Annotated in this window: 50 protein-coding genes and 1 tRNA gene (2 of these 51 running past the window's edge); 16 read left to right on the forward strand and 35 right to left on the reverse strand. The window is 31.6% G+C overall.

Going from position 1 to position 57,671, the window contains the following annotated elements:
• The 12 genes from ABNT22_RS04205 to ABNT22_RS04260 form a co-directional block, all read right to left on the reverse strand.
• Positions 1–899: the 5' portion of a polysaccharide biosynthesis tyrosine autokinase gene (locus ABNT22_RS04205; RefSeq protein ID WP_348714389.1), read on the reverse strand. Its footprint begins 1,471 nt before the window's first position; 899 of the gene's 2,370 nt are visible here — the first part of the coding sequence; the start codon lies at positions 897–899; its stop codon lies off the left edge, out of view.
• Positions 900–904: 5 nt separating this feature from the next.
• A complete protein-coding gene (locus tag ABNT22_RS04210) occupies positions 905–1,648 on the reverse strand; it encodes a polysaccharide biosynthesis/export family protein (RefSeq protein ID WP_348714391.1) in 744 nt (247 codons plus the stop codon).
• Between the two features lie 22 nt (positions 1,649–1,670).
• The gene (locus ABNT22_RS04215) at positions 1,671–3,581 is read right to left on the reverse strand and encodes a nucleoside-diphosphate sugar epimerase/dehydratase (RefSeq protein ID WP_348714392.1); all 1,911 of its coding nucleotides are present in this window, start codon (positions 3,579–3,581) and stop codon (positions 1,671–1,673) included.
• 72 nt (positions 3,582–3,653) lie between these two features.
• Entirely contained in the window at positions 3,654–4,169 is a 516-nt protein-coding gene (locus ABNT22_RS04220) for a DUF2892 domain-containing protein (RefSeq protein ID WP_348714393.1), read from the reverse strand.
• 53 nt (positions 4,170–4,222) lie between these two features.
• Complete coding sequence (ccsA, locus tag ABNT22_RS04225) at positions 4,223–7,369, reverse strand: cytochrome c biogenesis protein CcsA (RefSeq protein WP_348714395.1); 3,147 nt, start codon at positions 7,367–7,369, stop codon at positions 4,223–4,225.
• Between the two features lie 267 nt (positions 7,370–7,636).
• Complete coding sequence (locus ABNT22_RS04230; protein ID WP_348714396.1) at positions 7,637–8,515, reverse strand: phosphatidylserine decarboxylase; 879 nt, start codon at positions 8,513–8,515, stop codon at positions 7,637–7,639.
• A gap of 7 nt (positions 8,516–8,522) precedes the next feature.
• Positions 8,523–10,586 (reverse strand): methylmalonyl-CoA mutase, encoded by a 2,064-nt coding sequence (scpA, locus tag ABNT22_RS04235; RefSeq protein WP_348714398.1) that lies wholly within the window; start codon positions 10,584–10,586, stop codon positions 8,523–8,525.
• Positions 10,579–11,925, reverse strand: coding sequence for a methylmalonyl-CoA mutase subunit beta (locus ABNT22_RS04240; protein ID WP_348714399.1), 1,347 nt, complete (start codon positions 11,923–11,925; stop codon positions 10,579–10,581). Before ABNT22_RS04240 ends, scpA begins: the two co-directional genes overlap by 8 nt.
• Positions 11,925–12,242, reverse strand: a complete 318-nt coding sequence (locus ABNT22_RS04245) for a septum formation initiator family protein (protein ID WP_348714400.1) — start codon at positions 12,240–12,242, stop codon at positions 11,925–11,927. Before ABNT22_RS04245 ends, ABNT22_RS04240 begins: the two co-directional genes overlap by 1 nt.
• Before the next feature lies 1 nt (position 12,243).
• A complete protein-coding gene (gene udk / locus ABNT22_RS04250) occupies positions 12,244–12,849 on the reverse strand; it encodes a uridine kinase (RefSeq protein ID WP_348715391.1) in 606 nt (201 codons plus the stop codon).
• Between the two features lie 92 nt (positions 12,850–12,941).
• Positions 12,942–13,015 (reverse strand) — tRNA-Thr (locus ABNT22_RS04255).
• A gap of 312 nt (positions 13,016–13,327) precedes the next feature.
• Positions 13,328–13,558 (reverse strand): hypothetical protein, encoded by a 231-nt coding sequence (locus ABNT22_RS04260; RefSeq protein ID WP_299109085.1) that lies wholly within the window; start codon positions 13,556–13,558, stop codon positions 13,328–13,330.
• Positions 13,559–13,940: 382 nt separating this feature from the next.
• On the opposite strand from ABNT22_RS04260, the gene ABNT22_RS04265 reads away from it, so the two are divergent.
• Positions 13,941–14,543, forward strand: coding sequence for a DUF1684 domain-containing protein (locus ABNT22_RS04265; protein ID WP_348714402.1), 603 nt, complete (start codon positions 13,941–13,943; stop codon positions 14,541–14,543).
• Positions 14,544–14,568: 25 nt separating this feature from the next.
• Here the strand turns inward: ABNT22_RS04265 and ABNT22_RS04270 are convergent, their stop codons facing one another.
• From ABNT22_RS04270 to ABNT22_RS04280, 3 genes are read right to left on the reverse strand one after another with little or no spacing between them, the layout of a single operon-like run.
• Positions 14,569–15,273: a crotonase/enoyl-CoA hydratase family protein gene (locus tag ABNT22_RS04270; protein ID WP_348714404.1), complete on the reverse strand. Its 705-nt coding sequence runs from the start codon at positions 15,271–15,273 to the stop codon at positions 14,569–14,571.
• A 1-nt stretch (position 15,274) separates the two neighbouring features.
• The gene (gene crcB / locus ABNT22_RS04275; protein WP_348714406.1) at positions 15,275–15,646 is read right to left on the reverse strand and encodes a fluoride efflux transporter CrcB; all 372 of its coding nucleotides are present in this window, start codon (positions 15,644–15,646) and stop codon (positions 15,275–15,277) included.
• A 21-nt stretch (positions 15,647–15,667) separates the two neighbouring features.
• Positions 15,668–16,678 (reverse strand): hypothetical protein, encoded by a 1,011-nt coding sequence (locus tag ABNT22_RS04280; RefSeq protein ID WP_348714409.1) that lies wholly within the window; start codon positions 16,676–16,678, stop codon positions 15,668–15,670.
• Positions 16,679–16,775: 97 nt separating this feature from the next.
• Between ABNT22_RS04280 and ABNT22_RS04285 the strand changes: the two genes are divergently transcribed.
• The 4 genes from ABNT22_RS04285 (at position 16,776) to clpX (ending at position 20,670) form a co-directional block, all read left to right on the forward strand.
• A complete protein-coding gene (locus ABNT22_RS04285) occupies positions 16,776–17,123 on the forward strand; it encodes a phage holin family protein (protein ID WP_348714411.1) in 348 nt (115 codons plus the stop codon).
• A 142-nt stretch (positions 17,124–17,265) separates the two neighbouring features.
• Entirely contained in the window at positions 17,266–18,594 is a 1,329-nt protein-coding gene (gene tig / locus ABNT22_RS04290; RefSeq protein WP_348714412.1) for a trigger factor, read from the forward strand.
• Positions 18,595–18,717: 123 nt separating this feature from the next.
• Complete coding sequence (gene clpP / locus ABNT22_RS04295) at positions 18,718–19,377, forward strand: ATP-dependent Clp endopeptidase proteolytic subunit ClpP (protein WP_299109077.1); 660 nt, start codon at positions 18,718–18,720, stop codon at positions 19,375–19,377.
• Between the two features lie 54 nt (positions 19,378–19,431).
• On the forward strand, positions 19,432–20,670 hold the full coding sequence (gene clpX, locus ABNT22_RS04300) for an ATP-dependent Clp protease ATP-binding subunit ClpX (protein ID WP_348714414.1): 1,239 nt from the start codon (positions 19,432–19,434) through the stop codon (positions 20,668–20,670).
• A gap of 82 nt (positions 20,671–20,752) precedes the next feature.
• Here clpX and ABNT22_RS04305 read toward each other — a convergent pair whose 3' ends face one another.
• On the reverse strand, positions 20,753–22,093 hold the full coding sequence (locus tag ABNT22_RS04305) for a hypothetical protein (RefSeq protein WP_348714417.1): 1,341 nt from the start codon (positions 22,091–22,093) through the stop codon (positions 20,753–20,755).
• 131 nt (positions 22,094–22,224) lie between these two features.
• Here ABNT22_RS04305 and dnaG point away from each other — a divergent pair, with 131 nt between their 5' ends.
• Complete coding sequence (dnaG, locus tag ABNT22_RS04310) at positions 22,225–24,240, forward strand: DNA primase (protein WP_348714420.1); 2,016 nt, start codon at positions 22,225–22,227, stop codon at positions 24,238–24,240.
• 343 nt (positions 24,241–24,583) lie between these two features.
• Here the strand turns inward: dnaG and nadE are convergent, their stop codons facing one another.
• A complete protein-coding gene (gene nadE / locus ABNT22_RS04315; protein ID WP_348714422.1) occupies positions 24,584–25,372 on the reverse strand; it encodes an NAD(+) synthase in 789 nt (262 codons plus the stop codon).
• Positions 25,373–25,431: 59 nt separating this feature from the next.
• Here nadE and gldB point away from each other — a divergent pair, with 59 nt between their 5' ends.
• Both gldB and gldC read left to right on the forward strand, forming a co-directional pair.
• On the forward strand, positions 25,432–26,388 hold the full coding sequence (gldB, locus tag ABNT22_RS04320) for a gliding motility lipoprotein GldB (RefSeq protein ID WP_348714424.1): 957 nt from the start codon (positions 25,432–25,434) through the stop codon (positions 26,386–26,388).
• Positions 26,388–26,726 carry a gliding motility protein GldC gene (gldC, locus tag ABNT22_RS04325; protein WP_348714426.1) on the forward strand — a complete coding sequence of 113 codons (339 nt, stop codon included), beginning with the start codon at positions 26,388–26,390 and terminating at the stop codon, positions 26,724–26,726. Before gldB ends, gldC begins: the two co-directional genes overlap by 1 nt.
• 46 nt (positions 26,727–26,772) lie before the next feature.
• Here the strand turns inward: gldC and folK are convergent, their stop codons facing one another.
• Positions 26,773–27,909 carry a 2-amino-4-hydroxy-6-hydroxymethyldihydropteridine diphosphokinase gene (gene folK, locus ABNT22_RS04330; protein ID WP_348714429.1) on the reverse strand — a complete coding sequence of 379 codons (1,137 nt, stop codon included), beginning with the start codon at positions 27,907–27,909 and terminating at the stop codon, positions 26,773–26,775.
• A 135-nt stretch (positions 27,910–28,044) separates the two neighbouring features.
• Here folK and ABNT22_RS04335 point away from each other — a divergent pair, with 135 nt between their 5' ends.
• On the forward strand, positions 28,045–28,185 hold the full coding sequence (locus tag ABNT22_RS04335; protein ID WP_348714430.1) for a hypothetical protein: 141 nt from the start codon (positions 28,045–28,047) through the stop codon (positions 28,183–28,185).
• 177 nt (positions 28,186–28,362) lie between these two features.
• Here the strand turns inward: ABNT22_RS04335 and ABNT22_RS04340 are convergent, their stop codons facing one another.
• From ABNT22_RS04340 to ABNT22_RS04360, 5 genes are all read right to left on the reverse strand, one after another.
• Positions 28,363–30,528, reverse strand: coding sequence for a polyribonucleotide nucleotidyltransferase (locus tag ABNT22_RS04340; protein WP_348714431.1), 2,166 nt, complete (start codon positions 30,526–30,528; stop codon positions 28,363–28,365).
• A 182-nt stretch (positions 30,529–30,710) separates the two neighbouring features.
• The gene (gene rpsO / locus ABNT22_RS04345) at positions 30,711–30,980 is read right to left on the reverse strand and encodes a 30S ribosomal protein S15 (protein ID WP_299109057.1); all 270 of its coding nucleotides are present in this window, start codon (positions 30,978–30,980) and stop codon (positions 30,711–30,713) included.
• A gap of 139 nt (positions 30,981–31,119) precedes the next feature.
• Positions 31,120–31,977: an acetyl-CoA carboxylase, carboxyltransferase subunit beta gene (accD, locus tag ABNT22_RS04350; RefSeq protein WP_348714433.1), complete on the reverse strand. Its 858-nt coding sequence runs from the start codon at positions 31,975–31,977 to the stop codon at positions 31,120–31,122.
• 160 nt (positions 31,978–32,137) lie between these two features.
• Positions 32,138–33,205 (reverse strand): class II fructose-bisphosphate aldolase, encoded by a 1,068-nt coding sequence (gene fbaA / locus ABNT22_RS04355; RefSeq protein ID WP_348714435.1) that lies wholly within the window; start codon positions 33,203–33,205, stop codon positions 32,138–32,140.
• Between the two features lie 94 nt (positions 33,206–33,299).
• Positions 33,300–35,774 carry a BamA/TamA family outer membrane protein gene (locus tag ABNT22_RS04360; RefSeq protein ID WP_348714436.1) on the reverse strand — a complete coding sequence of 825 codons (2,475 nt, stop codon included), beginning with the start codon at positions 35,772–35,774 and terminating at the stop codon, positions 33,300–33,302.
• 71 nt (positions 35,775–35,845) lie between these two features.
• Here ABNT22_RS04360 and ABNT22_RS04365 point away from each other — a divergent pair, with 71 nt between their 5' ends.
• On the forward strand, positions 35,846–36,577 hold the full coding sequence (locus ABNT22_RS04365; RefSeq protein ID WP_348714437.1) for an RNA methyltransferase: 732 nt from the start codon (positions 35,846–35,848) through the stop codon (positions 36,575–36,577).
• Here ABNT22_RS04365 and ABNT22_RS04370 read toward each other — a convergent pair.
• The 5 genes from ABNT22_RS04370 to ABNT22_RS04390 form a co-directional block, all read right to left on the reverse strand.
• On the reverse strand, positions 36,566–37,795 hold the full coding sequence (locus ABNT22_RS04370) for a radical SAM protein (protein WP_348714440.1): 1,230 nt from the start codon (positions 37,793–37,795) through the stop codon (positions 36,566–36,568). The genes ABNT22_RS04365 and ABNT22_RS04370 overlap by 12 nt on opposite strands.
• Positions 37,796–37,875: 80 nt before the next feature.
• Positions 37,876–38,100, reverse strand: a complete 225-nt coding sequence (locus ABNT22_RS04375) for a hypothetical protein (protein ID WP_348714442.1) — start codon at positions 38,098–38,100, stop codon at positions 37,876–37,878.
• 363 nt (positions 38,101–38,463) lie between these two features.
• Positions 38,464–39,078: a deoxynucleoside kinase gene (locus tag ABNT22_RS04380; protein ID WP_348714444.1), complete on the reverse strand. Its 615-nt coding sequence runs from the start codon at positions 39,076–39,078 to the stop codon at positions 38,464–38,466.
• A gap of 91 nt (positions 39,079–39,169) precedes the next feature.
• Positions 39,170–39,850, reverse strand: a complete 681-nt coding sequence (locus ABNT22_RS04385) for a response regulator transcription factor (RefSeq protein ID WP_348714446.1) — start codon at positions 39,848–39,850, stop codon at positions 39,170–39,172.
• Positions 39,843–41,450 (reverse strand): HAMP domain-containing sensor histidine kinase, encoded by a 1,608-nt coding sequence (locus tag ABNT22_RS04390; protein ID WP_348714449.1) that lies wholly within the window; start codon positions 41,448–41,450, stop codon positions 39,843–39,845. Before ABNT22_RS04390 ends, ABNT22_RS04385 begins: the two co-directional genes overlap by 8 nt.
• 122 nt (positions 41,451–41,572) lie before the next feature.
• Between ABNT22_RS04390 and ABNT22_RS04395 the strand changes: the two genes are divergently transcribed.
• The 4 genes from ABNT22_RS04395 (at position 41,573) to ABNT22_RS04410 (ending at position 46,399) form a co-directional block, all read left to right on the forward strand.
• On the forward strand, positions 41,573–41,908 hold the full coding sequence (locus ABNT22_RS04395; RefSeq protein ID WP_348714452.1) for a hypothetical protein: 336 nt from the start codon (positions 41,573–41,575) through the stop codon (positions 41,906–41,908).
• A 10-nt stretch (positions 41,909–41,918) separates the two neighbouring features.
• Complete coding sequence (locus ABNT22_RS04400; RefSeq protein WP_348714454.1) at positions 41,919–42,758, forward strand: GLPGLI family protein; 840 nt, start codon at positions 41,919–41,921, stop codon at positions 42,756–42,758.
• A 65-nt stretch (positions 42,759–42,823) separates the two neighbouring features.
• On the forward strand, positions 42,824–43,672 hold the full coding sequence (locus ABNT22_RS04405; protein ID WP_348714457.1) for a GLPGLI family protein: 849 nt from the start codon (positions 42,824–42,826) through the stop codon (positions 43,670–43,672).
• Between the two features lie 27 nt (positions 43,673–43,699).
• Complete coding sequence (locus tag ABNT22_RS04410; RefSeq protein WP_348714459.1) at positions 43,700–46,399, forward strand: TonB-dependent receptor; 2,700 nt, start codon at positions 43,700–43,702, stop codon at positions 46,397–46,399.
• An 81-nt stretch (positions 46,400–46,480) separates the two neighbouring features.
• On the opposite strand, the gene ABNT22_RS04415 is transcribed toward ABNT22_RS04410, so the two are convergent.
• Complete coding sequence (locus ABNT22_RS04415) at positions 46,481–51,841, reverse strand: GEVED domain-containing protein (RefSeq protein ID WP_348714461.1); 5,361 nt, start codon at positions 51,839–51,841, stop codon at positions 46,481–46,483.
• Between the two features lie 238 nt (positions 51,842–52,079).
• On the opposite strand from ABNT22_RS04415, the gene lipB reads away from it, so the two are divergent.
• A complete protein-coding gene (gene lipB / locus ABNT22_RS04420; RefSeq protein WP_348714464.1) occupies positions 52,080–52,781 on the forward strand; it encodes a lipoyl(octanoyl) transferase LipB in 702 nt (233 codons plus the stop codon).
• 61 nt (positions 52,782–52,842) lie between these two features.
• Here lipB and ABNT22_RS04425 read toward each other — a convergent pair whose 3' ends face one another.
• From ABNT22_RS04425 to ABNT22_RS04440, 4 genes are all read right to left on the reverse strand, one after another.
• Complete coding sequence (locus ABNT22_RS04425; RefSeq protein ID WP_348714466.1) at positions 52,843–53,487, reverse strand: YceI family protein; 645 nt, start codon at positions 53,485–53,487, stop codon at positions 52,843–52,845.
• Positions 53,488–53,573: 86 nt separating this feature from the next.
• Positions 53,574–54,026 (reverse strand): D-aminoacyl-tRNA deacylase, encoded by a 453-nt coding sequence (dtd, locus tag ABNT22_RS04430; RefSeq protein WP_348714468.1) that lies wholly within the window; start codon positions 54,024–54,026, stop codon positions 53,574–53,576.
• An 18-nt stretch (positions 54,027–54,044) separates the two neighbouring features.
• Entirely contained in the window at positions 54,045–54,986 is a 942-nt protein-coding gene (rsgA, locus tag ABNT22_RS04435) for a ribosome small subunit-dependent GTPase A (protein ID WP_348714469.1), read from the reverse strand.
• Positions 54,987–55,027: 41 nt separating this feature from the next.
• Entirely contained in the window at positions 55,028–55,780 is a 753-nt protein-coding gene (locus ABNT22_RS04440) for a DUF5995 family protein (RefSeq protein ID WP_348714471.1), read from the reverse strand.
• A 93-nt stretch (positions 55,781–55,873) separates the two neighbouring features.
• Between ABNT22_RS04440 and ABNT22_RS04445 the strand changes: the two genes are divergently transcribed.
• Positions 55,874–56,329 carry a hypothetical protein gene (locus ABNT22_RS04445; RefSeq protein WP_348714474.1) on the forward strand — a complete coding sequence of 152 codons (456 nt, stop codon included), beginning with the start codon at positions 55,874–55,876 and terminating at the stop codon, positions 56,327–56,329.
• Between the two features lie 85 nt (positions 56,330–56,414).
• Here ABNT22_RS04445 and ABNT22_RS04450 read toward each other — a convergent pair whose 3' ends face one another.
• Together ABNT22_RS04450 and ABNT22_RS04455 are read right to left on the reverse strand one after the other, a co-directional pair.
• Positions 56,415–57,497: a bifunctional 3-deoxy-7-phosphoheptulonate synthase/chorismate mutase type II gene (locus tag ABNT22_RS04450; RefSeq protein WP_348714477.1), complete on the reverse strand. Its 1,083-nt coding sequence runs from the start codon at positions 57,495–57,497 to the stop codon at positions 56,415–56,417.
• A gap of 12 nt (positions 57,498–57,509) precedes the next feature.
• Positions 57,510–57,671: the end of a prephenate dehydrogenase gene (locus ABNT22_RS04455; protein WP_348714478.1), read on the reverse strand. 702 nt of this gene lie beyond the right edge of the window; only the last 162 of its 864 coding nucleotides appear in the window; its start codon lies beyond the right edge, outside the window; its stop codon occupies positions 57,510–57,512.

Consider the following 57,671-nt stretch of genomic DNA (forward strand, 5'->3'; position numbering starts at 1 on the left):
TCATTCTTGAACTTCTCAACTTTACTGTCAATTTGAGAAAGTTCTTCTGTTACACTACTAAGTCTATCTAAAATAAAGTTTCTCGTTTTTATAGAAACTTCCTTTTTATCGTTAATCGCATCTAAATTATATTGATTCACCAACTCATTTAGAAAATCGATTGCTTTTTCTCTAATAGGAGAATTAAGAGAAAGTTTTAAAACACTTGATCTTCTATTCATTTGAGATATGACAAGGCGATTCTTGTAAGAACTAGCAATTAAGTCTACTGGTGTAATGGTTAACTTAAAAGTTTGGCCAACAGAATTTTTATTCAATAGGTTGGTTTTACTAATGGAAAAGCTACCTAATACATCGGTATAAATACTGTCATTAAAACTATGCTCGCCTAAAAGTTTTTGATTAACATCAAACAGTTTAAATTTATTTTCTGAAGCAATTTCTAGATTGTAATTAGCAAATAGCTTATCAACTTTAGTGCTGTCTTTGTTTAAATCTATAAATTTTAACTGCTGATCAGAGTAAACTTCTGATTCTTTAACTCTACCTTCTACAGAAAACGATTTGTTGAAATCAAGTTTTTTTACAACCGATGCAATTAATTGGCGGGATCTTAAAATCTCTACCTCATTTTCAATGTTTTTACCAGAGCCACCTATTCCTAAATCTTCAAAAGCAGCAAGTTCTTCCGATATTCCACTTTTCTTGTCATTTTTGATTAAAATGGTAGTATGAACACTATAAATAGGTGTGGAATACCTTAAATATAAGTAGGCAGCACTCAACATTAAAATAACTCCAAGTACAAACCATTTCCAATGAAATAGATACTTCTCTAATTCAGCTCGGATATTGAAATTTTCATTGTTTTCAATATATGATGAATGCTTTTTTTCCATAAAAATTATCTAGTTAGAATAGTAATTAGAGAAATTAATATTGATCCTACAGAGATAAACAACCCCGTGTTTTGATTGTACGAAGCACCTTGAGATTTTGCTTTATTTGGCTCAATATAAACTATGTCGTTTTGTTGCAAGTAATACGCTGGGGAACTAAATATTTTATCTGATTTAAGATCTAAAGAATAAGTGGTGATTTTATTATCCACTTCTCGTTTTACCTCTATGTTTCTAATACCAGAAATATTTAAATCTCCAGCAAAACCTATTGCTTCAATAATTGTTACTTTTTCATTAGGGATAATATAATTTCCAGGACTTTTAACATCTCCTAAAACAGTAATAGTAAAATTAGATATTCTAATGTTTACTGTTGGGTTTTTGATATAATCTGGATCAAGTTTTTCTTTAAAGTATTTAAGAGCTTCGCTTCGTGTAAGTCCTCCTAACTTGATTTGACCTAATAAAGGGAATTCGATGTTCCCATTATTATCAATAAGATAATCAACTGGTTTGGCGGTTTCTGAACTTCCTTGAATTAAATTAAAAGGCTTAGACGCAACTGGATCTAAAGATGATATTGAAATATTTAAAATGTCTCCTGGTTTAAAAACAGTTTCATAAGCCTTAACCTCTTGAGTCGGGGTTTTGTCATTTTGAAAGTAAACAATTTTCTTTTTAGAAACACATGAAGTAAATATTAAGGTATATATTACAAAAAAGAGTGTTTTTTTAATTTTTTGCATTGATATTTTTTTTGCGAAAGTACTAATTTAATTTTTCTTTGATTGCATCTAATTCTTGATAAATAGAGTTTTTAGAAATGTACTCCGGGACAATTTCTTTCATCAAAGAAACTGTATTTAAGTTGTTTATATTGTTATATGATGAGCAAAGCTTTTGTATTTTTCTTGAAATATACTCATTATCAATATCTTGAGTCTTAGCGATCATGATTTTTTCATGATATGTAGGAGTGGTATTTTCACCATTTGCTAAAAGTTCTTCGTATAATTTTTCTCCAGGCCTTAATCCAGTTATTTTAATATCAATGTCATCTGGATAAGAAAGTCCTGATAAATGAATCATTCTTTTAGCAATATCATATATTTTAACTGATTTCCCCATGTCAAAAATATATATTTCACCTCCGTTACCCATCGTTCCCGCTTCCAGTACTAAACGACATGCTTCGGGAATGGTCATAAAATAACGAGTAATTTCTTTATGAGTTACTGTTAAAGGACCTCCGTTTTCAATTTGTTTCTTAAATAAAGGGATAACCGATCCGTTAGAACCTAAAACATTTCCAAAACGAGTTGTAGTAAATTTGGTAGTATGTTCTTTGTTATTACTAAGACAAGTAATATACATTTCAGCAATTCGTTTTGTAGCTCCCATTACGTTAGTTGGATTCACGGCTTTGTCTGTTGAAACCATTACAAATCGTTCCACCTTATGTTTGATTGCTAAATCAGCTATATTTTTAGTTCCTAGGACATTGATTTTGACAGCCTCATAGGGTGATTTTTCCATTAAAGGAACATGTTTGTATGCAGCGGCGTGAAAAACTTTTTGAGGTTTAAACTCTTCAAAAATTTCATTCATACGGTTTACATCTCTAACGTCTGCTACAAAAGCCGTGAAGTTTGTGATACCATTTTGAACTAATTCTTGCTCGATTTCATACAGTGGAGATTCAGCTTGATCAACTAAAATAAGATGGTGTAGGTTGTATGAACTGAGCTGTCTTGAAATTTCAGATCCAATAGATCCCGCAGCTCCAGTAACCATTACCGTTTTGTTATTGACTTCTCTACTTACTATAGGGTTGTCAATTGATATTGGTTTTCTGTTTAATAAATCTTCAATCTTAACTTGTTTAATCTGTGTAGCCTCTAAATCACCATCAATCCATTTAGAAAGTGGTGGAACTATTTTAACTTTTGTTCCTAAGCTTAATAATTTATCTGTTAGTACAAGTAGCTTTTCAGATTTAATATTTTGAATTGAAATGATAATTTCATCGACGTCTTTTGTCTCTATAAAATTTTTGGTTAATCTATTCCCGTCGTAGATTTTTATTCGATCAATTTTTTTTCCTTGTTTTTTAGGGTCATCATCAATAAAACCTAATACTTCATATTTGTTTTTAGAATCTCTGTTTAAGGCACCATAGGTAATTAAACCAGAATCACCAGCTCCATAGATTAAAACGTTGGTAATGCTATCTAATTCTGTAGAAATTATTTCATAAAAAGCTTTAAAAACAAATCGGCTAATGATAAGGAGTATAACCGAGGTAAGAAAATGAATAATTATAATCGACTTTGGAATCGTTATAGATGGAAAAATTTTAAAAGTACTATTTATTAGAACTGCAATAATTACTAATGAAGACATTAGTGACAATCCAATAAATACATTAAATGCATCTCTAGTCCCAGTGTGTCTTATAATTCCTCTATAAGAACCTACACTTAAAAAACTAAATAGGGCTACCAAAGCTATAAATGGAAGTTGGTAGATTAGTTTTTCCGTATCAAAATTTAGCGAAGTGTTAAACCTGATAGTATAAGCAAGGATAAAAGAAAAGCATACTAAAATTATATCAATTATAAGTACAACCCATCTTGAGGCGTATTTATCTAAAGCTTTTAAAACCCAATTCTTTAACATTTATGATTTCTTGTTTGGGGTAAAAGTACAAAAACTAAAAAAAACAGTATGCGGATGAATCAAAAAGAGTTTTTATATTCTTTTCATTTGCTGTTTCATCATTTGCATTTGCTCCTTTAGCATACCATGTTTGTCAAGTTTTTTAGCTTCATTCATTAACATAGTCGCTTCGCGTTTTCTACGTTTGGTCATAGCAATACCTGCTAATTGTAATTTAGCCATTGCTAAATCATGATCCATTGCCAAGCCTAGTTTTACCGCTTTTTTCAAGAACTTCTCTGCTTTGGTTATGTTTGTTTGAGATAACATAATACCATGTAAATAGTTATAATAACCTTCTTGCTTTTGGGTTAATGCCGCAGATGGATTTTTGATATATCCTAACCATTTTTGAGCTCCTTCAAAATCCTGCTTTCTTAATTTTAAGAACGCTAATAATATAAACTCATTCTTAAAATATAATAAAATGAATATACCAGTTAGAAGTAAAATGGCAATTCCATTACCTATTTCTCCTTGAGTAAAACTATATACTGCCCAAGCTAAAGTTAATGCAGCTAAAACTAATTTTATATTCTTATTAAACATGTTTCAATTTTTTAAAAGCGGCACAAAAGTACATTTTTATACCTAATTGTTCGTTATTTTTGGTAAAACTTCTTGTATTTAAACCATGAGATGACCCCTAAAACAGTTACAAAAGTAATTGAATAGTATACAGAGTTTGGAGTAATTACTTTATCACCACTTGCATAAGAGTGTAATCCTGCTAAATAGAAGTTTACACCGAAATAGGTCATCATAATTGAAGCAAAAGCAATTATAGACCATAAATGAAATGTGTATTTACCTCTTAAACCAGGTATTAATCTCATGTGTAATACAAAAGCGTATACCATAATTGAAATTAGAGCCCAAGTTTCTTTTGGATCCCATCCCCAATATCTACCCCAACTTTCATTGGCCCACATACCTCCTAAAAAGTTACCAATGGTTAGCATAACCAACCCAACAGTTAATGCCATTTCGTTAATAACTGTTAGTTCTTTTAGGTGTAAATCCATTTTCTTCTTATTATTTTCATTGGTAAAAACAACCAAGAATAAAGCAAAAATTCCTAAGATCATTCCAAGAGCAAAAGGTCCATAACTGGCTACAATGATAGATACATGAACATACAACCACCAAGAGTTTAAAACTGGTTGAAGGTTAGCAATTTCAGGATCCAACCAATTTTGGTTTGCAAAGAATAAAATGATTGCCGCTAAGAATGTAGTTGCTGCAATAGTTAATGAAGAGTTTTTACCCAGTATTAAACCAAATAACATGGTTGCTAATCCAACAAAAATAATGGATTCATAGGCATTACTCCAAGGAGCATTTCCACTAATGTACCATCGCATGGCCAATCCTGTTAAGTGGGCTATAAACAAAACAATGATAATTCCTATAAAAGCTTTTACCACATAGTTGATCCAGGGTTTATTGTTGAATATTTGTAAAAAGACAAATACAATCATTAACAAACTAACTATTCCATAGTATCTTGAGAGCTGAACAAATATGTTTGCTTTGTTGTAAGCTATTTCTAATTGAATTTTGTCTTCTGCTGGAATTACTTCAGCTCCAAACTTTCTTTGAAACTTCTTTATACCATCTAATATTTTACTAGTTTCAGTATAATTTCCTGTTTGTTTCGAATTCTGTAATAATTGAAAATATACAGGTAGAGATTGTCTTACAAAAACAGAATCGGTTCCTTTAAAATTAGCTTGTAAAGTTTCTGGTTGAGATACCCACTTGTTTTCTTCATTGTTTGGTACAGGGTAAATACGTAAAATACTACCACTTAGCGCTTGTGAAAGTAAGTACACTCTGCGTTCAATTTTTATAGCATCTTGTTCTAGTTTACTTTGAATACGTTTTTTTTGCGCTTCAACTGCTAAATGTGAAATTTTAGAAGATCCATCTGGGTTGTAAAAATCGATAAAGCGAGCATATTGTACATCTTTTGGTAATCCAAGTGCTTCTCTAATTTGTGTATTTCCTTTTTCTAAATAAATAAAAGGAACATTTAACCAAAACATCGGAGCTTCAGTAATTGATACTAAAATCTGACTAGGAGTTAATCCTCTAAAGCTATCTGTATGCGCAACTTTTCTAACCAATTCAGAGGCAAAAGTATGTGCAGGTTTCATTCTTCCTCCTGCATCTTGAATTACTAATTGGCTAAAAGAATCTGCATGCTCTTTTGAAACAATCGATTTTTGTAAAATAGAATCGATTTGTATATCAGTTAATTTTTTTGGTTGGTGTTGCTTATGTTGAGCAAAAGAAACGGTGCTTAAAAATAATAGTATGGCAGAAATGGTAGCTTTCTTTTTTCTTATTTTTTCTAAAGATTTTTTCAAATCTGCAAAACGAGTGTTTTTAATAAATAACGAAGCTACTAGCCCAAAGAATAATAAAAAGTAACCAATGTAAGTTATGGTAGTACCCCAAAAGTCATGGTTTACAGATAAGTGTGTTTGTTCAATTTCTTGCCCAGCATTGCTGTAGCTAGCTTGGAACAATCGATAACCTTTGTGATTTAATATGGTATTCATGAAAATTCTAAAGTCAAAAGTTTCTTTATCATCAATAACTGTTACTTCACTAGCGTACGAAGCTGCGTTTTCAGAACCAGGATATTTTTCTAATTGGAAATCGTTTAGTTTTACTTTAAATGGAGTAGTATATCTTTTAGCGCCATACCAAGCTCTAAAGTTTAGGTCTCCTAGACTAAAGGTTTCTATATTATCTACATTAAATTGTCCTCCTGTTAAAGAAATGCGTTCTGTTTTTCCTGCTGAAGTAACATCAAAAACAACCATATCGTATTTTTTAGGGTCTTTTTCTCCTCTAACTGTTCTTACTTCTCCTTTTATAGGGTATTGCGGAACAACAAAAGGTAATCCAGAGACATTATATAAAGAACGTAATTTGAAGTTTTGTACAGTATCTTTTGTAACAAGCCCTTTTTCTTGTGTAGCCATTACTTGAAAAGTACCTTCAGACTTTGTAAGGATTTTTAAGGTATCGCCACTTTTAAAAATATTGATGTTCGCATTTCCATCTTTTGCATCAAATCCAACTAGAATATTATGAACATTTTGAATGGTTCCTCTTTTGATAAAGTGCTCGTGTCTACTTCCACTAGAACTTTCAACGAATTTTATATGTTCCACTCCGTTTTCATCTTCGATAAACTTTTTCTCCGCCCATGGAATATAATCAACAAGGTTAAATGCTATTTCATGTTCTTTTCCATCTTTTTTAGGTTGAAAAGACTCAGTAAAATTGGCAGTATTAGAACCCCATGCAGAAAGAAGTAATTTGTTGTGCGTTTCTTTCTGAAATTCATTGTCATCTATAATAACGTTTAAGTAGTTTGTGTCAGAAAAAAAGGTATTGGTAGTTTCCCCTTCATCAATAATCATTAAACCTTCGAAACTAATATAACGGGTAATACCTGCACCAATGAGTACAAATAAAAACGCTACGTGAAAAAGTAAAACAGACCATTTTTCTTTTTTATATAGACGATATCTAAAAATATTTCCAAAGAAATTAATCACAAAGAAGATCATAATAACTTCAAACCACCAAGTGTTATAAACCAAAGCTTTTGAGGTTTGGGTTCCGAAATCATTTTCAATAAAAGTAGCAACTCCCATCGCTATGGCAAAGACAAAGAAAAGAACGGCCATTAGGCGAGTTGAGTATAGTATATTAAGGAGCTTTTTCATTATAAAATTACGTATAAATAAAACGATGCAAATTTACGGATTAAAGCGTTAATAGCCTTATGATTTGAATCATTATTTAAGGAAAGATAGGGTGTTAATTTTAAGTTAAAACGGGTATATTGAAACAGATCTCGTTATAAATAGTTGCGAAGATGTCTTGTGAGAACGAGCAAAAAAGAAAAGAATACGGTAAGAGTTGGTAAGAATTTACTTAGTAAAGTAAGTATGCTTATAAGAAAGTCCTTAGTAATTTTACTAAGGACTTTCTTATAAACCTATTTTTTCACCCATTTTAACGGCGGTTTCAATGTTGTTTTGGGTGTTTTTTATAATGTCTTTGTCAATGGTGATTTTTTCTTTATCAATAAGCAAAACAATGGTTGAGCCACCAAATGCAAAATACCCCATTTCATCCCCTTTTTGAACTTTCGAGTTTGGGGTAAAGGTTTCTATAATTGCACCTACCATAGTAGCGCCTACTGGAGCAATTAAAACGTCACCTTTATCTGTTGTTTGTAATTCGCAAAACTCACGTTTGTTTTCGCAAAAGACTTTGGTGAAATTAGAAGCTAATGCATAAGGAGAAACAGAAAAGTAGTCACCTTTAATTTTTGTCATATCAGAAGCTATTCCTTCGTAAGGGAAGTGATAACGATGATAATCGTTTGGAGCTAATCGTAAGATTAAAAGTGAAGCGTTTTTATATTTTTCGGCTAATGAAGTACTATTTAAAAACTCTTTTAAAGTGAATTTTCTTCCTTTTACAAAGAAGTTGTGAATGTCTGAAACGTTTTCAAAAGCGATCAGTTTTCCGTCCCCAGGACTCACAAATCCGTTTTCAATTGGACGAGCGTTTGGTTTAAGTTTTCGGTAGAAGAAATCATTAAAAGAAGTGAATTCTGAAACTGATTTTTCAGATTCGTTCATGTCAATTCCTAGTTTGTCAACAAAACCTTGGATTTTCTTCACAGAAGAAGCTTTGCTCATCATTTTTCCATAACGAGAAGATAAGGCCTTGCGCTTTACCATAGGTAATAGTGCAACCTTACCAAAAGGGTTTTGATATAAAAGCTTTAAAAACCCCTCTCCAGGTGGAGTTTCGGTTATTAAAGTTCCTGATTTTCTATCAATGTACTGTATTTTCATATTTCAATTATTCTTCTGTGCTATCAATTAAAATAGTTAGCATGTCTATGGCAGCTTGAGCAATTTTAGTTCCAGGACCAAAAATACCTACGGCACCAGCGTCAAACAAAAATTGATAGTCTTGTGCAGGAATTACTCCTCCAACAATTACCATTATATCTTCTCTACCGTACTTTTTAAGTTCGCCAATTACTTGCGGAACTAAGGTTTTATGTCCGGCAGCTAAAGAAGAGATACCAATAATGTGTACATCATTCTCAATAGCTTGTTTCGTTGCTTCAATAGGTGTTTGAAATAAAGGTCCTATATCAACATCAAAACCAAGATCAGCATATCCAGTGGCAACTACTTTTGCACCGCGATCATGTCCGTCTTGCCCTAGTTTAGCTATCATAATACGAGGTCTACGACCTTCTAATTCTGCAAATTTATCGGCTAGTTGGGTTGCTTCTTTAAATAAAGCATCGTCTTTTATTTCTTTACTATACACACCGCTAATTGTTTTATGTACTGCTTTATGTCTTCCGAAAATAGTTTCTAAAGCATCAGAAATTTCACCTAAAGTAGCTCTGTTTCTCGCAGCTTTTACAGCTAAATCTAATAAATTTCCATTACCCGTTTTAGCGCATTCTGTTAAATCTTCTAGAGATTGAGTAACATCATCTTCATTTCTTTCTGATTTTAGCTCGTTTAGCCTATTGATTTGAGATTGACGAACGGCTTCATTATCTACTTCTAAAATGTGTAAAGGATCTTCTTCTTTTAATTGATATTTATTTACACCAACAATTACATCTTGACCACTATCTATCTTAGCTTGTTTTTTCGCGGCGGCTTCTTCAATACGCATTTTAGGAATTCCTTTTTCAATTGCTTTAGTCATTCCTCCTAATTCTTCAACTTCTTGAATTAATTCCCAAGCTTTGTTGGCGATGTTTTCTGTTAATTCTTCAACATGGTAACTACCAGCCCACGGATCTACTGTTTTAGTAATGTGCGTTTCTTGTTGTAAATATATTTGAGTATTACGAGCAATTCTTGCAGAGAAGTCAGTAGGTAGGGCAATTGCCTCGTCTAACGCGTTGGTGTGTAAGCTTTGTGTTCCTCCAAAAGCAGCTGCCATTGCTTCAATTGTTGTACGAGCTACATTGTTAAACGGATCTTGTTCTGTTAAACTCCAACCACTTGTTTGGCAATGAGTTCTTAAAGCCAAAGATTTTGGGTTGTTAGGGTTGAATTGCTTAACGATTTTAGCCCAAAGCATTCTACCAGCACGCATTTTTGCTATTTCAGTAAAATGATCCATTCCAATTGCCCAGAAAAAAGAAAGACGCGGGGCAAATGCATCAATGTCCATTCCTGCTTCTAATCCCTTTCTAATATATTCCAGTCCGTCTGCAAGCGTATAAGCTAATTCAATTTCTGGAGTAGCACCCGCTTCTTGCATATGGTATCCTGAGATAGAGATTGAATTAAATTTTGGCATGTTCTTACTGGTATATTCGAATATATCAGCAATAATTTTCATAGAAGGAGTAGGAGGGTAGATGTATGTGTTTCGTACCATAAACTCCTTTAAGATATCATTTTGAATAGTTCCAGAAAGCAGCTCTGGTTTTACTCCTTGTTCTTCTGCTGCTATTATGTAAAAAGCTAATACAGGTAGTACAGCTCCATTCATTGTCATAGAAACCGACATTTTATCTAATGGAATCTGGTCAAATAAGACTTTCATGTCTTCTACAGAATCTATTGCCACACCTGCTTTACCAACATCTCCTTGAACACGTTCGTGATCAGAATCATATCCACGGTGTGTAGCTAAATCAAAGGCTACAGAAAGTCCTTTTTGTCCGGCTGCTAAATTTCTTCTATAAAAAGCGTTACTTTCTTCTGCTGTAGAGAACCCTGCATATTGACGAATTGTCCATGGTCTACGAACATACATAGTAGAGTATGGTCCACGTAAGTTTGGTGCAATACCTGCAACAAAACTTTCGTGTTTACGATTTTCAATATTCGATTGTTGATTTTTATCGATACTGATATTTGAAATATCTTTTCTACTCATGGTCTAAACGTTCTTGTTCAAGTTTTTCGGCTAATCTTTTCTGAATGATAGGTTCAATTAACGTTTTTTGATTTCTAACTTTTACAAAAGGATTTACTTCTAAATCATTCTTCATTCGATCCTTTTCATTTTGAATTTTGTTAGTTCCTAATAAAACAAGTTCACCATTATCAAATTGTTCTTGTTCCTTAGTTGCCGATTCTTTTATTTTTCGTTGAATAACCCCTTCTTTGAGTTGTTTTAAAAAGCCTCCAGCTTGTTCTATCAATTTGAAAATTTCTAAGGCCTTTTCTGCTAACTGGTCTGTTAGGGCTTCTATATAGTAAGCTCCATCAGCAAAATGTTGAGCTTCCGATAGGTAGCTTTCTTGCTGAAGTGTTAATAGTTGATTTCTAGAGATTCTTTCTCCAAATTCATTAGAGTTATGGAAAATTCTATCATAAGCGACATTAGATACTGTATTTGAACCTCCCAATATAGCGCTCATGCATTCAGATGTTGTACGTAACATATTTACATTATAGTCATACAAAGTTTTGTTACGTAAACTTGGTTGTGTAAATATATGGGCTTCAGTTTTTTCTACCTTATATTCTGTTAAAAGAGAGTTCCATAAAATTCGAAAAGCTCTTAGTTTGGCTATTTCAAAGAAATAATTGCTTCCAACAGAAAAGTTGAAGTGTATTTTTGAAGCGACCTCTCCACCAAAATGATTTAAATATTCATTTGCATGGGTTAAAGCGTATGCTAATTGTTGTGTGCAGTTGGCTCCTGCATTTTGATAAATAGAAACATTAATAGCTAAACTATTGTTGTTTTTGATAATGTTTTCCAGTTCGGAATGATCATCTTTAAGGTTTTGATACCAGTTACCAGTACTTGCTAGTTTTCCAATGATATCATTGTTGAAAAAAACCTTGCTTGAATTTGTATAGTTAGATACTTCAGAAACAAAACTTGCATCAAGAAATTCAAGTTTAAAATAAATATAAGTTTCTTGAAGGTTGATAGTATTCAATAAGGTTTTGAAATCAATTTTTTCTTTGATAAGAAACTCAATTGCAGAAGCTCCTCTTTCTAAAGCATCAATAGCTAAGGCATTGGCTTCTTTTTCATTTGAAACTATAATGCTTTGACAAATAGCAAAACCTTTTTTAGGAAGGTTAACTATTTGATGAGTTCTATCTTCTTTAGTATAAAAAGGTTTTACGGTAATTCCTTCATTAGTTTTCCAAAGAAGGGTGTCATTGTAGTCGGCACCTTTTAAATCTACTTGAATTTTTTGTTTCCAAGCGTTAGGAGATACTCCTTCGAAATCTTTAAATAAATAATTGCTCATTATTTCTGTATAGTATCAAATTCGATAATGTAAATATCTTCATTATCTTTTTTCATTAAATATTTTTCACGAGCGTAACGCTCTAGCTCCAAAGAATCTTGAAGTTTTTTAATGGTTTCTTTGTCTTCAGCGATCTTTTTTTGATGAAATTCAATCCAAGTTTTTAATTCTTTTACTTCCTTGTTAAATTCTCTATGAGTAAGATACGAATTTTCATCAAAAAATAACATCCAAACAACAAATACGGTAAGAATCACTACGTAAATATTTGTAGCAATTCTAAATGTTGGTTTGTTTTTTATGGATTTAAAGTTCATCTTATAATCGATCGCTAATTACAGTTCTAACGATGTCAATTGCAACAGTATTGTACCTGTCGTTAGGAATAATAATATCCGCGTAGTTTTTGGTAGGTTCAATAAATTGTTGGTGCATTGGTTTTAAGGTACTCTGATAACGACTAAGTACTTCGTCAATATCTCTTCCTCTTTCTTTGATGTCTCTTCGTACACGACGTATTAAACGCTCATCTGCATCTGCGTGAACGAATACCTTTATATCACAAAGGTTTCTTAAATCTTTATTATTGAATATTAAGATACCTTCAATAATAATAACCTTTCTTGGGTGCGTTTTTATGGTGTCTTTGGTTCTATTATGAGCAACAAATGAATAAACAGGTTGCTCTATAACTTCTCCATTTTTTAATTGTCTTAAATGTTCTACTAATAATTCGAAATCAATGGCTCGAGGATGGTCGAAGTTTATTTTGGTTCTTTCTTCGTATGTTAAATCGTCTGTTTGCTTGTAGTAAGAATCTTGAGAAATAACACAAACCTCATCAGCAGGTAATTCATTAATAATTTGATTTACTACAGTGGTTTTTCCACTTCCAGTACCTCCTGCAATACCAATAACAAATATATTTTTCATGTAGTGTTTTTAGATGAAACAAATTTAGGAAAATTAGCGTACAAAAAAAGCGCTAACTTTAAGTTAGCGCTTTTGTTTTTTTGAGCCGATAGAGGGACTCGAACCCACGACCTGCTGATTACAAATCAGCTGCTCTAGCCAGCTGAGCTATATCGGCTTTTTGCTTTAGCGGTTGCAAATATAGAAGCTTTTTTGAATTTGACAAAGCACTTTTTGTGTTTTTTTAAACTTTTTTTGATTGATTTTTTTATGTGTTTTATTTTGAGGTGGTTGAGTGTTGGTGAAAATAGTTGTTTTATGAAGGGGCTATGAATATTAATGAAGATTTCTAGAATAATAATCTTGCGACATAAAAAAACTCACAAGTATTATATAATTGTGAGTTTTATCAAGAATAAAATTGTAATTGTCTAGAAATTGAAATTTCTAAAACGTACTGTTATATAACGAAGGTTATTTGTAAATAGTATTATGCAGTTAAAGGTTTTCCTTTTAAACGTTTGTCAATACGTTGCTTTACTACCGTTAAACGCTTCATTATCTCCATAAGGCTACTTTCTTTCGTTTGTTTGTATACCTCATTGATTTCTAATATTAAAGCTTTAGCTTCACGAGAAGCTAAAATTCTGTCACTGGTAGTAACGAACTTAAATTTTCTGTTTTCAAACTCTTCTGCTCTATCTAATAAATCTGAATTCATACATTCTTAGTTTTTTAAATTAACTTTAGCAATTCAATAATAAATAGTTTAGTAGTTGACTTTTATAATTGTTAAAGCTCTTAGTTTTAAACGATATAGCTAATCGGATAAAATTAAGGGCGACAAATTTAGAGTTATTTTTGAATTATTTATAGTGATATGTATAAAATTTAATTATAAAGTTATTATTTATACTTATACTTTTTAAATTAAATTCAACCCGTTTTTTTGTGATTAGCAATTACCTCTCTCTTAACCAAATATAATAAACGATTTTGAAATTTTAAAGTGTTTTGCTTAAAAATTAACAATAATTAAACGTTTTTTGGTGATAATGTTAAGATGTTGTTAGTTTTGTCATTTTAAACCTTTGTTTGATTTTATGAAAAAAGTAGCAATTTTATTTTTATTAGTTTTTGGTTTAGCATGTAATAGTGCCCAGAAAAGAAAGCCAAAAGGAGAAACCGATTTTCAAAAGGAAATGAATGCTAAATTTAAAGATGCTACCACCTCTCCTTTAACCAAAAAAGGATTAAGAAAGTTTAAAGGATTAGATTTTTTTCCTGTTAATACTAAATTTAAAGTAAAAGCCAAACTTGTAAAAACTCCAGATAGTCCCATTTTAAATTTTCCTACAACTACCGAAAGGATAGTTATGTATAAAAAGTATGGTACAGTTAGTTTTATAATTGATGGTGTTACATATGAATTGGCTATCTATAAAGATGAGTTCCCAGAAAAAGGGTATGAAAATCATTTGTTTCTTCCTTTTTTGGATAAGACTAATGGGGAAACATCATATGCAGGAGGAAGGTTTATTGATGTGTTAACCACCGATGAAAAGGAAGGAGTGTTAGAAATAGATTTTAACCATGCTTACAATCCGTATTGCGCATATAGTGATCGCTATTCTTGTCCAATTACACCAAGAGATAATTATTTAGATATAGAGATAGAAGCTGGAGTAATGGCTTATAAAAAATAGAAAAACCAGCAAATGCTGGTTTTCTTTATTTTGTTGGAGGTTTTAAGCCTTCCTTAGTATCTTGTTCAATGGCATTATAAATGCTTTCTAGATAATGCTTCCTTAGTTTTAGTTTTGTTTCTTTATGAGCTCTAAAATTTAATTTAGCAAACATTTCTGCAATTTTTATTGCGGTTGGAAGAAGGTGGTCTTGCGGTACTGTTTTATCTAAGAAACCTGCATTTACAGCATCCTTAGGGGTGTATATTTCAGAATTGCTTACACTTCTTTCGAAATAAACGGGCGCTAGGCGAGCTTTAGCTATTTCAATACCAGCATTGTGCATTGTCATTCCAATCATAACTTCATTTAAGCCGATTTTAAAGTTACCTTCTGTTCCTAGACGGTAATCTGCAGATAATAATAAAAAGGCTCCTTTTGCTATGGCATGACCATTACAGGCAATTATTATAGGGTACGGGAAAGATAACATTCTGTGTGAAAGTTTAGAACCTTTTGTTACTAATTCTAAAGCTGATTCAGGAGAACTAGTCATTGTTTTTAAATCATAACCCCCAGAAAAAATACCATCTTGTCCAGTTAATATGACTACTTTTTGGTTTTCTTCCGCTTTGTCTAAAGCTTGATTTAAGCCATCAGCAACTTCGTGAGAAATAGCATTTGCTTTTCCATTTTTAATGGTAACTAAAGCATAAATCTCCTCTTCTTTATATACTACAAATTCATTCATTCTATATAAGTTTTGTTAAATACATACCAAAGAAAACAGCTAAAAAACCGAGAATAAAACTTGCTATAGTATACATGGCAAAGCTCATGAAATCGCCAGATTTTAAAAAGACATGATTCTCATAGGCAAAGGAAGAGAAAGTAGTAAATCCACCACAAAACCCCGTAGCTAATAACAACGTTTGATTTTGATTTAAGGTTTGGCTTTTGGCAGCTAAACCTAAAATAAGACCAATTAATAAACTTCCTAAAACATTCGCTAAGAAAGTTCCGTAAGGAATCCCTGATGTTGAACTATTAAGACTTTTACCAAGTATGTATCTGCATACGCTTCCAAGTCCACCTCCTAAGAATACAAGTAATAACTGTTTCATTATTTGCGAATATAAGAAAACCTACTTTTTTGTGGCTCTTTTTATCGCATTGCTAATAGCTTTAAAATGTTTTGGTTTTAAATTATAACCTAACGGCGCATATTCTTTGTAAATAGTTTCCCCAGTTAGAGAATTAACAACTTGTATAAAACGATCTGTATTCATTCTACAATATCTGAAATAGTAAAATTCTTCACCCTTCATAATTCTATCGCTGATAGTCTCTACTTTTTCTATTTGAAATTCGTATTTGTATTTTTTGAATAATTCCTTAGTGTATTCGCTATACATAATACGATCTTCTCCTGTAAGTGGGTTGAATTTTATGTTTAAATAACTCGGAATGTATAGTTTCTGTTTAGCAAGTTTAGCGAGTTCTTTGGATTTGTTTTCGCTATATAGCCAATAGGCTTCTCTTGTTTCTAAAAGGTTGCTTAGTTTTTGGAAATAGTTTTTTAAAAACCCTGGTTGGTAATTTTGAAAAACTTCTTTGGTGTACATTTCGTCTACGATGCTCTTTTTTTCTCCTCCTAGCAATTCGTTTACAAAATTTTCTTTAGGGCTTAAGTAAGAAATAGCAAGGAGGTTAGTGTTATTAGAGATTGTTTTCTCGTATTTCTCATCCGTTAACTTGTTTTGGTTTCGTAGTTTTTTAAATCTGGCTTTTATCTTTTCATTATTGTAAGAATGTAATCTTGTATTGAAATACAAGTAAAAGGTGTTTTGCGTTCTTACTTTTACACCATATAAATTAATGAATGAATAATTACCATCAAGATAATCTTCAATGTTATAATCTTTAGGGGTAACTATTTTATAGGGAGTTACTTTCCAACTGTCTTTTAAAATTTTATCATAAGTCTCAACGTCATAAATTTCTGAAAGTATAAAGATAGTGGTTGATTTTTTAAAATTTTCATATGTTTTTTTGTCAACTTTTTTGCGTCCGCTATAGGGTTTAGAACTAAAACCTATTTGCGCATGTGTATAAAAACTAAAGAATAATAGTAGTAGGGTAAGTAGTTTTTTCATGATTTAATTTTTGTCGGGCGAAGATACGTAAGTCTGCCAAAATTTCCTGTTTTTTAATTTGGTACGGTTATCGCGTAAGTAATAGAAAAAGAAATACATGAAAATATTTTTAAAGATTTTATTGACGGCTATAGCGGTAATTGTATTAGCAAACATTTTGCCTGGCATTGCAGTCACTAATTATGTAACAGCAGTAATCGTAGCGGTAACAATTGCTTTGTTAAATATGTTTGTACGCCCTTTGCTCGTGTTTTTTACATTACCAGCGACTATAGTTACCTTAGGGTTGTTTTTATTTGTGATTAATGCTATTATCGTGTTGTTAGCAGGCAAGTTAGTGACAGGGTTTGTGGTAAGCGGATTCTTTTCAGCACTTTTGTTTAGTGTATTATTGTCAGTATTCAGGTCTGTGTTATTTTCGTTGTTGAAAGAAGAAAAGAAATAGAATTAATTAATAATATAAGAATCAATAAATAAGGAAATTAGCCTAATTACCAAGAAAGAAGAATTCTTAAGGTTAAAAGTCTTGGTTATCAATAAGAAAAGTAGTAATTTTGCAGGCGATTTTTTAGAAACAGATTTTAAAGATGAATATAACAAAAGAAAACATAGATGCGTTAAACGCAGTTGTAAAAGTTGATATTGTTGCTGATGATTATCAAGATAAAGTAACAAAGGTTTTAAACGATTACCGTAAAACAGCAAACATTCCAGGATTTAGAAAAGGACATGTGCCAATGGGAATGGTAAAGAAGCAATATGGTAAAGCTGTAATGATTGATGAGGTTAATAAGCTTTTACAAGAGTCTTTAAACAAGTTCTTAGTTGAAGAGAAATTAGATATCTTAGGAAATCCATTACCAAGAGTACAAGATGATTTTAACTGGGATGCTGATAAATTTTCATTTGAATTCGAATTAGGTTTAGCACCAGAATTTGATGTTGATTTAAAATCTGATAAAGTAAAGCAATACAACATTGTAGCAACTGATGAGTTAATTGAAAAAGAAGTAGAAAACATTCAATCTCGTTATGGGAAAATGATTTCTAAAGAAGAAGCTACAGAAGAGGCTAACATTACTGGTACTTTTGTTAATGAAGAAAAAGAGATCAATAAGAAATCGACTATTTCTGTAAAAGATATTAAAGGTAAAACAAACTTAAAGAAGTTTGTAGGGTCTAAAGTAGGAGATGTTTTAGAATTAAAAACTAAAAACTTATTCGAAGATGAGCACAAGTTACAGCATGCTTTAGGTGTGTCTCAAGATGATGCTCAGGGATTAGAAGTTCCTGTAACTTTTACTATCGAAGAAATTAACGAAACTGAATTAGCAGAGTTAGATCAAGAGTTATTTGATAAGTTGTTTGCTGACGGAAGTGTAAAAACTGTGACTGATTTAAAAGACAAAATCAAAGAAGACGCAGAAAGACAATTCCAACAACAAGCAGACCAACAATTATTAAATGCTGTAACTGAGAGTTTAGTAGAGAATACTAAATTTGATTTACCAAAAGAATTCTTACAAAAGTGGTTACAAACTGCTGGAGAAAAAGAATTAACAATTGATGAGGCAGCTGCTGAATATGAAAAGTCTGAAAAAGGATTACGTTATCAATTAATCGAAGGAAAGATTATGAAAGATAATGATATCAAGTTAGACTATGCTGAATTAGTAGATTATGCAAAAGGATTTATCCGTGCACAAATGGCTCAGTTTGGAAACATGAATCCAGAAGAAAAAGAGTTAGATGATATCGCAGGAAGAATCTTACAAAATCAAGATGAAGCTCAAAAGTTACAAACGCAATTAATTAGTCAAAAATTATTGGCTTTTTATAAAGAAAACATGAAGTTTGATACGAAAGAAGTTTCTTACGAAGATTTCATAAAAGAAGTGTATAACGTAGAGAAATAATTTACGGAAAACCATAATATAAACCTGAACGAAAGTTCAGGTTTTTTTGGCAGTCAACTGAAACAAAATAATATTGAAATTGTTCTTATATTTACATTTCATAAATCAGAAAAACATTTTATAATGGATTACGGAAAAGAATTCGAAAAGTACGCTACAAAACATCATGGAATTAGTAGTACTTACTATAATAAAATCACTAGTAGTTTAACCCCATATATCATGGAAGAGCGTCAGCTAAACATTACGCAAATGGATGTTTTCTCTCGTTTAATGATGGATCGTATCATCTTCTTAGGTACTGGTATTAACGATCAAGTTGCCAATGTAATTCAAGCACAGTTATTGTTTTTAGAAAGTGTAGATGCTTCTAAAGATATTTCAATCTATATTAACTCGCCAGGAGGAGGTGTATATGCAGGTTTAGGTATTTACGATACCATGCAATTTATTAAACCAGATGTAGCCACTATATGTACAGGTATGGCAGCTTCAATGGGAGCTGTATTAATGTGTGCAGGAACTAAAGGAAAGCGTTCTGCATTACCGCACTCTCGTATTATGATTCACCAACCATTAGGAGGAGCTCAAGGACAAGCTTCAGATATGGAAATTACTGTAAAAGAAATAGGAAAGTTAAAAACAGAATTATACAATATTATTTCTAAGCACTCTGGACAGCCTTTCGACAAAGTTCATGAAGATTCTGATAGAGATTATTGGATGAAAGCAGATGAAGCTAAGGCGTACGGAATGGTAGATGAAATTTTAAGTAGAAAATAAGATTTAATATTATTGACTTTTAGAAATGAGTCAATAGTTTAGAAAGCAAGAATAATGTCGAAAGAAGAAAACTTACAATGTTCGTTTTGTGGTCGTAAAAAACCAGAAACAGATTTATTAATAGCAGGTTTAGATGCTCATATTTGTGATAAATGTATAGAGCAAGCTCATGGTATTGTAGAGGAGGAGATTGCAGAAGCAAAAACTAGTGATTTGTCAAGCGATTTAATCTTAAAAAAGCCGAAAGAAATTAAAGCTTTTTTAGATGAATATATTATTGGGCAAAACCAAACCAAAAAAGCAATGTCTGTTGCTGTTTACAATCACTACAAAAGGTTATTGCAAACCAAAGATGATGAAAATGAGGTAGAGATAGAAAAGTCGAATATTGTTTTAGTAGGAGAAACAGGAACAGGGAAAACATTAGTGGCAAGAACAATTGCAAGAATGTTAAATGTACCCTTTTCTATTGTTGATGCTACGGTTTTAACGCAAGCAGGTTATGTTGGAGAAGATGTAGAGAGTATTTTAAGTAGGTTGTTACAAGCTGCAGATTATGATGTAGAAAAAGCAGAAAGGGGAATTGTATTTATTGATGAAATAGATAAAATTGCTCGTAAAGGAGATAACCCATCAATAACAAGAGATGTATCTGGAGAAGGAGTGCAACAAGCACTTTTAAAATTGTTAGAGGGAGCGGTAGTAAATGTAGCTCCTAAAGGAGGGCGTAAGCATCCAGAACAAAAGTTTATTGAAGTAAATACTAAAGATATTTTATTTATTGCAGGAGGAGCTTTCTCGGGGATTGATAAGATTATTAGTAACCGATTAAATATGCAAGCAGTTGGGTATAGTGCATCGGTTGAAGAAGATAAAATTGATCAAGAAAACTTATTGCAATACATTATTCCTTCTGACTTAAAGAGTTTTGGTTTAATACCTGAGATTATTGGTAGATTACCAGTGTTAAGTTATATGAATCCTTTAGACGCAAAAACGTTAAGAGCTATTTTAACAGAGCCTAAGAATTCTATAATTAAACAATATACAAAGCTGTTTACTATGGATGATGTGGATTTTTCAATGACAGAGGAAGCATTACAATTTATAGTAGATAAAGCTGTAGAGTATAAATTAGGAGCGCGTGGTTTACGTTCGTTGTGTGAGGCCATCTTAACAGATGCAATGTTCGAGTTGCCAAGTAGTGAAGATAAGGAGTTTGTTGTAGATAAAGAATATGCTGAGAATAAGTTAACAAAGACAGCTTTAACAAAACTGAAAGCAGCTTCTTAAGAGTAAAAAAATTAGATTTATACATAAAAAAATACCTTAGATTATCTAAGGTGTTTTTTTATTCTTAATGTTATAATATTTATTACATTTTAAGAGTACTTCTTTTACGAATCCATTCATTAAGTTGTGTTGGAGTGATATTATACTTTTTCTGAATTTGTACTTTAATTGTTTTAAAGTGGTCTGAATTCAAGACTAAGTTTTCATATTCGTTTACTACAGATTTTTTAAACTTTTCGTAATGACTAGCAGCATTTTCAATAGGAATTTCTTTTTTTGCTTTAAGAGCGCTATTACCCAATAACTCAATCCATTTATTAAAATCACTTCCTTTGATACCGTATTTTTTCTGTATTTCTTCTTTTTTACTTTGCAAATACGTCTCATTTAAAACTAACCTTTCATATTCTTCCACAGTTGATTTTTTAAACTTAGAATGAAAAATAGAAGAGTTTTTTTCTGGATTTATCGCATTATTTGTTTTATTCAAATTGGCATACTTGGTAATCCACTCATCTAATTTACTAGGAGCAATGTCGTATTTTTGTTGTAAAATAATCTTTTTGCTCTCTAAGTAATCAGGAGACAATGCTAATTTATCGTACTCTGCAACAACTGATTTTTGGAACTTTTCATAATAATTTGCAGTCGATTCAGTAGCAGGTGTTGCCGTAGTTTTTGCGGTAACTTTTGTTGAAGGAACGTTTTGAGTCTTCGTTTGTGGAGTGCTTACAGAATCATCAGCTTTTACAGTTTCTATAGGTAACCTCTTTACAATTGTATTCCCCGTACTTTCCTTAAATTTTGCATTACCGTCTTTATACCATCCCTCAGATAACCTATCATACACTTCTTTGTCAATGAGAATATTTCCCATTCTATTGCTGCTTGCGTCAAGATTTTTCATGGCTGTACAACCAGTTATGTCTAGAGTTTCTAAATAGTTATTGTTACAGTACAAATCTCTTAATACAGGCTTGTTTCCAAGTTTTAGAGAGGTTAACTTATTATAATCACAACTAATTGAAAATAATTCAGGACTGTTACTTAAGTCTAAAGTTTCAATTTTATTATCACTACAATTTAAAAAAGTAAGTTTGGTACTTTTTGTAAGATTGATTTTTCTAATTGCATTACCGCTACAATCTAGACGGGTTAAATTAGGGAAGTGTTCAATACCAGTTAAATCTTTTATCTTAGAATTAACATTTGGTAATTTTTTATTATCAACAGCATTGTTGATATTCAAGTTTACGATGTACTTTACATCACTAACTAAAATATCGCCCGTTAAACCATTTGAGTCGAAGTTTAAGGCAATCAAAGCTTCTTCTAAACCAATATCAGGAATTTTAATAGTTTCTTGCGCAGATAAGCTTAACGATAATAGAGAGGTTAATGTTACTAAAGTGAAAAATTTCATATATAAGGGAATTTGTGCCAAATTTATATATTTATATGTTTTTACCAAATAACGTATGTTATATAATTCTAAAATGTGTTTTTGCTAGCAAATTCAAAGTAGTACCTTTGTCAGCCAAATTTTAATTGTAGATGATAACCCAACAGACCATAGATAAAGTTTTTGAAGCTTCTCGAGTAGAAGAGGTGATTGGTGAATTTGTACAATTAAAAAAAGCTGGAAGTAATTTTAAGGGATTGAGTCCTTTTACAGATGAAAAAACGCCTTCTTTTGTAGTTTCTCCAGTAAAGCAAATTTGGAAAGATTTTAGTACAGGAAAAGGAGGGAATGCAATTTCATTTTTGATGGAGCATGAGCACTTTTCTTATCCAGAAGCAATTCGATGGCTAGCAAAGAAATACAATATTGAAATAGAAGAAACCGAGCAGTCAGATGAGCAAAAGGAGCAAATGAATGAGAGAGAGAGTATGTTTTTGGTGTCTAAATTTGCCAAAGACTATTTTCATGATGTATTATTAAATACCCAACAAGGAAGAGCTATTGGGTTGTCTTATTTTAAAGAGCGTGGATTTCGAGAAGAAACCATAGAGAAGTTTGATTTAGGATATTGTAAAGATGAGTGGGATAATTTTACAAATGCAGCTCTAAAGAAGGGATATGATTTAAAGTATTTAAAAGCTACAGGATTAACCATTGTAAAAGAAGGTGGGGCAGAAGTAAAGAAGTTCGATCGATTTAAAGGAAGAGTGATGTTTCCAATTCACTCAATGTCTGGAAGAATACTTGGTTTTGGAGGGCGTATTTTAACTAACGATAAAAAAGCGGCAAAATATTTAAACTCTCCAGAGAGTGATATTTACCATAAAAGTAAAATACTTTACGGATTATACCAAGCTAAAAAGGATATTGCTAAACAAGATAATTGCTTTTTAGTAGAAGGTTATACAGATGTTATTTCTTTTCATCAATCAGGAATAGAGAATGTAGTCGCTTCTTCAGGAACCGCATTAACTCCTGATCAAATACGATTAGTTAATCGTTTAACAAAGAATATTACCGTACTGTTTGATGGTGATGCAGCCGGAATTAGAGCTTCTTTAAGAGGAATTGATTTAATACTGGAGCAAGGAATGAATGTTAGGGTAGTAACTTTTCCTGAAGGAGAAGATCCTGATAGTTTTGCCAAAGCTCATTCAACTGCTGAGTTAAAACAGTATTTAGAAGACAAATCGCAAGATTTTATAGAGTTTAAAGTGTCTTTGTTAATGAAAGATGCTAAGAATGATCCTGTTAAAAAAGCGGGCTTAATTAGAGATATTGTAACGAGTATTTCGAAAATTCCTGATGGAATTCAACGTGAAGTATATGTACAAGAATGTGCTCGAATTATGGATATTTCTGAGCAAGTTTTGTTTAGTGAATTGGCCCAACTAATTAGTAAAGGAAATACCAAAAAGCAAACAAGTACTTTTAATCAGCAAAACTCAGGAGCAGATACTCAAGTAGCTTCTGGAGGAAATCAATCGGGATCGAGAGGGATGGCTTTAGTAAAAAATCAAAAGCAAGGACCTCCAAAAGTTGATTCTTTGTTTCTTTTAGAAAAAGAAATTATTAGAATTTTACTGTTGTACGGAAACGAAGAAATAGATTTTATTGATTGGATTGAAATTGAAGGCAAAAATGGTAGGATAGAATTGGAAAAGGAAATTTATACTAATCAAATTTCCAAAGAGCTTTATTTGAATTTACAGGAAGATGAAATAGAGTTTACCAATGAAGTTTTTAAGAAAATCTACTTTGAATTAATTCATCAATTAAATCAGCAAGAAAAAATAGCGATAGATAAATTAATTACTCATGTTGATAATGAAGTTGCAAATATGGTGACTACTATTTTAATGGATGAAGAAAAGTATTTTTTAAGTGATTGGTCAAGAAAAGAAGTAACCGTAACTGAGACGGTAAAGATTCTTCCTAAATTAGTGACAGATGCTATTTTAAACTTACGACGTGTTTTAATAGAGAAGAAAATAGTTGGAATTTTAGAAGATGTAAAAACCAATAATTCGTTACCTGATTTAGAAGAAATATCGAACTATACTAATTTAAAAAGACGAATTTTTGAAAAATTGAATCGTGTGATTTAATTTTTAAAATCTACAAATAATATAAAGGGTTTAACCCTGTGAAAAGTACTATTTTTTTAAGCTAGAAAGCAACAGGTTTTTAAGGGTAAATAACATAATTTAAGGTGTTTATGGAACATGTTTTCATATTAAGAAAAGGTAAAATATTATACTTTTTTAATATGTTTTGTGACTTTTTCGTAATTTAGGGGTCGAAAAGAACAAGAAAGACTATTAAATTATGAGAAAATTGCTGCAAATTTTGGAGCTGATCAAACTACTTATTTTGTTACCTTTTGAGATAACAAACGGGCAAAAAAAACACGCCTATCAAAAGATAAAGCGTGCTATGATGTCGGTTAATTTACTTTAACTCTTTAGGTATTTCACATACAGGTATAGGAATCATTTTATGTTGATTTATTCGGTTTAAACGGGTGTATATTTTATATACTTCTAGTTTACGACCTTCAAAATCTTTGGTAGTTTTACCTTGGTCTTGCATTTGCATTGCCCACTCTAATTCATCGTAAGAAGCGCCTATTTGATCTTCATCCGTTCTGCTATCACCAAACAAACCATCTGTTGGTTGCGCTTGTTGAATGGATTGAGGAACTTCTAAATATTTAGCAATGTCATATACTTCAGATTTTACCAAATCTGCAATAGGACTTAAATCTACACCACCATCACCATATTTAGTAAAAAACCCTACGCCAAAATCTTCTACTTTATTACCTGTTCCTGCTACTAACAAACCTTTTAAGCCAGCAAAATAGTATAATGTTGTCATGCGTAAGCGAGCACGAGTATTGGCTAAAGCTAAGTCTACTTTAGGTGATGATTCTACATTAGGTACTACCACCTTAAAATCTTCAAATGTACTAGTTAAGTTTACTTCAACTTCCTCTACATTACTAAAACGTTCTTTTAATTGTTTAATATGTTCATTAGCTCTATTAACTTGACTTTCTGCTTGATGAATTGGTAATTCAACACATAAGGTTGGTAATCCTGTTTTAGCACAAAGGGTTGAGGTAACGGCTGAGTCTATTCCTCCAGAAACACCAACTACAAATCCATTGACTTTTGCGTTTTCAGCATAGTCTTTTAACCATTTTACAATATGTTCTACTACTTTTGGTGTATTCATTTTAAACTAATTTAATAATTTAGACGTTTTTAATTTATTAGGCTAATATACTAAAGAATATGCGAAAAATTTTGTGGAGTTTTTTACTCCTTACACTACTTGTTTCATGCAAAGAAGAAGATAAAAAGAAGGTAGATGTTTCAAATATAGCAGTAGAAACAAAGGTGGCTAGATTTGAAGTAGATTTTTATAATGCTTCAGAAAAAACACTTCCTGAGTTAAAAAGTAAATACCCTTTGTTTTTTCCTCATGATGTTGATAGTGTTTGGGTGAACAAGATTAAAAATGCGGATGAGCAAGAGTTGTTTAAAGAAACTCAAAAGATCTATAGAGATATTTCTTCTTTAGAGAAACAGTTAAATATATTATTTAGACATATAAAGTATTACAATCCTAACTTTAAAGAGCCCGTTGTAATTACTACATTATCTAATATAGATTATAATAATAGAGTAATTTATATAGGTGATTATTTGACAATTTCTTTAGATGTGTATTTAGGAAAGGAACATGAGTTTTATGGTGATTATCCGTTGTATGTTAAAACTAACAATACTAAAGAGCATATTATTGTAGACGTTGCTAATGCAATTATTGAAAAGCAAATCAAACCGAATTCAAAAAGAACATTCATTGAAAAAATGATTGCTGAAGGGAAGAAAATGTACGTGCTAGATATGTATTTACCTAATGAAAGTGATCGTGAAAAAATAGGGTATGCAGAGAATAAATATCATTGGATTTTGGAAAATGAAGAAGGTGTTTGGCGTTATTTTATTGAGAAAGATTTATTGTACAGTACCGATTCTAAATTGAATAAACGTTTTTTAGATATAGCCCCATTTTCTAAGTTTTATTTAGAAAGTGATAGTGAAACACCTGGTAGGGTAGGTGTGTGGATGGGATGGCAAATTGTACGTGCTTTTATGAAGAATAATGATGTATCTTTGCATGAATTAATGCAGTTGAATGCAGAAGAAATTTTTAAAAAATCTAAATATAAACCAAGAAAGTAATGGCAATTGTACATGAGTCTGAAATAAAATTTAAAGTAGGATTAGACGAAAATAGAGTACCAGAAACAATTTCATGGGATGCTGAAGATGGAGGGATAGCAGATGCTGCTTCTAAAGCAATTATGTTATCTGTGTGGGATCACAAACAAAAGGATACATTACGTATGGATTTGTGGACTAAAGACATGCCAGTTGATGAAATGAAGCAATTTTTTCATCAAACATTAGTCTCTATGGCAAATACTTTTGAAAGAGCTACAGATGATCAAAAAATGAGCGCTACCATGCGTGATTTTTGTGATTATTTTGCTGAAAAACTAGAGCTTGTAAAGAAGTAATTTTTTCGAAAATAGAATAAAAAAAGCCTGCATTTGCAGGCTTTTTTTATATCGTTGAAGAGTGGTTGTTAATTTTATCTATAATAAATCGATAATCTTGTGGGTTATTTACAAAATCTAATTCAGATACGTCAATAATTAAAATATTTAGATTTTGTTGTGTTTTGATAAAGTTACTATATCCATCATGAATCTTTTGTAAGTAACTAGCTTCAATATTCTGTTCGTAATCACGACCACGTTTTTTAATGTTCTGTAATAACCTTTCAGTATTTTGATACAGATATACGTATAAATCAGGTTTAGTTATTTCCTTATACATTAAATCGAACATTTTTCTATAAAGTGCATATTCATCTGCCTGTAATGTTACTTGAGCAAAAATGAGAGATTTAAAAATATAATAGTCAGAAACAATAAAGTTTTTGAATAAGTCAAATTGTGCCAAATCATCTGATAATTGTTGGTAACGATCTGCTAAAAAACTCATTTCTAAAGGAAAAGCATATCGTTCATTATCATCATAAAATTTTGGTAAAAAAGGGTTGTCAGCAAATCGCTCTAACACAATTTTAGCATTAAAATCATCAGAAAGCATATTAGCCAAAGAAGTCTTTCCTGCACCAATATTTCCTTCTATAGCGATGTAATTGTATTTTTCTGAAATAGGAACTGGTCTTATCAACGCTTCATTAGTTTTTAGTATCTCAGAAGTGTCATCACAATTTTCAAGGCAAATAAACAAATGCTTTTTCTTAATAGGGTGCATTATGTTTCTGGCAATCTCAACCAATGGAACGAGAACAAACTTACGTTCTAACATTTTAGGATGCGGAACGATTAAGTTTTTCGAAAAAATAATTTCATCATCAAAAAGTAGGATGTCAATATCAATACTTCTATCAGAATAACCATCTTCTTCCGTTCTTGTTCTTCCCAATTCCTGTTCAATTGATAACAAGGTGTTTATCAAAGTTTCAGGAGGTAAATAAGTAGATACTTTAATACATGTGTTGTAAAAATCATCACTATCAAATCCCCAAGAAGCTGTTTTGTAAACTGAGGCAATTTGTTGAATTATTCCAACTTTTTCTGCAATTAAATGTATAGCGTCTTGCAGGTTTTTAAGTTTGTTACCCTGGTTTGTTCCTAACGATAAGTATGTGATGCGTTGTATCTTCATATTAGAGAATGCAAAGAAAAGTAAAACTCCAAAAACTTTTAGGGTAAAACTAAACTTAATTTTTACTTTTTATTAAAATGAAGATTCTGGTGGGATTTTTATGGTTTAAGTTGTTATACTTAAAAGGGAACGCTTATGAAACAATTATATACTATTGTAGAAACTTTGAAATTGTTGAAACTGCTACTTCTATTACCATTTAGATTGGCAAATGGAAGTAAAAAACACCTGTATAGAGAAATAAAAAAGCAAATAGTTGTTTTAGGTTTACTTTAATGAAATAAAAAGTAGGGTAAACCGTAATTGGTTTGTTATAGTTGTGAATTTCTTGAAATTAAAGAGAGTTTTTTAATCATTTTTGGGGAATTATGTTTTAAAAGATAAAATTTTCTTTAACTAACTAAGAGAGATTAGGGTAAAAAAAAAGCAGCCAAACTAGGCTGCTTTTTCTATTTATGCTTCTTTGTTTTCTTGCGGTTTAGGCTTTTTATCTTGTCTTGGTGGACGAGGTAATAAAGCTTTTCTAGAAACCTTTTCTTTACGTGTCTTCGGATCCACTCCAAAGTACTTCACGTCGATTATGTCTCCCATTTTAACAACATCAGTAACATTGTTAGTACGTTCCCATGCTAATTCAGAGATGTGTAATAAAACTTCGTTTCCTGGAGCTTCGGTGTACTCAACAACAGCACCGAAATCTAAGATTTTTACAACTTTAGTTTCATATACACTTCCTTTTTCTGGTTTAAAAGTAATTGCTTGAATTCTAGCTAATACTTTATCTATTCCTTCTTGATTTGTTCCTAAAATTTCAACGATACCTTCTTCTGTAGCTTCATCTTCATTAATTACAATAGTGGTTTCTGTTTCCTTTTGTAACTCTTGGATGTGCTTACCTCCAGGTCCAATCATAGCTCCAATATACTCTCCTGCAATACGTACAGTAACCATTTTAGGAGCATGTGCTTTAACGTCTTTATTTGGAGTATCAATTGTGTCTGTTAATTTTTCTAAGATGTGTAAACGACCATCACGAGCTTGTTTTAATGCTTTTACTAAGATTTCATAAGATAGTCCTTTGATCTTAATATCCATTTGACAAGCAGTAATACCATCTGCAGTACCAGTAACTTTAAAGTCCATATCTCCTAAATGATCTTCATCACCTAAAATATCAGATAATACAGCATAACGTTCACCATCAGAAATTAATCCCATTGCAATACCAGAAACTGGCTTCTTCATTTGTACACCAGCATCCATTAATGCCATTGTACCAGAACAAACTGTTGCCATTGAAGAAGAACCATTAGATTCTAATACTTCAGAAACAACACGAACTGTGTATGGACAATCGTCAGGAATCATTCCTTTTAAAGCTCTTTGAGCTAAATTTCCGTGTCCTATTTCACGACGAGAAGTACCTCTTAAAGGACGTGCCTCACCCGTTGAAAATGGAGGGAAGTTATAGTGTAAGTAAAAGCGCTCTTCATCTTGAATTGTTGGAGAATCAAGCATGTTAGCATCTCTAGAAGTACCTAAAGTAACTGTAGCTAAGGCTTGTGTTTCTCCTCTTGTAAAGATTGAAGATCCATGAGTACGTGGTAAATAATCTACCTCACACCAAATAGGTCTAATATCTGTAGTTTTACGTCCATCTAAACGTAATCCTTCATTTAATGTTAAATCTCTTACAGCTGCTTTGTGAGTTTTACCAAAATATTTACCTACTAAATCTCCGAATTCTTCTAATTCTTCTTCAGTAAACATTTCCATTACTTCATCTTTTACTTCCGAAAAAGCTAAACCTCTTTCTTGTTTAGAAGTTCCTTTTTTAGCGATGTCGTAACATTTTTGATATGCAGCATCGTGAATTTTTTGAGCTAACTCTTCGTTAGTTTCCTCTGTTTCATATTCACGAATTTCTTTTTTACCAAACGCTTCTGCTAAAGCAACTTGAGCATCACACTGGGCTTTAATAGCTTCGTGTGCTACTTTAATAGCATCAGCCATTTCTTCTTCAGAAACTTCATCCATTTCCCCTTCTACCATTGCAACAAAATCTTTAGAAGCTCCAACCATAAGGTCCATATCTGCTTCTGCTAATTGCTTGTAACTTGGGTTAACAATGAATTCTCCATTAACTCTAGCTACTCTTACTTCAGAAATAGCAGCTTCAAATGGAATATCTGATAATTGAATTGCTGCAGACGCTGCTAAACCAGCTAATGCATCTGGCATAACTTCTGGGTCATGAGACATTAATTGAATCATAACTTGAGTTTCTGCGTGATAATCTTTTGGAAACAAAGGACGCAATACACGGTCTACTAAACGCATCGTTAAAATCTCTTCGTTTGAAGGACGTGCCTCACGCTTCATAAAACCTCCTGGGTAACGACCAGCGGCAGCAAATTTTTCTCTATAATCTACTGTTAAAGGTAAAAAGTCGATACCTGGGTTTGCAGTTCTTGCTGATACTACGGTAGCAAGTAACATAGTGTCCCCCATTTTTACAACAACTGAACCATCAGCTTGCTTTGCTAATTTTCCTGTTTCTAATGTGATGGTTCTTCCATCTCCCAAATCAATTGTTTGGGTAAATACTTGTGGAATCATACAATGTTTTTCTAAAATTTTTAATTTGTTTTCTGAGTTGTTGTTGTTTGTTGTTCCAATGGAATGCCAAATAATGACGGATGTTACTTTTGACTCTTCACTATGTGAGTTTTCGAAGTCTAAACTACGAAATTTTTGATAAAAAAAAAGAGGCAGGTTGATACCGCCTCTTTTTGTAAGGATTATTTTCTAATTCCTAATTCTTTGATAATCGCACGATATCTGTTGATATCTGTTTTCTTTAAGTAATCTAATAAACTTCTACGCTTACCTACCATCTTTACTAATGAACGCTCAGTGTTATAATCTTTACGATTTCTTTTTAAGTGTTCAGTTAAGTGGTTGATTCTAAATGTGAACAAAGCGATTTGTCCTTCTGCAGTACCGGTATCGTTGTTTCCTTTACCGTGTTTTGCGAAAATTTCTTGTTTAACTTCTTTTGTTAAATACATGCCAATATTATTTAAATGATTTTTATGTATATCAATGATTTTTTCATTGAAGTTGCAAATGTACAATTATTTTTTTGATTTGAATACTCTTTTATATTCATTATATAAAGAAAAAGCCTGCATTTCGCAGGCTTCTCATTTATGCTCTAACAGGCAAGTTTTGTATTAAATCGATATACAAGTTAACCTGTTTTTTTAAGTCTTTTCTTTCGTAGATTCCATCTAAAAATCCATGTTCTAATAAAAATTCCGAACGTTGGAATCCTTCTGGTAAGTCTTTACCAGTTGTATCTTTTACAACACGAGGTCCTGCGAATGCTATCAAAGCATTAGGTTCTGCAATATTAATATCTCCTAACATAGCAAAAGAAGCCGTTGTACCTCCAGTAGTTGGATCTGTACATAAAGAGATGTATGGAATTTTTGCGTCTGCCAATTGTGCTAATTTAGCAGAGGTTTTTGCTAACTGCATTAATGATAAAGAAGCTTCCATCATACGAGCCCCTCCTGATTTAGAAATCATTAAGAAGGGAAGTTTGTTTTTAATTGAATAATCAATTGCACGTGCAATTTTTTCTCCAACAACACTTCCCATAGAACCTCCAATAAAAGCAAAATCCATAGAAGCAATAACAATATCTTTACCTATAGATTTACCCACAGCAGTTCTAACAGCATCTTTTAATCCTGTTTTTTTCTGTACTTGTTTTAATCTATCTGGATATTTTTTAGTGTCCTCAAATTTTAAAGGGTCTTTAGACTGCATTTTAGCATTTAACTCCTCAAACTCATTGTTGTCAAAGAATAACTCGAAGTATTCATTACTACCTATACGTACATGGTATCCATCTTCTGGACTAACATATAAGTTTTTCTTTAATTCATCTGTATCTATTATTTTTCCACTTGGGGTTTTATACCACAAGCCTTTTGGAGTATCTTTCTTTTCTTCTGTAGGGGTTTGAATCCCTTTATCTTTACGTTTAAACCAAGCCATAGTTTAGTCTGTATTATTGTTGTTTGTTCAGATAACTCTCTAGTTTTTAAAAAAGAGTTGGCTACAAATGTAAAAGTTTTTTGTGAACTTTAGTTTTTTCGGTCATAAAAAAAGCATCTATAGTTTATATAGATGCTTTAATGTGTTGATTTTTTGAAGATTAAAGTGTGTTTACGTTGTTTAAATCTTCAAAAGCTTTTTTCAAACGAGTTTTAAATGTTTGTTCCCCTTCACGTAACCATTTACGAGGGTCATAATATTTTTTATTTGGTACATCATCTCCTTCAGGGTTTCCAATTTGTGTAGCTAAATAATCTTTTTTAGCTCCCATATAATCACGAACTCCTTCTGTAAATGCAAATTGTAAATCAGTATCAATGTTCATTTTTATCACTCCGTAATCGATCGCTTCTCTAATTTCTTCTAAGGTAGAACCAGAACCTCCGTGAAATACAAAGTCAATAGTATTATGAGGAACATTGTATTTTTCAGAAATAAATTCTTGAGAGTTCTTTAAGATTTTCGGAGTTAATTTTACATTTCCTGGTTTGTATACACCATGTACATTTCCAAAGGCAGCTGCTACTGTAAATTGATCACTAACTTTCATTAGTTCTTCGTATGCATAGGCTACTTCCTCTGGTTGTGTGTATAATTTAGATACGTCAACATCAGAATTATCAACTCCATCTTCTTCACCTCCTGTAATACCTAATTCAATTTCTAAAGTCATTCCCATTTTACTCATACGAGCTAAATATTCTTTACAAATTTCAATGTTTTCTTCTAATGGTTCTTCACTTAAATCAATCATGTGAGAACTATATAGTGGCTTACCAGTTTCAGCAAAATGTTTTTCACTAGCATCTAATAAACCATCAATCCAAGGCAACAACTTTTTAGCAGCATGATCGGTATGTAAAATAACAGGTACACCATATGCTTCTGCCATTAAATGTACGTGTTTAGCTCCTGCCACAGCGCCAGCAATTGCAGCTTTTTGATCTTCATTAGATAATCCTTTCCCTGCATTGAATTGTGCTCCTCCATTAGAAAATTGAATAATAACAGGTGAGTTTAATTCTTTGGCAGCTTCTAGAACTGTATTAATCGTATTTGATCCAACTACATTTACTGCTGGTAAAGCAAATTTCTTTTCTTTAGCCAGTTTAAAAATTTCTTGAACCTCTTTTCCAGTGGCAACACCAGCTTTTATATTATGAGCCATTTTACTAGTTTTTTAGTTGTATTATTTGAACACCTCAAATGTAAATAATTTTAAACTTATCTGGCTAAAAAATAACGATAACGTTTTAGGAGGATTAAAAAGGATAGTTGATACCAATGTTGTATACCGCATTGGAAAAGTTGAAATTTTGAAACCATTTATTACCTGCTAGATACGGTTCTCTAACTTTAAACCCTAGGTCTAAACGAGCAATTAAAAAACTAAAATCATAGCGTAGCCCAAAACCTGAACCTACAGCCATATGTTCTAATGATTTTATTCCACTAAATTTAGCTTCATCGGCCGTAAAAGAAGAGTTGGTAATGTCCCAAATATTACCTGCATCTACAAATAATGCTCCTTTGGCACTACCAAACAAATCGAAGCGGTATTCAAAACTCGATAAAAACTTTAAACTTCCAATATTATATTCTAACCCTCTTGGAGTGGCTCCAGGTCCTAAGTCATAGGTTCTCCAAGCTCTAATATCATTGGAACCTCCAGCAAAATAACTTCTAGAAAAAGGAATGTCCGATTTATCATAAGTAATAATAGCTCCTAAGAATGTTCTATGAGCAAGTACTGAGTTGCTTCCAAGACTCCAATACTTTTTATACTCTAAATCTGCTTTAAAATATTGGGCTATTGGAATTTTAAAAACGGTCTTGTTCCCGTTACTGTTAGTGGTGTTCGATAATAATCCCATAATATTTCCAGAGTTGGTAATTTTAGCTCTGAAATAAGAGAAACTAGCATCTTTTGTGTTTTCTTGATTATTGTAGGTGTAAGTATAAGCGATTTCTGGTATTAAGAAATCTGAGGTAATTATTTGATATCTATTTGTAATGTTTAAAAGAGCTGCAATATCTTCATTATTTAGGGCTCCTGAATTGTTAAATATTTGATTAGCATAATTTGTTATTTGGTTGAAATTACCAGCTACGTTTTGAGGAGGGGTAACACCAGGAATAGCTTTTTGACCAATGATAACAAGCTTTTGATATTCTGAATTATATACATTAAAGTAATTACTTACATTTAAGTTTCTGATATATTGTGTGTTTAAAATATCTAATTGTATAGATTTTCTAGGGTTGTATTTCCAATTGTAATTTAAACCAACGGTTATATTTTGTTTATCAAGACCGATGTTTCTTTGCAAATTAATACCAGCAAAAATGTTGGTTTTTGGAAACATTCTTTTAGGAACTAATTTATTTAATCCGAAAGGAGCAATAAAACGTGGAATTTCTAGGGAAATATCTGTTCCAATTTCCCATCCCGGTCCGTTATTCGAGTTAAAGTAAGATCCAGAAGCTGATATTCTAAATAATTCAGCTCCTTTGAAAGTGTTTCGATTAGTTAATGAAAACTTAGCAGAAATATCAAAATTACGAATATTAGAACGAGATAGTTCAGATTCTAAACCTAGCGTATATTTTTCAATAGGAGTTAAAAAAACATTGGCTTCCAATTCCTTTTCATTCAATTCATTGAATTGAATGGAAGTCGATTTAAAGTTTTTTAAGCTTCGTAAATGCGTAATGGTTAAACTTCTTAGAGAATCACTGTAAATAGCATTAGGTTTTATAAATAGTGATTGACTTAGATATTTGGGATTGTATTTTAATTTACCGTGTGCTCGGAAGTTGACACCATTGTAATAAACCGAATCTTTATAAGGATCATTTCTTTTATTATAAGAGTAATCAGTTAAGACGTTAATTTTTTTAATTCTTTGAATATAATAGGGGCGTGTGGTATATTGTCCATTTTCTTCAACAACTCTATCGCTAATTTCAAAGTCTACATTGGTTTTAGTACCTGCTGTATCTATTTCGTAAAATCCAATACTTGTATTTTTATCAAAATGATAAATACCGTTGTTTCTAAATAACTTGGTAACTCTGTTAGCTTCTTTTATAAAATTACCATCGTTGTATTGATCTCCCGTATGTAAAAAGCTTTTTTGTTTATTAGCGTTGTATATAGAATCTAATACCGGAGATTTAATATTAAGGTTAATGGTGTCAAGAAACAATGCATCTCCTTTGTCTATGTAATAAGATACGGCACCTTTTTTTAAGCCTATAGAATCTCTTTTAGAGGTAACTTTGGCTTTAAAATAACCAATGTTTTCGAAATAGGTTTTTAAATTTTTTCTTGTTTTTACAATTTTAGAATCATTAATGATCACTGGAGCTTGTCCACTATTTAAAAACCAACTATTAAGCCCTATAAAGGTTCTCGCAACAGAAATACTTTGTTTTTCTGAAAATGTGTTTTTGAAAAAATTATATGTTTTAAGATGTTTTTTCCCCCATTCACTTGGTGTTTTTGGTCCTTTAGGGTTTCCTAAATTATAGAAGTAAAGAGATAGGGGTAGTCCAATTGCTTTAGCATTAGGGCGTTGTAGTAAAAGTTCATCGATATTAGAATCGGAACTTTTAACACTGTCTACATAAACTCTGTTTTTCGTGAGCAATTGTTGGTTTTCCTGTACGTGTTTTATTGTGCTACATGAGCTAATAAGTACTAAAAACAAAAAAAAGAAAGAAAGTTTTTTCATTAACTTTACGCCTCGCTTAAAACACCAAAAATAGTGTTTTTTAGTTGTTTTAATTTGTTAAAAATAATTTAATGAGTTTATCCAAAAATACACTTAAACTTATAACAAGTTTATCTCAAAAAAAGTATAGACAAAAGCATAATTTGTTTATTGCTGAAGGAATCAAGGTAGTAAATGAATTTTTAAAAGCTTCCTTTCAGGTAAAATATTTGTTTACAACAGATGTTTCTTTATTTGAAGGAGAAGAAAGTATTGAGATTTCTGAGCAAGAGTTAAAGAAAATTAGCAAGTTAAAATCCCCAAACAAAGTGGTAGGAGTTTTCGAAATTCCGAAAGAAAAAGAAATAAACCTAGAAAACTTCACTTTAGTTTTAGATGATATAAATGATCCGGGGAATCTTGGAACTATTATACGATTGTGTGATTGGTTTGGAATTACACAATTGGTGTGTTCTCAAAATACGGTAGACTGTTTTAATTTTAAGGTTGTGCAAGCAACAATGGGGTCACTAACTCGTGTGAAAATTATCTATACAGATATTTTGACATTTTTATCAGAAACATCATTGCCAACATATACGGCAGATATGGAAGGAGAGAATGTATACCATACTAGTTTACCAGAAAATGCAGTGTTAGTTATGGGGAATGAAGCCAATGGGATATCAAAAGAAGTAAATGAGATTATTCAAAAAAAGATTACAATTCCTAGATTTGGTATAATTAAGCAAACAGAAAGCTTAAATGTAGCGACAGCAACAGCAATACTATTGAGTGAATTTAAAAGAGGATTAGACAGCTAGAGATGTTTGTGTCGCAAAAGCTTCTAAAGTTACTTCGTATAAACTATTGGTGTTATCTAAAGTAGATAAATAATTTTTAATTTCAATAGGGTCTATGGCTTCTATATTTTCTTTTTCATGAAGTTCGGGGTAACAAGAAATAAAGAACTTTTGAATATGAGCAATGAGTTTTATAAGGTCATTGCAATAAACAGAAGCATTGTTAAATCCTTTCTCTTTGCTGTAACGATGCACCAATCTCCCTCCTTTGCAGATTTCATTTAATGGACATTCTAAACATTGATTACAGAGTTTGGTATTAAAATCGTTAAAGTATAAATTACCAAGTGGAGTCTCCTGAATATCATCGAAACTATGATTGTTAATGTTTAACCCTGTTTTGGTAAAACCATTTCCACATGCTTTTAAAGAATCTATAGCTTCAATTTCACCGTTTGTTTCTATGACCAATACAGTTGACTCGTTTTTTGCGTTGTCATTTACCCTCATTAAAGAGTTTAATAATCCTAAAAACAAAGGGATTTTAAATCTATTAGTATCTTGAATCCATATATTAAATAAGTCAATTAACCAATCCGCCATCAAAGTTTTGTTCGGATCAAAAGGATAATTATCATGGGTGTAATCTGGAATTAGAAAGTTAACATAACTCACATCCATTTTTTTGAAACTATTGTAAATGTCTATGGGAGTTTCTTCAATATTAATAACACAAGCAATATCAGCAAAGTTCATTTCATTTTTTAATAACTGAACGTTTTTAAAAATACTATCATAGCTACCCTTTCCTTTATGATCTACACGGTACATGTCATGTGCTTTTTTGGTACCGTCAACACTAATGCTGGGTGATATGTTAAGTTCTTTAAAGAGGTTAGCCCATTCTTTGTTCAATAAAACCCCATTAGTTTGTAAATCGAATTGAAAATCAACATCTGGAAATTCCTGTTGTATAATCTTTACTTTTTGGATGAATTCAATGTAAAATTCTTTAGGAGCCAATAAAGGTTCCCCACCATGAAATATGAATGAGAATTCCTTTTTGTTATACTTTTTTACATAGTTTTTTGTTTTCTCTATAATGTGATTTACTGTTTCTGAAGACATAAACTTTGGTTGTTTTTTATAAGTGGTATCTCCTAGATTATACATAAAGCAGTATGAACAGTTTAGATTACATCTACTGGCTATTTTTATGGCTAAAGAGTTAAAGTTCATAGAGAAAATTTAATAGATTAGAAGAAAGGAAATTGTAGTTTTCTACAATTTCCTATTAAACTTTTGTTCAAAGGGGGTAATTATCCTTTGATAAAATCATGTTGTGCTTCAAGACGAGAAACACATCTGTTTAAAGTATCACTCCATACCATTCCGTTTGGGCATTTTTTACCTCCACCACTAGTTGGGTAATAAATTTCTTCTTGTTCTACTGGAATTGCTCCTCCTCTAATAAGGCTTAAATCGTTAATTTGTTGATTTGAAAATTTGTCTAATCCTTTTGATAAAAAAAATGATTTTTTCATTGTCTTGTAAATTTTGGTTAATTGCTTACTCTAAGTATTTAGTTAAGTTTTAAAAATTACATTTTCAGCTTCCTGTAATTTGTGAATAGAGTATATAACTACTACTATTTTTTAAATTTGAATTCCTACAAATATTGAAGGTTTTTAAGAAAAAAAAAGAAGCAAATTGGGATGATTTATAAAAAAAGGGAGCACAATTTTTAAATTGTTACGCCTTAATATATCTCAATATATTCTAAATAATTCTTTTTGAAGTGATTGAAAATGAGTTAGTAAAGGAAAGAGGTAATTATGAGTATATAATAAATAAGAAAGCCATGTATTTGAATACATGGCTTTAAAATAAGTTTATGAAATAAAGGATTAAAATAACCCATTTATCTGTGCATCAATTCTGTCTATAATATAACCTAAGTCCTCTTGATTTTCAACAAAATCAAGATTGTCAACATCAATAATTAATAATTTACCTTTTGTGTACTTACTAATCCATGCCTCATATCTCTCATTTAGCCTACTTAAATAGTCAATGCTAATTGAGTTTTCATAATCTCTTCCTCGTTTATGAATTTGTCCTACTAACGTAGAAATATCTGCACGTAAATAAATCAATAAATCTGGAGGTGTTACTAAGTTTTCCATCAATTCAAATAAAGATGCATAATTGCTGTAATCTCTATTAGTCATTAATCCCATGGCATGTAGATTTGGAGCAAAGATATGTGCATCCTCATAAATGGTTCTATCTTGAATGATTTTCTTTCCAGATTTACGTAGCTCTAAAACTTGACGGAAACGACTATTTAAGAAATATACTTGAAGGTTAAAAGACCAACGTTCCATTTCTGCATAAAAATCGTCTAAATAAGGATTTTCGTCTACTGATTCAAAATGAGGTTCCCAATTATAATGCTTTGCCAATAATTTAGTTAAAGTCGTTTTACCAGCTCCGATATTTCCTGCTATTGCTACGTGCATAGTTATTTGTAATAAATAGATTTTTTGTTTTCTTGAAGTTCCCTTTTAAAGAGTTGGTAAAATTACATAAAAAATGGAACTAGAAAAGATTTTAACAAATCAATTTATATCCATAACCTCGAACATTTATAATTTGAATGTTTTCGTCTTGTTTTAATTTTTTTCTAAGCTTAGAAATAAACACATCCATACTTCTTGCATTGAAAAAATCATCATCTCCCCATAATTTATTTAAAATGAAAGTTCGATCTAAAACTTCATTCTTTTTTTCGGTTAGATGCAATAAAAGTTCTGCTTCTTTATGGGTTAAAGTTTGCTTTTCGTTGTTAAATGCTAAGGTTTGCTTGGTATGGTTAAAAACATAGTTTCCTATCGAAATGTTTTCAACATCGGTTTTTAAGTTAACTCTGTTTAATAAAGCATGAATTCTTACGATTAATTCTTCCATTGAGAAAGGTTTTTTTAGGTAATCGTTTCCTCCATGTTCAAAACCTTCAACGACATCTTTAGTTTGAGATTTTGCTGTTAAGAATATAATAGGAATGTGTTTGTTCTCCTGTCTAATTTCTTTAGCCAAGGTAAGCCCATCTTTTTTAGGCATCATAACATCTAATACCAAAACATCAGGTTTGTTATTTTGATAAGTCGAATAAGCTTCCTCTCCATTTAAAGCATGTAATACTTCAAAGTCTCTTGTCTCTAAACTCTCTTTTACAATTTGTCCTAAACTAGGTTCATCTTCAGCTAATAAAACTTTGATTGATTTATTCATGATTTAAAACAATTTTAAAAACAGTATTGTTGGGTTTAGAGGTTAAACTAATAATACCGTTATGTTTTTCAATAATTTTTTTAGTGTAATATAATCCTATACCGAAACCTTTCACATCATGAGTGTTTCCTTTTGGAATCCTGTAAAACTTATCAAAGATTTTATCTTGTTGATTTTTTTCAATTCCAGGTCCATTATCGGCAATGGTTACTTCGAGTGTGTTTAATATTTGTTGTAAATGAATTTCAATAGCATTACCCCCATATTTTATAGCATTGTCTATTAAGTTAGAAATGGCATTTTCAAAATGAAAAACATCAATGGTTGTTTCAATAGTATTCTTATTTGAAGAAAAAGCAATAGTCTTATTTGAGGTTGTAAATTGATGTTTTTTAACCAAAGCTTCAATCAATTCAACCATATTAATTGGCTCTTTCTTTAAGAGTAGTTTTTCACTGTCTAACGTAGCGGTTTCTAATAGTTTTTCAACCATTAAATGTAGTTTTTCTATTTGAACAGACGATATAGAAATGTATTTTTTTGTTTTCTCTTTATCGTCAATAGCATTAAAGTTATTAATAGCTTCTAAAGCCGTAGAAACTGTTGTTATTGGAGTTTTGAACTCGTGTGTGATATTACTTATTAAATCATTTTTAATTTCAGCTAGTTCCTTTTGTTGATTAATTATTTTGAGCAAGTAAAACAAACTTGAAATTACAGCTAACGATAAAATTAAAGATAATAGGATTCCTGTAATACTCCTCTTTAAAGCTTCGCGAGTAGGATTTGTATACTCAATTTGAATGCGTTCATCTTCTTTTAAAAAAACAGGAGAAGCATCACTTTCTAACAAGAAAATATTGTTGTGAATATTTTTTGAAGTATTAAAAATAGTATCATGTTTAAAATGGTTTAAGTTAAAACTGGTATTAATATTTTTAGTTAGAAGTTTACTTTTAAAAATAGAATCGAGTTCATTTAACTTTAGTGAATCATTTTGAATTGATATCACAATTGTTTTTAAATTTTTTAAAAGTTGCAAACTATCAGAGGCTTTCTTACCTCTAAAAACCTGTACTTCTTCAATGGTATTTGGAGCAGTATAATGAACCCCTGTTTTTCCATCTTTGTTAAATTGAGTTATTTGCTTAACCTTAAATTCAGATTTTAGAGTGTCTGTTTTTTGAAGTCTAGTTTCGGTATCAATAATAATTTGTTTGAAAAAAGAAGAGTCTAATTTTTTGTACTCTTTTTCGCTATCTGTACTAAAACTAAAAGAAGTTATTTTAAAAGAAGGGTCTTTAAAAAGTGAATCACTTTTTTTGTTTTTAGGAATTGGAAAAACTGTTTTTAAAAGTTGGCTTTTCTTTTCTATTCCGGCTTTTGAAAGGCTGTCTTTTTCTACTATAGTAAAATAGTCTTTAGAAATATTAGTGAAATACATTTCTACAGCATCATCTAAACTTTGTTGAATCTCATTGATAACACGTTGTTTGTTTTGTTGATAGTTTTTTAAGTTCCAATAGGCTTGAATACCTATAGTAGCTACTATAGTTATACTTATCAAATAAAGAATCCAGCGGTTTTTCTTTGTATTCATACTTCAAAAGTAAGCACTTAAGTTGGTTTTTAAAAAGCGCTTAACACTCGTTAACACTCGTTAACTGAAAAGAAGAATAATGCGTTTCATATTTGTGGTGTGAAAATTAATAAACTAATCATATGAAAAAAATCTTATTAAGCGCGATGTTGTTTACTGCAACAATTTCATTTGCGCAAGAAGTAGCAAAAGCAGAATTTAAAGAAAGTAAAATTACTTCATTGGTTTATACCGTTGATTCTTTAGAAGAATTGAAAACAATTGACTGGAAAGACGTAAAAGAGATTTTTAAAGACAGTAAAGATTCAATTCAGCTTGGATTTAGGGTGAAGAATGGAAAGTCGGAAGTGAACAAATTAAAATATAAACACAGTTTTGAAATCAAGTCTATGCCAAAAGATATAGATGGAAGTATAGATATAGCAAAACGATTAATTAAAGTACTCGAAGAAATTTAAATTTTATATCATGAAAAGATTAGCAGGATTATTAATATTGATAAGTTCGTTTGCATACGGACAGAGTTTTACAGGACGAGCAACATATAAAACACATAGGAAGATTGATATTAAGATGAACGAAGGAAAGGGGGCTCCTAGTTCGGAAATTCAGAAACAATTACAAGAACAATTAAAAAAACAATTTCAAAAAACCTATACGTTAGCGTTTAACAACTATGAATCTACTTACAAACAAGAAGCCCAATTGTCTGCTCCTCAGCCTACCAATGGAGTGCAAATTCAAATAGTAGGTAGTGGTGGCGGTACAGATGTATTGTATAAAAATGTAAAAGAGAAACGATATGCTAACAAAACTGAAATCAGCGGTAAACGTTTTTTAATCAAGGATAATCTGCCTGATTTAGGTTGGGAAATGACGGGAGAAACAAAAACAATAGGGAAGTATACTTGTTATAAAGCAGAAAGAAGTAGAGAAGAAGAGCGAAGAAGTTTTTCGGTAGATGAAGAAGGAAAAGAAGAGGATAAAACAGAAAAAGTAACTGTAAAAACTGTAGCTTGGTATACTCCAGAAATTCCTGTAAGTAATGGACCTAGTTTACATTGGGGGCTTCCAGGATTAATTTTGGAAATACAGGAAGGAAAGCAAACGATTGTATGTTCCGAAATAGTGATTAATCCGTCAGATAAAATTGAAATAGAAGAACCAAAAAAAGGAAAAAAAGTTACTCAAGAGAAGTACGATAAAATTATGGATGAGAAATCAAAAGAAATGATGGAACGTTTTAAAAATAAAAGAAAAAGTAGAGGAAACGATGGGAATTCTATTAGTATAGAAATTCAAGGATAAATTAAACCATTGGTGTTTTCTTTAGTCTAAGATAAGTTATATATCAACAAAGAAAACACCAAATTATGAAAAAACTACTTTTAGGACTTTTATGTATCGGTTCTTTAACCATATCTGCACAAAAGAATTTTCAAGGAAAAGCAATCTATCAGTCGAAAACTAAAATGAATATGAATTTTGGGAATAGACAACTTTCAGAGGAGCAAAAAAAACGTATTGAGCAACGTATGAAAAGCTTTTCAGAAAGGACATATGTGCTAAATTTTAACGCCAATGAATCATTATACAAAGAAGAAGAAAGATTAGGAAATCCAAATGGAGATAGAGGTGGGAGATTTCAAAGTATGATGAGTAGCTTTTCAAATGGTGTACAGTATAAGAATGTTAAAGAGAAAGAACTTTTAGAAAGTAAAGAGTTCTTTGGTAAGAACTTTTTAATAGAAGAAAAGTTAGACGATTTGAAATGGGAAATGACTGGAGAAACGAAACAGATTGGTCAATATACTTGCTTAAAAGCTACTGTGGTTAAAAAAGTGGAGGATCTTGATTTTAGAAGGTTTAGACCGAGAAGAAATAGAAATAATGAAGAAGGTAAAGAAGAAACTCCTGAAGTGAAAAAAGAAGTGCTTGTTACAGCTTGGTATACACCTCAAATCCCAGTAAGTAACGGACCGGGTGAATACGGCGGTTTACCTGGGTTAATTTTAGAGTTAAATGCGGGAAAAACTACTGTTTTATGTTCCGAGATCGTATTAAACCCGTCTGAAAAACAAGAGATTAAAAAACCTACTAAGGGCAAAAAGGTTACTAGAGAAGAATATGATAAAATTGCTCAAAAGAAAATGGAAGAAATGAGAGAGATGTTTCAACGAAGAAGAGGAGGTAATAGAAGTAGAGGAAGGGGACGTTTTTAATACTTACACGTTTAATTAAACAATACAATGAAAACAAAAATATTTATAGTCATATTTATGGCTGTATGGGGAATTAATGCACAAATTTCGGTAACCGGGATTGTAAAAGACAGTATTGGTTCTCCTTTAGAAATGGCCAATGTAATTGCTATCAATACAGATACAAAAAAGCTTGACTCTTATGGGTTTACAGATGCTAAAGGTAGGTATAAACTTAATTTGAAAAGAAATTCAAGTTATAATGTAAAGGTGAGCTACATTGGTATGAAGACTGCTAGTTTGTCCTTACAAACGAACGAGTCCGATATTAAAAAGGATATAGAGCTTTCTTCTGATGAATCGTTGGATGAAGTAAATATTACTTATAAAATGCCAGTACAAGTTAAGGGAGATACCATTGTCTATGATGCAGACAGTTTTAAAAGTGGAACAGAAAAGAAATTAGGAGACGTTCTAAAAAAGTTACCTGGTGTAGAAGTTAATGATGATGGAGAAATTGAGGTAGAAGGGAAGACAGTGAAAAAAGTTATGGTGGAAGGAAAGGACTTTTTTGACGGAGACTCTAAGCTGGCTACAAAAAATATTCCCGCCAATGCAATAGACAAGGTTGAGGTATTAAAAAATCATAGCGAAGTACAGCAATTAAGTAGAGTTACAGATAACGAAGATAATGTTGTCATTAATTTAAAATTGAAAGAAGGTAAGAAACGTTTTTGGTTTGGAGAAGTCTCAGCAGGAGTTGGTCCTGACGAACGTTATATAACACATCCTAAACTCTTTTATTATAGCCCGAAGTTTAGTTTAAATGTTATTTCTGATTTTAACAATATTGGAGATATTCCATTTACCTGGAGAGATTACTTTAAGTTTACTGGCGGATTTAGAGGTATAGGAGATGGTGGAACTTCTCTTAACTTATCAAATGATTTAGGATTTTTGTTAATGAGAAATAATAGAGCCAAAGCAGTTGATTCTAAGTTTGGAGCTGTTAACTTTAGTTATTCACCGAAGAAAACTTTAGATTTTAGTGGTTTTGGAATTTATTCTGGAATGAAAACTACGATTGAAGAGAATAGTGTTCGAAATTATATAAACCAAGATTTAATTGAGACAACAAATAACAACACTTTTCAGCAAAATGATTTAGGGTTGGTAAAGTTGAGTACGAGCTACAAGCCAAATACCAATAATCAATTAGATTATGATGCATTTATAAAAGTTTCAAAATTGTCTGAGAACCAGAATTTAATTTCTAACAGGTTGGCGAATGGAACAGAGACTTCAGTTCCAATTAATGAGTTAAATCAACAAACGCCTTTTTCTATAAATCAAAACCTGAACTACTATTATACTTTAAATGAGAATCATATTTTTTCTTTTGAAGGACAACATTTATGGCAGGATGAAGATCCGTTTTATAATACACAACTAGATCAGTTATCTGGAGCAATTGTAAATCCACTTTCATTAAGTTTAACAGGGCCATATAACTTAAATCAAAACGAACGAGTTAAAACGAATAAGTTAGATGCTAAGGTTGATTATTTTTATGTGTTAAATTCAAAAAGTAATTTAAACGCAACTTTTGGAACTACTTTAAGTACACAACAATTTAAATCTAGTATTTATGAGATTTTGTCAGATTCATCAAGAAGAGAATTGGATGATCAAACAGCAAAAAATGATGTAGAATATTCCTTTAGTGATTTTTATTCTGGATTGCATTACAAATTTGTTTCTGGAATTTTTACATTTAATCAAGGAGCAACATTGCACACCTATTCAGCCAAGAACACGCAGTTAGGAACTGAAGTTGATAATAGTTTTACAAAATTGTTACCTGATGCATACATTAAAGTAAATCTTAAAAAGTCAGAAACTTTACGATTAAGTTATAGAATGCAGGTAAGTTTTACAGATGTAACCAGATTAGCAGAAGGATTTGTTTTAAACAATTACAATAGTTTGTATTCTGGAAATAGAGATTTAGAAAATGCACTTTCTCATAATTTTAGTTTAAGATACTCTAATTTTAACATGTTTAACTACACCAATATTTTTGGTAGTATTACTTATAACAAAAGAATTGATGGAATAAAAGGAAGTTCTATACAAGACGGTATTGATAGAGTTTCTTCTTCAATTAATTCTGCTTTTCCAGATGAAACCATTGCAGCAAACGGAAGGTTTGAAAAAAGCTTTCGAAAGTTTAAGGTAAGTGTAGGAGGGAATGTGTCTTATTCTAAATCGAATAATATATTTATAAATCCTCAAACTTCAATTGCAGAAAACAGGGTGTCTAAGAGTTTTAATCAATCCTATAGAACTAAATTTAGTACCAATTTTAGAGAAGCACCTAATTTTGATATTGGTTATAATTTCTCTATTAATAATTACGATCAAGGTAATTCTAATAATACATTTACTACGCACAGTCCTTATGTTAATTTTGACGCTTTCTTTTTAAAGAGTTTTGTATTTAACTCGCGTTACACCTATAACAATTATAGAAGCCAAGAAAGAACAATCAATAATTATAGTTTTTGGGATGCTGATATAACTTATCAAAAGAAAGGTAGTTCATGGGAGTATAAAATTGGAATTACGAATATTTTAAATACTACATCTTTAAACCAAGATAATACGGTAGAGAATGTATTTAATAGTACTTCTTCTTATATAGTACAACCGAGATACGCTGTGTTAAGTGTAAAATATAATTTGTAATTAATTGTTTTTGAATATTATTTTTAAAAACAAAAAAGCGAACCAAATTTGGTTCGCTTTTTTTATGTATTTGATTAAATACTATTTTACAAGAACTTTTCTAGTCGTTGTAACACCAGCGTTTTCTATTTGTAATAAATATAGTCCGCTACTAGCATTTAATTCGATCTCTTGAGAGAATAAGCTAGAGTTAGATGACATACTTTGTGTTGATACCAATCTACCTTGGAAATCAAATAATCTAAAGGTTGTCATATCTTTATCTTTAAGTCTAAAGTCTACTGTTACTTTTCCATTTGAAGGAATAGGGTAAACTTTTAAATCATTAAACAATGTTGTAGTAGTAGCAAATCCTTCTTCTACAGTAATTGTATAATCTTCTACCTCTCCATCAAAATCTAACTCACAAGAGCTTGGTGCTCCATCTGTAGCAGATTTAGTAGAAACTCTCATGGTGGTATTACCTAAAGCTGCACTTTCAGGAACTGTAATTGTCAATGTTTCAGCATTACCTGTACCTAAAGTATATGTTTCATCAGCATCGAATAAACAGTTTTGGTTCCAGTCGATCCAAACAGTAGTTCCAATAGTTTTACCGTCATTGTTTAAGTTTACGGTTACATCATGCTGGTCGCTTCTAGCTACAGCAGTAGTTACTGCTGTATAATCAGAATAACCATTTGTTTTGGTAGATGCATTGTCTATAGTGTTAAACTTCACATTTGTAATACTAATCTGAGAATCATTATTACCAGTTGACTTACAAGTGTTATCATTAACACTTAAAACTACGTCGATAGATTTCGTGATTGATGCAGAAGTACCTGTTACTTTGATAGTATAATCACCGTTTGCAACACCACCTAAATTTCCAAGAGTTAACGTAAATGTTCCGTCGACACTAATAGAAGTAGGGCTAAAAGTTGCAGTTGCATTTGTAGGAACGTCAGTAGCTGTAAGCGTTACATTTTCACCAAAGCTATTGAATGTTTTGTAAGCAAATGTATAAGCAAACTCGGTAGTTGCTTGGTTACAAACAGATCCACTTCCAGTTTGGTTTGTTAATGTGAAGTCTTGTGTTAAAGTAATTGTATAATCTTCAACCTCACCATCAAAATCATAATCACAAGAGCTTAAAGCACCTGCACTACTATTTTTAGTAGCAATTCTTAATGTTGTTGAACCTAAAACAGCATCAGCAGGAACAGTAATTTCTAAACCACTGTTACTTGTAGCTCCAGTACTATTTGTAATACTTCCTAAATCATATGATTCATTTGCATCAAACATACAGTTTTGGTTCCAGTCAATCCATGCATACGTGTTAGCAGTGTTGTTGCCATCAGAATTTACTTGAACATCTAAAGCATATTTTTCACCTTGAATTACTTCCGTACTCATTGATTTGTAATCAGAATAACCTGTCGTTTTTGTAGAAGCATTGTCTATTGTATTAAACTTCACATTTGTTACGCTAATTTGAGAATCAATATTTCCTATTGATTTACAAATATTGTCGTTGATGCTTAAGAATAAATCAATCGATTTTGTAATTGATGTTGAAGTACCAGTCAATTTAAGTGTATAATCACCAACAGCAACATTATCTAAGCTACCAACAGTTACAGTAAATGAACCATCAGCATTTAAAGAAGTAGAACTCAAAGCAGTGGTAGCATTTGTAGGTACATCACTCATGGTAAATGTAACGTTCTCGCCAAAGCTATTAATAGTTTTGTAATCTATTGTATATACAAACTCTGTAGTGGCTTGGTTACATAAAGAACCATTTCCAGTTTGGTTTGTAAGTGTGAAATCTTGAGTTAATGTAATTGTATAATCTTCAACTTCTCCATCAAAATTTAATTCACAAGAATTAAGATCACCATCAGTACTATTTTTCGTAGAAATTCTCATTGTTGTAGAACCAAAGGCTGCATCGTTTGGTACAGTAATTTCTAAACCACTTAGGCTTGTTGCAGTATTATCATTAGTAACAGTTCCTAAGTTGTATACTTCGTTAGCATCAAATGTACAGTTCTGATTCCAGTCAATCCAAGCATACGTATTTGCCGTATTATTTCCATCAGAATTAACTTGTACTTCTAAAGCATACTTTTCTCCTTTAATAACCTCTGTATTCATGGCTTTATAATCTGAATATCCAGTGGTTTTAGTCGAAGTATTATTTATGGTGTTGAATTTAACATTTGTAACACTTATTTGAGAATCTGTGTTTCCAGTAGACTTACATAAGCTATTGTTAACATTAAACGCAATATTTACTTCCTTGGTAAGTGAAGGAGAAGTTGCAGTAACCTTTACAGTATAATCTCCAACAGTAGCACTATTTAAATTAGAAAGTGTTAAATCTACAGTTCCATCGCTATTAATAGTTGTTGAAGAGAAAGCTGCAGTTGCTCCTGTAGGAACTCCACTAACAGATAAGTTTACTGTTTCATTAAATCCGTTTAAAGCTTTATAATCTAACTTAAATACTTGTTCATTTACAGCTGTATTACAAATAGATAAATCTCCAGTTGTGTTAGCTAAAGTAAAGTCAGGTGTTGGAGGAGGGTCAATCACTAAAGTATAATCTTCTGTTTCTCCCCATTCCCATTTGTGATCAGCATCACATGGTCCTTCTCCATATCCGTTTGAAGGATCAGCGTACTCAATAATAACACGCATTCTAGTTTCTCCTAAAACAGCATCATTAGGAACTGCAATAGTTAAAGTAGCCGTATCTACATCTGCTGTCTTAACACCTAAGTCATAACGCTCAGTATTTACGTCGAATTTATAATCTTTGTTCCAGTCAATAAAAATATAACAGTGATCTTGGTATCCACCAGTGTTAAAAGTAACACTTGCTAAGTAAGATTGCGATTTAACCACATTTGTTGAAATTGAGGTAAAATCTTGATAGCCGTCTGTAGTATCATTACCAGAATTATTATTTATCGTATTGAAAGTTACATTAGTAATATGTTCTGTTCCTCCAGATTCGTCAGTAAATGTAGATGAACAATATGAAGGTGTTTCTGTAGTAAAGCTGAAGGCACCAGAAAAAGTTCCTTCTCCACAATCGTTTTTAGGTTTTACTCTCCAGTAATATTTCGTTACTCCTAACAAAGATGTAGAAGAAGTAAAAGAGTTTGTTGTCGCAGTTTCTTCAAATACAGTAGTTGCAAATGTATTGTCAGTTGATACTTGTATTACGTATGAAGTAGCATTCGATTCTGCTTGCCATTCAAAAGTAGGAGTAATACTCACATCTGTAGCATCATTTGCTGGTGTTGATAATGTAACTGCAGAAAAACTACTACCAGCTACTTTTAGTAAAGCTTCAGTTTTTTGTGTAACTGATGTCGACGCGGCAGTAAGTTCAATAGTATAGTCTTGCTGAGTAGCTCCATCTAAATTACTAACAGTCATAGTTACATTACCATCTGCATTTATAGTAGTTGGACTGAAAGTAACTGTAGCTCCAGCAGGTGCTCCTGTTGCAGATAAAGTAGCAGTTTCAGCAAATCCGTTTACAAAGTTGAAATTTAAATCGTACGTTACTGTATTACCTCCTGAGTTACAAACTACTTGTTTATTAGTATTGTTTGTAAAAATAAAAGTAGGAGTAGTTGAATTGATAGTGAAGTTTGTAGAGTTTACATTATAGAAAACGTTATCTGCAGCCTCAACTAATATTCTTGCAGTAGTAGTTGCATTGTCAGGGATAACAATATTTTCTGTACCATCATTATCTGTATTTGCTTTTAAAGTAATTGGGAAAGTTAATCCACCATCAACAGATAATTTAATGTTAACTTTCGCACAGTTAATAGGAGCTTGGTCAGAAGTCCCTTTGTTCCAAGTTACTGTTTGCGTTGAACCAGTGTCCCAAGAAACCGCTGAATTTGGTGCGGTTACTGTAAATGCATCAGCATCGGTAACATTAATTTTAACATCGTCTCTAGCAGTATTACCACCACCAGCAAAATTATCACGTACTGTTAATGCAAAATTTAATTCTCTTGCAACAGAAGGTAAAACTTCCCAAGTTGTAGAAGTGTTTCCTGCAATAACTGTTGATAAAGCAGGCATATATCTATCCGGAGTTGTTTTAGAAGGCAATGATCTAAACATTGGACCACCAGTATTTGTTGCTAATGGTGGCATCGTACCAATTTCATTGTCTATTTGTTCCCAATTGTATGTTAAGCTAGCTGTTCCGTCAGCATCAGTAGCAGTACCTCTTAATACAAAAGGAGTTGATTTAGGAATACTGTAATCGCTTCCTGCATTTGCTGTAGGAGCGTTATTACCACTATCTGCAGAAGTAGCACATGAACCAGTTCCAATTACATGGTTCCACATCTGTGCAATACTTACTGCATGGAAGTGATCGTCACTATTTGCTTGTACATTTGGAGCACAAATACCTGCATACCCCATAATTGTAGAAGCACTTCCAGGCTCAACAGCAGTAGCATCTGTACGATTACAACTGTTATTTTGAGTATGGGTAGCACCAAATTGGTGTCCGATTTCATGCGAAACATAATCAATATCATATGGATCATTAATTGGTTGGTCTCTACCAGTTACACCACGTGCTTTTTGTCCTGTAACACAAACAACACCTAATCCAGCTAATCCACTTCCTTTAGTACTAAATATGTGTCCGATATCGTAATTGTCATTTCCAATTTCTCTATCAATAATTACCTGTACTTCATTAATCATAGTACCAGCAGCACCATCAACATCCGTAATACCATCAGTTGTAGTATCTAAGAAAACAATTTTGTCGTTATCTCCAACAAGCTCCATTCTTACACCTAAATCTTTCTCATAAACTCCGTTTATTCTTGTTAAAGATGTATTCATTGCAGATAAAACTGCTGCTTTCTTTTCATTGTCAGTAGTTGGAGCAGGAGTAGTTCTGTTAATGTGAAAATCTGAATATTCAGCACTACAAGCAATTGCAATTCTGTATGTTCTTAATTTACCGTCGTTAGCATTTCTAAAGCTATGAGAAGATTCTTGTTTAACTGCTTTTTTAGCAGAATCTTCAACTTGACATTCAAAATCAGTTTTGTTAGGGTTTAAATCACTCCTCTTATAAACAATATATTCTTTCTTGTTTTTAGTATAAGGATCGATATAGATAGTACTTTCTGTAGCAGAGAAAATCATAGTATGAAGACCATCTGTTCCAAAACTAATTTTAGCAGTAGAAGATGGATCATCAATTCCTTGTGCAGAATATGATTTAATCATTGGGAATTTTCTTGCCAGTTCTGGGGCAAAATTTGGAGTTTCTTTTACAGAATACTTTTTCAATTCCCCTTTAGAATTTGGTAATTGTATAATATAACTACCTTTACTATGACTCGATGATTTAGCTAAATGATTTTTAAAAGCATCTAGTTCTAAAGTCATTATAGAATACTTATTGGGGAAGTTTTTTTTGTAAAGAACATCCTTGTTTTGGACAAAATCGTTTTTCGCGTCTTGTTTTTTCCAAAAACTTTGAGAAAAACTACTAAATGTACACGAAAATACAAATAGAATTAAAAGTGTAAATTTTTTAATCATGTTTAGAATTTTGATTAGTATAGGGTAAACAGTTAAAAGCTATTTTTCCCTACCTTTGGGGCTTATAATAGTGGATAAATTTATGAATAAAAAAATAAGAATCAGTGATCTAGGACAAAAAGATTATAAAGAAACCTGGGATTATCAAACTGATTTGTTAGATAATATCATTCAATTAAAGAAAGAAAGAAGAAATGGGAATGGTGAAATTGTTACACCAAACCATTTTTTATTTGTTGAGCATCCGCATGTGTATACCCTTGGAAAATCGGGTGATATGGAGAATTTACTGTTAAACGAAAAACAGTTAGAGGAAAAAGGAGCTACCTTTTATAAAATTAATAGAGGAGGGGATATTACTTATCATGGCCCAGGGCAAATTGTTGGATATCCAATTTTAGACTTGGAAAATTTTTTCACCGATATTCATAAATATTTAAGATTGTTGGAAGAAGCAATTATTCTAACGATTGGAGAATATGGTTTAAAAGGAGAGCGCAGTGAAGGAGAAACCGGTGTATGGTTGGATGTAGGTACACCATTTGCTCGTAAAATTTGCGCAATGGGGATTAGAGCTAGTCGTTGGGTTACAATGCATGGGTTTGCTTTAAATGTAAATGTTAATTTAGGATATTTTGATAATATTATTCCTTGTGGAATTCGAGGGAAAGCTGTTACTTCGATGCATGCCGAACTAGGAAAAGAAATAAATGAAGAGGAGGTTAAAGGAAAAATATTGCATCATTTTAAAGAATTGTTCGCAGTTGAAGAATTTGTAGATTAGATACAAAAAAAGAGGGTTCAAACTTGAACCCTCTTTTTTTATAATTGGATAATTTTTAAAATTACTTCTTAGCTTTAATTTCAAAAGACATTTCCATTAAGTCATTGATAAATTTATCTTTTAATGCAGCATCAATCTTTTTTGATTTGTAAGTTACACCAAATTCAGTTCTATCAATACTAAAAGTATCACTCTTTAAAGTAGCTTCTTCACCATTCTCTGTAATTGTTACAGGGAAAGTAATACTTTTAGTTACATCTCTTACAGTAAGATTTCCTGTTAAATGTAATTTACCATCTTTTTCTTCAGTACTAGCTACCACAAATTTCGCAGTTGGGAACTTAGCAACATCAAAGAAGTCAGCAGATTTTAAGTGTCCTTCTAAATCTTCTTTACCTTTACCAGCTTCTAAATCTGTACAAGAAATAGAGTTCATATCAATAGTAAACTCACCCGCTTTTAAAGTTCCATTTTCAATATCGAAAACACCGCTTTGTAAAGAAACTACTCCATTATGAGATCCAGTTGGCTTATTTCCTTTCCAAGCTACAGCTGATTCGCTTACGTTTGCTTTATATGAGTTGATAACGTTTTCTACTTTTTTAACTTCTTTTACTTCTTCTCCAGTTTCTGCCTTATTTTTTTCAGTCTTACAAGAAACCGCAGTTAATGCTAAGAAAGCGATTGCTAAAATTGATTGTTTCATTTTTTCAGTTTTTAATAATTATTTGGAACAAATATAAATAAAATTATTTTCCTTGGAAGTTATTTTAAACAAACCTTAACGATTTCTTATACTTTATCTTTAGAATCTATAAGAATGGTAACAGGCCCGTCGTTCAACAATTCAACTTTCATATCGGCACCAAATCTACCTGTTTGAACTTTTTTACCAAGTTCGTTTTCAATATGTGTGATAAAACTTTCATACAAAGGAATCGCTATGTCTGGTTTAGCCGCTTTAATATAACTTGGTCTGTTCCCTTTTTTTGTAGAGGCTTGTAAGGTAAATTGACTCACCACAATAATATCACCGTCTATATCTTTTACAGAGGTGTTCATTACACCATTAGTATCATTGAATATTCGAAGATTTACAATTTTTTTGGTTAACCATTGTATATCTTCTTGTGTGTCTTCGTTTATAATTCCAACTAAAACTAAGAGTCCGTTATTAATATTAGCAACTTTTTCCCCTTCAATAGTTACACTGGCTTGTGAAACTCGTTGAATAACTGTTTTCATTTATGTTAATTTATGATGCTATTCCCAGATATCTGTTCTGTAATGTTCTTCTTCTCCTTCCATTATTTGAAGATAGCTTTTGTAGCGAGACCATGAAATTTCTTCTGTTTCTAAGGCTTCTTTTACTGCACAACTTGGTTCATTTACATGAATACAGTTGTTAAATTTACAGTGTTGTTTTAATGCAAAAAATTCTGGAAAATAATCTCCTAACTCATCTTTGTCCATATCTACTACTCCAAAACCTTTTATACCTGGAGTATCTATGATTTGTGCATCAAAGCTTAAATCAAACATTTCAGCAAAAGTAGTTGTATGCTGGCCTTGCTTATGTTGTTCAGAAATTTCTTTGGTTTTTAAATTAAGAGAGGGTTCAATAGTATTTAAAAGAGTTGTTTTTCCTACACCTGAATGTCCTGAAAACATACTTACTTTGTCTGTCATTAAGTCCTTAATTTTATCTACATTGATATTTTCGGTAGCAGAAACTTCGATACAGTCATACCCAATGGCTTCGTAAATATCTTTTAAATACAAAATTTCCGCTTTTTGTTCAATCTCGTAAGCATCTATTTTGTTAAAAACTAAAACGGTTTTAATAGAATAAGCCTCTGCTGTTACAAGAAAACGATCAATAAACGTTGTAAAAGTTGGAGGATTGTCAATTGTTATTAATAAAAAAACTTGATCAATATTAGCAGCAATAATATGGGTTTGTTTAGACAGATTAACCGATTTACGTACAATGTAATTATTGCGTTCGTGAATTTTATTAATTACTCCTGTTTCTTCATTGTTATTTGTTTCTAAAGAAAAATCTACAATATCTCCAACGGCTATGGGATTGGTACTTTTAATCCCTTTTATTCTAAATTTTCCTTTAATCCTACACTTGTATAAGGTGTTTTCAGATTTCACCCAATACCAACTTCCTGTAGATTTATAAACCGTTCCTGTCATATAGCAAAGATGAGAATAAAAATTGAATGTTTTAACCTGATTTATGCAGTTAGATCTTTAATTTTTTGGGTAATACTGCCTTTTTCAGAAACTCTAATAATCATAAAAATTACTTGAGGAATAAATCCTGGAGATATAATAATGTTTGCTTTGTTGGCAACTTTTTGATCTCTGTTAAGTATTGCTTGATTTTTATTTTCGTCTGGAGTATTAGCTAGTTCTACAGCAAATTTCCAGGCACCCTCTCTTGCTAATTCCATACTAAAATCAACCAAAAAGTTATCAACCTTTCTTGACCATTTTAAAATTTTTCTCAGAAAGGGCCATATCTGTGCTAAATTATCTTCTACTTCAGTAACTAAGGAAGAGAGTATCTCATTTATTTTATCAAAGTCATTTTTTAAATGATTGATATTTTGATTTTTTGAAACTTCAGCAGCAGCAATTCCTAAATCTAAATTGATATGTGCGTTCATACCAACGAGTAAATGTTGAAGAACGATGTACCAATAGTTGGTAGAAATACCGAATGCTTTTTCCCAGGAAGAAGAAATAGTTTTGTTTTGTTTATAATGATAATAGGCATCAATATATCTTTTAGCAAAAATGATATCTAGTTTTTCCATTCTTTTACCATCATCAAAAAAGTTGTTTTGAATACCTTCCTTTACTTTTATAGTTACTTTTTGATATAGTGCTGCAAAGTAACCTAGCGGACTTTCGGTGAGCATAGATTCTTCAATAATGTCTTGTAGTATTTCTATGACATCATCAATAGTGTGAATTGGCTTCATAAATGGTTAGTTTGGTTGGAAAGTAGAAAAGTACAATTTTTTTGTAAAGATAAAACAAGTATATTCGCAACTAATTTTTAAAATTTTAATACTATGAAAAGAATATTATTTATTCTTATTGCTATGGTAGCAATGTCTGTTAGTGCTCAACAATATGAGTACAAGGTTATTACAAGTGTAGAGTCAATCATTCCAAGTGGTTTAGGTAGATCGCGATTAATTTCTAGTAACGAAGATAGAGATTATAAGAAATTTACTTCTACACGTTCAGATGACAAGAAAAAAGACAAAAGAAACAAATCTGATCGTTCTGAAATCAGAGTTAAAAACTTTGACGAAACTAAATTGTTAAACTTCTTTAACCTTGGAGGTATTCGTTTTCAAAATATCGTAGCTAATGATGCTGTGATTACTTCAAAAATTAATGACATGGTAGCAAACGGATGGGATCTTGCGTTTGTAAACAGTGGAGTTGAAAGTTACGGAGGTAAAGGTGATAAAAATGGAATTTTTATTACTCGTTTTATTTTCAAAAGATTGAAGCAATAAGTTTATTTGAATATAAAGTTAAAGGACGTTTAAGAAATACTTAAACGTCCTTTTTTTTTGGTAAGAATGTAAGGTTTAATATTTATTATTCGTTAATAATTTTTTCTTGGTGATTGATACTCTCTTGGTGAATAGCTTTAAACATTCTTAGAACAAACTCTTCGCTTAAGCCTCTTTCATCTCCTTCTAGAATCATTTTTCCTAGAATTTCATTCCAACGTCTAGTTTGTAAGATAGCTACGTTTTTCTCTTTTTTCAGCTGCCCAATGTTATCGGCAATCTTCATTCGCTTACCTAATAAATCTATTAATTGATGATCTACAACATCTATTTGAGTACGTAAAGTATTTAAAGCATTTCTATATGCTGCTTCAGTGTCTGTTTCTTTACGAACTTTTAAGTCGACCATCATTTGAATCAATGTTTTTGGTGTGATTTGTTGTTTTGCATCACTCCAAGCATTGTCTGGATCGTAGTGAGTTTCTACCATTAATCCATCAAAGTTTAAGTCAAGAGCTGTTTGACAAATATCAAAGATAATATCTCGTCGTCCTGCAATATGTGATGGATCACAAATTAATGGTAAATCAGGAAAACGATTTTGTAATTCAATAGGAATTTGCCATTCAGGGTTGTTTCTATATCTTGTTTTTTCATAGGTTGAGAAACCTCTGTGAATAACTCCTAACTTCTTAATGTTTGCAGTATATAAACGTTCAATAGCTCCTAACCATAAAGGTAAATCTGGGTTTACTGGATTTTTTACCAATACAATTTTATCAGTTCCATTTAAAGCATCGGCAATCTCTTGAATGATAAATGGGCTAACCGTTGTTCTAGCTCCGATCCATAAAATATCAATGTCATGCTCTAAAGCTAATTTTACATGATCTTTATTCGCTACTTCTGTTGCCGTTAACATACCTGTTTCTTGCTTGGCGCGTTGTAACCATTTTAATCCTAAAGCACCAACTCCTTCAAAATTCCCTGGTCTGGTACGTGGTTTCCAGATACCAGCTCTAAGTACCGTTGCATCCGTATCTTTTAATTCGTGTGCTATTTTTAATACTTGTTCTTCAGTTTCTGCACTGCAAGGTCCTGCAATTACTAGTGGATGATTTAGTTTGAAATCATCTAACCATGTTCTTAATTCTTTTTTATTCTCCATTTTGATATTCCTTTAGCGAAGTTCGACTTCTTTAATTCCGTTTAATATTTGTTTTATATGATTTGTGTTTTCCATTTCAGCATAAATAGCCGAAAATTTGTCTTGTTCTAATAGTGTTTTAAAGTATTGTAGGTTTTGAATATATTCTTCTAATGTTTCTATTACATTGTTTTT

The organism is Tenacibaculum sp. 190130A14a (assembly GCF_964048965.1).
In the GTDB taxonomy this organism is placed as follows: domain Bacteria; phylum Bacteroidota; class Bacteroidia; order Flavobacteriales; family Flavobacteriaceae; genus Polaribacter; species Polaribacter polynesiense.

Bases quoted from the DNA above. Each gene is read 5' to 3' on its own strand.
- clpP (WP_299109077.1), top strand. From the start codon at position 18,718: ATGGATTACGGAAAAGAATTCGAAAAGTACGCTACAAAACATCATGGA.
- lipB (WP_348714464.1), top strand. From the start codon at position 52,080: ATGAATAAAAAAATAAGAATCAGTGATCTAGGACAAAAAGATTATAAA.
- ABNT22_RS04400 (WP_348714454.1), top strand. From the start codon at position 41,919: ATGAAAAGATTAGCAGGATTATTAATATTGATAAGTTCGTTTGCATAC.
- tig (WP_348714412.1), top strand. From the start codon at position 17,266: ATGAATATAACAAAAGAAAACATAGATGCGTTAAACGCAGTTGTAAAA.
- crcB (WP_348714406.1), bottom strand. From the start codon at position 15,646: ATGAAACAGTTATTACTTGTATTCTTAGGAGGTGGACTTGGAAGCGTA.
- ABNT22_RS04405 (WP_348714457.1), top strand. From the start codon at position 42,824: ATGAAAAAACTACTTTTAGGACTTTTATGTATCGGTTCTTTAACCATA.
- ABNT22_RS04260 (WP_299109085.1), bottom strand. From the start codon at position 13,558: ATGAATTCAGATTTATTAGATAGAGCAGAAGAGTTTGAAAACAGAAAA.
- scpA (WP_348714398.1), bottom strand. From the start codon at position 10,586: ATGAGTAGAAAAGATATTTCAAATATCAGTATCGATAAAAATCAACAA.
- ABNT22_RS04375 (WP_348714442.1), bottom strand. From the start codon at position 38,100: ATGAAAAAATCATTTTTTTTATCAAAAGGATTAGACAAATTTTCAAAT.
- ABNT22_RS04240 (WP_348714399.1), bottom strand. From the start codon at position 11,925: ATGAGCAATTATTTATTTAAAGATTTCGAAGGAGTATCTCCTAACGCT.
- ABNT22_RS04425 (WP_348714466.1), bottom strand. From the start codon at position 53,487: ATGAAACAATCAATTTTAGCAATCGCTTTCTTAGCATTAACTGCGGTT.
- ABNT22_RS04215 (WP_348714392.1), bottom strand. From the start codon at position 3,581: ATGTTAAAGAATTGGGTTTTAAAAGCTTTAGATAAATACGCCTCAAGA.
- ABNT22_RS04395 (WP_348714452.1), top strand. From the start codon at position 41,573: ATGAAAAAAATCTTATTAAGCGCGATGTTGTTTACTGCAACAATTTCA.
- ABNT22_RS04285 (WP_348714411.1), top strand. From the start codon at position 16,776: ATGAAAATATTTTTAAAGATTTTATTGACGGCTATAGCGGTAATTGTA.
- ABNT22_RS04335 (WP_348714430.1), top strand. From the start codon at position 28,045: ATGAAACAATTATATACTATTGTAGAAACTTTGAAATTGTTGAAACTG.
- fbaA (WP_348714435.1), bottom strand. From the start codon at position 33,205: ATGGCTCATAATATAAAAGCTGGTGTTGCCACTGGAAAAGAGGTTCAA.
- dnaG (WP_348714420.1), top strand. From the start codon at position 22,225: ATGATAACCCAACAGACCATAGATAAAGTTTTTGAAGCTTCTCGAGTA.
- ABNT22_RS04220 (WP_348714393.1), bottom strand. From the start codon at position 4,169: ATGTTTAATAAGAATATAAAATTAGTTTTAGCTGCATTAACTTTAGCT.
- ABNT22_RS04370 (WP_348714440.1), bottom strand. From the start codon at position 37,795: ATGAACTTTAACTCTTTAGCCATAAAAATAGCCAGTAGATGTAATCTA.
- ABNT22_RS04365 (WP_348714437.1), top strand. From the start codon at position 35,846: ATGAGTTTATCCAAAAATACACTTAAACTTATAACAAGTTTATCTCAA.
- ABNT22_RS04360 (WP_348714436.1), bottom strand. From the start codon at position 35,774: ATGAAAAAACTTTCTTTCTTTTTTTTGTTTTTAGTACTTATTAGCTCA.
- folK (WP_348714429.1), bottom strand. From the start codon at position 27,909: ATGAAGATACAACGCATCACATACTTATCGTTAGGAACAAACCAGGGT.
- rsgA (WP_348714469.1), bottom strand. From the start codon at position 54,986: ATGACAGGAACGGTTTATAAATCTACAGGAAGTTGGTATTGGGTGAAA.
- ABNT22_RS04210 (WP_348714391.1), bottom strand. From the start codon at position 1,648: ATGCAAAAAATTAAAAAAACACTCTTTTTTGTAATATATACCTTAATA.
- gldB (WP_348714424.1), top strand. From the start codon at position 25,432: ATGCGAAAAATTTTGTGGAGTTTTTTACTCCTTACACTACTTGTTTCA.
- ABNT22_RS04440 (WP_348714471.1), bottom strand. From the start codon at position 55,780: ATGAAGCCAATTCACACTATTGATGATGTCATAGAAATACTACAAGAC.
- gldC (WP_348714426.1), top strand. From the start codon at position 26,388: ATGGCAATTGTACATGAGTCTGAAATAAAATTTAAAGTAGGATTAGAC.
- ABNT22_RS04415 (WP_348714461.1), bottom strand. From the start codon at position 51,841: ATGACTTTAGAACTAGATGCTTTTAAAAATCATTTAGCTAAATCATCG.
- ABNT22_RS04380 (WP_348714444.1), bottom strand. From the start codon at position 39,078: ATGCACGTAGCAATAGCAGGAAATATCGGAGCTGGTAAAACGACTTTA.
- accD (WP_348714433.1), bottom strand. From the start codon at position 31,977: ATGGCTTGGTTTAAACGTAAAGATAAAGGGATTCAAACCCCTACAGAA.
- ABNT22_RS04340 (WP_348714431.1), bottom strand. From the start codon at position 30,528: ATGATTCCACAAGTATTTACCCAAACAATTGATTTGGGAGATGGAAGA.
- ABNT22_RS04410 (WP_348714459.1), top strand. From the start codon at position 43,700: ATGAAAACAAAAATATTTATAGTCATATTTATGGCTGTATGGGGAATT.
- ABNT22_RS04390 (WP_348714449.1), bottom strand. From the start codon at position 41,450: ATGAATACAAAGAAAAACCGCTGGATTCTTTATTTGATAAGTATAACT.
- nadE (WP_348714422.1), bottom strand. From the start codon at position 25,372: ATGAATACACCAAAAGTAGTAGAACATATTGTAAAATGGTTAAAAGAC.
- dtd (WP_348714468.1), bottom strand. From the start codon at position 54,026: ATGAAAACAGTTATTCAACGAGTTTCACAAGCCAGTGTAACTATTGAA.
- ABNT22_RS04245 (WP_348714400.1), bottom strand. From the start codon at position 12,242: ATGAACTTTAAATCCATAAAAAACAAACCAACATTTAGAATTGCTACA.
- ABNT22_RS04230 (WP_348714396.1), bottom strand. From the start codon at position 8,515: ATGAAAATACAGTACATTGATAGAAAATCAGGAACTTTAATAACCGAA.
- ABNT22_RS04280 (WP_348714409.1), bottom strand. From the start codon at position 16,678: ATGAAAAAACTACTTACCCTACTACTATTATTCTTTAGTTTTTATACA.
- ABNT22_RS04445 (WP_348714474.1), top strand. From the start codon at position 55,874: ATGAAAAGAATATTATTTATTCTTATTGCTATGGTAGCAATGTCTGTT.
- ABNT22_RS04270 (WP_348714404.1), bottom strand. From the start codon at position 15,273: ATGAATGAATTTGTAGTATATAAAGAAGAGGAGATTTATGCTTTAGTT.
- ABNT22_RS04385 (WP_348714446.1), bottom strand. From the start codon at position 39,850: ATGAATAAATCAATCAAAGTTTTATTAGCTGAAGATGAACCTAGTTTA.
- ABNT22_RS04265 (WP_348714402.1), top strand. From the start codon at position 13,941: ATGAAAAAAGTAGCAATTTTATTTTTATTAGTTTTTGGTTTAGCATGT.
- ABNT22_RS04450 (WP_348714477.1), bottom strand. From the start codon at position 57,497: ATGGAGAATAAAAAAGAATTAAGAACATGGTTAGATGATTTCAAACTA.
- ccsA (WP_348714395.1), bottom strand. From the start codon at position 7,369: ATGAAAAAGCTCCTTAATATACTATACTCAACTCGCCTAATGGCCGTT.
- clpX (WP_348714414.1), top strand. From the start codon at position 19,432: ATGTCGAAAGAAGAAAACTTACAATGTTCGTTTTGTGGTCGTAAAAAA.
- rpsO (WP_299109057.1), bottom strand. From the start codon at position 30,980: ATGTATTTAACAAAAGAAGTTAAACAAGAAATTTTCGCAAAACACGGT.
- ABNT22_RS04305 (WP_348714417.1), bottom strand. From the start codon at position 22,093: ATGAAATTTTTCACTTTAGTAACATTAACCTCTCTATTATCGTTAAGC.